The organism is Sphingobacterium sp. ML3W, from assembly GCF_000747525.1.
Classification (GTDB): Bacteria; Bacteroidota; Bacteroidia; order Sphingobacteriales; family Sphingobacteriaceae; genus Sphingobacterium.
On record NZ_CP009278.1, the window covers coordinates 4610741 to 4668411 of the forward strand.

Annotated in this window: 49 protein-coding genes (2 of these 49 running past the window's edge); 29 read left to right on the forward strand and 20 right to left on the reverse strand. The window is 36.8% G+C overall.

Going from position 1 to position 57671, the window contains the following annotated elements:
* Positions 1-904, forward strand: the 3' portion of a protein-coding gene (locus KO02_RS19740) for a trans-sulfuration enzyme family protein (RefSeq protein ID WP_038701087.1). Its footprint begins 269 nt before the window's first position; only the last 904 of its 1173 coding nucleotides appear in the window; its start codon lies beyond the left edge, outside the window; the stop codon is at positions 902-904.
* Between the two features lie 48 nt (positions 905-952).
* Here the strand turns inward: KO02_RS19740 and tpx are convergent, their stop codons facing one another.
* On the reverse strand, positions 953-1453 hold the full coding sequence (gene tpx / locus KO02_RS19745) for a thiol peroxidase (RefSeq protein WP_038701088.1): 501 nt from the start codon (positions 1451-1453) through the stop codon (positions 953-955).
* Between the two features lie 185 nt (positions 1454-1638).
* Between tpx and KO02_RS19750 the strand changes: the two genes are divergently transcribed.
* The 3 genes from KO02_RS19750 to KO02_RS19760 all read left to right on the forward strand — a co-directional run bounded on the left by KO02_RS19750 (position 1639) and on the right by KO02_RS19760 (position 4868).
* Positions 1639-2856 carry an OmpP1/FadL family transporter gene (locus KO02_RS19750; RefSeq protein ID WP_038701090.1) on the forward strand — a complete coding sequence of 406 codons (1218 nt, stop codon included), beginning with the start codon at positions 1639-1641 and terminating at the stop codon, positions 2854-2856.
* 25 nt (positions 2857-2881) lie between these two features.
* Positions 2882-4174, forward strand: coding sequence for a lipase (locus tag KO02_RS19755; RefSeq protein WP_038701092.1), 1293 nt, complete (start codon positions 2882-2884; stop codon positions 4172-4174).
* A gap of 277 nt (positions 4175-4451) precedes the next feature.
* Positions 4452-4868, forward strand: a complete 417-nt coding sequence (locus KO02_RS19760; RefSeq protein ID WP_038701094.1) for an OsmC family protein — start codon at positions 4452-4454, stop codon at positions 4866-4868.
* An 89-nt stretch (positions 4869-4957) separates the two neighbouring features.
* Here KO02_RS19760 and KO02_RS19765 read toward each other — a convergent pair whose 3' ends face one another.
* The gene (locus KO02_RS19765) at positions 4958-6013 is read right to left on the reverse strand and encodes a hypothetical protein (protein ID WP_038701096.1); all 1056 of its coding nucleotides are present in this window, start codon (positions 6011-6013) and stop codon (positions 4958-4960) included.
* Between the two features lie 164 nt (positions 6014-6177).
* Between KO02_RS19765 and uvrA the strand changes: the two genes are divergently transcribed.
* The 5 genes from uvrA (at position 6178) to KO02_RS19790 (ending at position 13768) form a co-directional block, all read left to right on the forward strand.
* Entirely contained in the window at positions 6178-9018 is a 2841-nt protein-coding gene (gene uvrA / locus KO02_RS19770; RefSeq protein ID WP_038703045.1) for an excinuclease ABC subunit UvrA, read from the forward strand.
* 134 nt (positions 9019-9152) lie between these two features.
* Complete coding sequence (gene mutL / locus KO02_RS19775) at positions 9153-11030, forward strand: DNA mismatch repair endonuclease MutL (protein WP_038701098.1); 1878 nt, start codon at positions 9153-9155, stop codon at positions 11028-11030.
* 9 nt (positions 11031-11039) lie between these two features.
* Positions 11040-11762, forward strand: coding sequence for a rhomboid family intramembrane serine protease (locus KO02_RS19780; RefSeq protein ID WP_038701100.1), 723 nt, complete (start codon positions 11040-11042; stop codon positions 11760-11762).
* 13 nt (positions 11763-11775) lie between these two features.
* The gene (locus KO02_RS19785; RefSeq protein ID WP_038701102.1) at positions 11776-12657 is read left to right on the forward strand and encodes a rhomboid family intramembrane serine protease; all 882 of its coding nucleotides are present in this window, start codon (positions 11776-11778) and stop codon (positions 12655-12657) included.
* Positions 12650-13768 (forward strand): endonuclease/exonuclease/phosphatase family protein, encoded by a 1119-nt coding sequence (locus tag KO02_RS19790; protein ID WP_038701103.1) that lies wholly within the window; start codon positions 12650-12652, stop codon positions 13766-13768. The genes KO02_RS19785 and KO02_RS19790 overlap by 8 nt, the downstream gene beginning before the upstream one ends.
* Here the strand turns inward: KO02_RS19790 and KO02_RS19795 are convergent.
* Positions 13765-15366, reverse strand: coding sequence for a S41 family peptidase (locus KO02_RS19795; protein WP_038701105.1), 1602 nt, complete (start codon positions 15364-15366; stop codon positions 13765-13767). The genes KO02_RS19790 and KO02_RS19795 overlap by 4 nt on opposite strands.
* Positions 15367-15518: 152 nt before the next feature.
* Between KO02_RS19795 and KO02_RS19800 the strand changes: the two genes are divergently transcribed.
* From KO02_RS19800 to KO02_RS19815, 4 genes are all read left to right on the forward strand, one after another.
* Complete coding sequence (locus KO02_RS19800; RefSeq protein ID WP_038701107.1) at positions 15519-16088, forward strand: hypothetical protein; 570 nt, start codon at positions 15519-15521, stop codon at positions 16086-16088.
* Positions 16089-16196: 108 nt separating this feature from the next.
* Complete coding sequence (gene fumC / locus KO02_RS19805) at positions 16197-17594, forward strand: class II fumarate hydratase (protein ID WP_038701109.1); 1398 nt, start codon at positions 16197-16199, stop codon at positions 17592-17594.
* A gap of 4 nt (positions 17595-17598) precedes the next feature.
* Positions 17599-18129: a hypothetical protein gene (locus tag KO02_RS19810; protein WP_038701110.1), complete on the forward strand. Its 531-nt coding sequence runs from the start codon at positions 17599-17601 to the stop codon at positions 18127-18129.
* 85 nt (positions 18130-18214) lie between these two features.
* A complete protein-coding gene (locus KO02_RS19815; protein WP_038703047.1) occupies positions 18215-19384 on the forward strand; it encodes an MFS transporter in 1170 nt (389 codons plus the stop codon).
* A gap of 102 nt (positions 19385-19486) precedes the next feature.
* Here the strand turns inward: KO02_RS19815 and KO02_RS19820 are convergent, their stop codons facing one another.
* Positions 19487-19861, reverse strand: a complete 375-nt coding sequence (locus KO02_RS19820) for a DUF3127 domain-containing protein (protein WP_038701112.1) — start codon at positions 19859-19861, stop codon at positions 19487-19489.
* A gap of 70 nt (positions 19862-19931) precedes the next feature.
* Between KO02_RS19820 and KO02_RS19825 the strand changes: the two genes are divergently transcribed.
* From KO02_RS19825 to KO02_RS19860, 7 genes are all read left to right on the forward strand, one after another.
* Positions 19932-21113, forward strand: a complete 1182-nt coding sequence (locus KO02_RS19825) for a class I SAM-dependent RNA methyltransferase (RefSeq protein WP_038701114.1) — start codon at positions 19932-19934, stop codon at positions 21111-21113.
* Positions 21106-21753 carry an HD domain-containing protein gene (locus KO02_RS19830; RefSeq protein WP_038701116.1) on the forward strand — a complete coding sequence of 216 codons (648 nt, stop codon included), beginning with the start codon at positions 21106-21108 and terminating at the stop codon, positions 21751-21753. The genes KO02_RS19825 and KO02_RS19830 overlap by 8 nt, the downstream gene beginning before the upstream one ends.
* Positions 21754-22031: 278 nt before the next feature.
* Positions 22032-22796, forward strand: a complete 765-nt coding sequence (locus KO02_RS19835; protein ID WP_038701118.1) for a glycerophosphodiester phosphodiesterase family protein — start codon at positions 22032-22034, stop codon at positions 22794-22796.
* A 148-nt stretch (positions 22797-22944) separates the two neighbouring features.
* Positions 22945-23781: an endonuclease/exonuclease/phosphatase family protein gene (locus tag KO02_RS19840; RefSeq protein WP_038701120.1), complete on the forward strand. Its 837-nt coding sequence runs from the start codon at positions 22945-22947 to the stop codon at positions 23779-23781.
* A gap of 174 nt (positions 23782-23955) precedes the next feature.
* Complete coding sequence (locus KO02_RS19845) at positions 23956-24762, forward strand: DUF4197 domain-containing protein (protein ID WP_081918439.1); 807 nt, start codon at positions 23956-23958, stop codon at positions 24760-24762.
* 553 nt (positions 24763-25315) lie between these two features.
* On the forward strand, positions 25316-26575 hold the full coding sequence (gene pepT, locus KO02_RS19855) for a peptidase T (protein ID WP_038701124.1): 1260 nt from the start codon (positions 25316-25318) through the stop codon (positions 26573-26575).
* A gap of 45 nt (positions 26576-26620) precedes the next feature.
* Positions 26621-27187, forward strand: a complete 567-nt coding sequence (locus KO02_RS19860; RefSeq protein ID WP_038701126.1) for a nitroreductase — start codon at positions 26621-26623, stop codon at positions 27185-27187.
* A gap of 68 nt (positions 27188-27255) precedes the next feature.
* Here KO02_RS19860 and KO02_RS19865 read toward each other — a convergent pair whose 3' ends face one another.
* Together KO02_RS19865 and KO02_RS19870 are read right to left on the reverse strand one after the other, a co-directional pair.
* Positions 27256-27951, reverse strand: coding sequence for a hypothetical protein (locus KO02_RS19865; protein WP_200878572.1), 696 nt, complete (start codon positions 27949-27951; stop codon positions 27256-27258).
* A gap of 1 nt (position 27952) precedes the next feature.
* Positions 27953-28489, reverse strand: a complete 537-nt coding sequence (locus KO02_RS19870) for an RNA polymerase sigma factor (RefSeq protein WP_038703053.1) — start codon at positions 28487-28489, stop codon at positions 27953-27955.
* 468 nt (positions 28490-28957) lie between these two features.
* On the opposite strand from KO02_RS19870, the gene putP reads away from it, so the two are divergent.
* Entirely contained in the window at positions 28958-30454 is a 1497-nt protein-coding gene (gene putP / locus KO02_RS19875; RefSeq protein ID WP_038703055.1) for a sodium/proline symporter PutP, read from the forward strand.
* A 152-nt stretch (positions 30455-30606) separates the two neighbouring features.
* On the opposite strand, the gene KO02_RS19880 is transcribed toward putP, so the two are convergent.
* The 6 genes from KO02_RS19880 to KO02_RS19900 form a co-directional block, all read right to left on the reverse strand.
* On the reverse strand, positions 30607-31863 hold the full coding sequence (locus KO02_RS19880) for a YeiH family protein (RefSeq protein ID WP_038701128.1): 1257 nt from the start codon (positions 31861-31863) through the stop codon (positions 30607-30609).
* A 138-nt stretch (positions 31864-32001) separates the two neighbouring features.
* Entirely contained in the window at positions 32002-33780 is a 1779-nt protein-coding gene (locus KO02_RS19885; protein ID WP_038701130.1) for an acyl-CoA dehydrogenase family protein, read from the reverse strand.
* 275 nt (positions 33781-34055) lie between these two features.
* The gene (locus tag KO02_RS19890) at positions 34056-35231 is read right to left on the reverse strand and encodes an acetyl-CoA C-acyltransferase (protein WP_038701132.1); all 1176 of its coding nucleotides are present in this window, start codon (positions 35229-35231) and stop codon (positions 34056-34058) included.
* 114 nt (positions 35232-35345) lie between these two features.
* Positions 35346-35456 (reverse strand): four helix bundle protein, encoded by a 111-nt coding sequence (locus tag KO02_RS24410; protein ID WP_081918503.1) that lies wholly within the window; start codon positions 35454-35456, stop codon positions 35346-35348.
* Positions 35457-35518: 62 nt separating this feature from the next.
* On the reverse strand, positions 35519-37945 hold the full coding sequence (locus KO02_RS19895) for a 3-hydroxyacyl-CoA dehydrogenase/enoyl-CoA hydratase family protein (RefSeq protein ID WP_038701134.1): 2427 nt from the start codon (positions 37943-37945) through the stop codon (positions 35519-35521).
* Positions 37946-37984: 39 nt separating this feature from the next.
* Positions 37985-38434: a MarR family winged helix-turn-helix transcriptional regulator gene (locus KO02_RS19900; protein ID WP_038701136.1), complete on the reverse strand. Its 450-nt coding sequence runs from the start codon at positions 38432-38434 to the stop codon at positions 37985-37987.
* A gap of 290 nt (positions 38435-38724) precedes the next feature.
* Between KO02_RS19900 and KO02_RS19905 the strand changes: the two genes are divergently transcribed.
* Positions 38725-39687, forward strand: a complete 963-nt coding sequence (locus KO02_RS19905) for an isopenicillin N synthase family dioxygenase (protein WP_038701138.1) — start codon at positions 38725-38727, stop codon at positions 39685-39687.
* 105 nt (positions 39688-39792) lie between these two features.
* Here the strand turns inward: KO02_RS19905 and KO02_RS19910 are convergent, their stop codons facing one another.
* From KO02_RS19910 to KO02_RS19920, 3 genes are all read right to left on the reverse strand, one after another.
* The gene (locus KO02_RS19910) at positions 39793-40551 is read right to left on the reverse strand and encodes a porin family protein (RefSeq protein ID WP_235212295.1); all 759 of its coding nucleotides are present in this window, start codon (positions 40549-40551) and stop codon (positions 39793-39795) included.
* 5 nt (positions 40552-40556) lie between these two features.
* A complete protein-coding gene (locus tag KO02_RS19915; RefSeq protein ID WP_051960087.1) occupies positions 40557-41756 on the reverse strand; it encodes a PCMD domain-containing protein in 1200 nt (399 codons plus the stop codon).
* 161 nt (positions 41757-41917) lie between these two features.
* Entirely contained in the window at positions 41918-42271 is a 354-nt protein-coding gene (locus tag KO02_RS19920; RefSeq protein ID WP_038701145.1) for an MmcQ/YjbR family DNA-binding protein, read from the reverse strand.
* 270 nt (positions 42272-42541) lie between these two features.
* Between KO02_RS19920 and KO02_RS19925 the strand changes: the two genes are divergently transcribed.
* Both KO02_RS19925 and KO02_RS22990 read left to right on the forward strand, forming a co-directional pair.
* On the forward strand, positions 42542-45151 hold the full coding sequence (locus tag KO02_RS19925; protein WP_038701147.1) for an outer membrane beta-barrel protein: 2610 nt from the start codon (positions 42542-42544) through the stop codon (positions 45149-45151).
* Complete coding sequence (locus KO02_RS22990; protein ID WP_051960090.1) at positions 45144-46022, forward strand: GLPGLI family protein; 879 nt, start codon at positions 45144-45146, stop codon at positions 46020-46022. The genes KO02_RS19925 and KO02_RS22990 overlap by 8 nt, the downstream gene beginning before the upstream one ends.
* 17 nt (positions 46023-46039) lie before the next feature.
* Here the strand turns inward: KO02_RS22990 and KO02_RS19935 are convergent, their stop codons facing one another.
* Positions 46040-46594 (reverse strand): thioredoxin family protein, encoded by a 555-nt coding sequence (locus KO02_RS19935; protein WP_038703059.1) that lies wholly within the window; start codon positions 46592-46594, stop codon positions 46040-46042.
* Between the two features lie 209 nt (positions 46595-46803).
* Between KO02_RS19935 and dnaK the strand changes: the two genes are divergently transcribed.
* Positions 46804-48711 carry a molecular chaperone DnaK gene (dnaK, locus tag KO02_RS19940; RefSeq protein ID WP_038701149.1) on the forward strand — a complete coding sequence of 636 codons (1908 nt, stop codon included), beginning with the start codon at positions 46804-46806 and terminating at the stop codon, positions 48709-48711.
* A gap of 179 nt (positions 48712-48890) precedes the next feature.
* On the opposite strand, the gene KO02_RS19945 is transcribed toward dnaK, so the two are convergent.
* The 3 genes from KO02_RS19945 to KO02_RS19955 form a co-directional block, all read right to left on the reverse strand.
* On the reverse strand, positions 48891-49571 hold the full coding sequence (locus KO02_RS19945; RefSeq protein ID WP_038701151.1) for a TIGR02117 family protein: 681 nt from the start codon (positions 49569-49571) through the stop codon (positions 48891-48893).
* Between the two features lie 104 nt (positions 49572-49675).
* Positions 49676-50587 (reverse strand): sugar phosphate nucleotidyltransferase, encoded by a 912-nt coding sequence (locus tag KO02_RS19950; RefSeq protein ID WP_038701153.1) that lies wholly within the window; start codon positions 50585-50587, stop codon positions 49676-49678.
* 55 nt (positions 50588-50642) lie between these two features.
* Positions 50643-52184, reverse strand: a complete 1542-nt coding sequence (locus KO02_RS19955; RefSeq protein ID WP_038701155.1) for a helicase HerA-like domain-containing protein — start codon at positions 52182-52184, stop codon at positions 50643-50645.
* A gap of 286 nt (positions 52185-52470) precedes the next feature.
* On the opposite strand from KO02_RS19955, the gene KO02_RS19960 reads away from it, so the two are divergent.
* The 4 genes from KO02_RS19960 (at position 52471) to KO02_RS19975 (ending at position 56957) form a co-directional block, all read left to right on the forward strand.
* Complete coding sequence (locus tag KO02_RS19960) at positions 52471-52740, forward strand: hypothetical protein (RefSeq protein ID WP_038703061.1); 270 nt, start codon at positions 52471-52473, stop codon at positions 52738-52740.
* Between the two features lie 95 nt (positions 52741-52835).
* Positions 52836-54374, forward strand: a complete 1539-nt coding sequence (locus tag KO02_RS19965; protein ID WP_038701157.1) for a SulP family inorganic anion transporter — start codon at positions 52836-52838, stop codon at positions 54372-54374.
* Positions 54375-54468: 94 nt separating this feature from the next.
* Positions 54469-55113 (forward strand): carbonic anhydrase, encoded by a 645-nt coding sequence (locus KO02_RS19970; RefSeq protein WP_038703063.1) that lies wholly within the window; start codon positions 54469-54471, stop codon positions 55111-55113.
* A 173-nt stretch (positions 55114-55286) separates the two neighbouring features.
* On the forward strand, positions 55287-56957 hold the full coding sequence (locus KO02_RS19975) for a glutamine--tRNA ligase/YqeY domain fusion protein (protein WP_038701159.1): 1671 nt from the start codon (positions 55287-55289) through the stop codon (positions 56955-56957).
* 39 nt (positions 56958-56996) lie between these two features.
* On the opposite strand, the gene KO02_RS19980 is transcribed toward KO02_RS19975, so the two are convergent.
* A protein-coding gene (locus KO02_RS19980) for a DUF2723 domain-containing protein (RefSeq protein ID WP_051960093.1) crosses the window boundary here: on the reverse strand, positions 56997-57671 show its end. It continues 2340 nt past the right edge of the window; only the last 675 of its 3015 coding nucleotides appear in the window; its start codon lies beyond the right edge, outside the window; the stop codon is at positions 56997-56999.

Here is a 57671-nt window from a genome sequence, read left to right on the forward strand (position 1 = left end):
TGCAGGTATTGTTGAAAGTGGTGACCATATTGTTTCTTCACGTGCCATTTTTGGTTCGACACATCAACTATTTACACAATTATTTCCACGTTGGGGGGTAACTACGACGTATGTTGATGCGGTCAATCCGGAAGACTGGGAAAAAGCCATTCAACCGAATACGAGAATAATATTTTTGGAATCACCTTCTAACCCAGGTTTGGAACTGGTTGATTTAGAATGGTTAGGTTCTTTAAAACAGAAATATCCTAACATCATTTTAGCTATCGATAATTGCTTCGCAACACCTTACCTACAAAAACCTTTAAAATATGGTTTTGATTTATCCATCCATTCTGCTACAAAATATATGGATGGACAGGGGCGCGTATTGGGCGGTTTGGTTGTCGGTAAAAAGGAATTGATTGATAAGTTGATGTTCTTTATCCGCCACACAGGCCCTTCCCTATCTCCATTTAATGCTTGGATCATCTCCAAGAGTTTAGATACCTTGGGTTTACGCATGGATAGACATTGTAGCAATGCATTGGCACTTGCAGAAGTGCTTGAAAAGCACGATGATATCAAAGATGTTAAATACCCTTTTCTGCCTTCGCATCCACAGTATGAACTCGCAAAAAAACAAATGAAAGCTGGTGGTGGTATTGTCACTTTCGTCGTCAAAGGTGGACAAGAACGAGCATTTCGATTCTTGGACGAACTGGATATGATCTTGTATACTTCCAACTTGGGAGATGCCCGTTCAATTGCAACTCATCCAGCCTCGACTACACATTCGAAGCTATCAGAAGACGAGCGCTTAAACCTAGGTATTCAGCCCGGAAGTGTTCGCCTATCGGTTGGCTTGGAAGATCAGGAAGATATTATTCAAGATATCTTACAGGCATTGGAAAAAACAAAATAACAATAAAGCCATCTCTAGAGATGGCTTTATTGTTATTTTGTTACCTAATTATTTTAAAGAAGCTAAAGCCGCTTCATAATTCGGCTCTTCTGTTACTTCTGCTACTTGCTCTTCATAAAGCACTTGACCATTTTCATCCAAAGTAATTACTACACGGCTTAATAAGCCTGCCAAAGGACCGTCTGAAAAGCGTAATTGATAAGCGTCAGAAAAATTAGCATCCTTATATTCTGATAATGCCACCACATTATTCAACCCTTCTGCTGCACAGAAACGTCCTTGAGCAAAAGGTAAATCTTTAGAGATACATAAAACCACCGTATTTTCCAATTCCACTGCTGCTTTATTGAAAGCACGTACCGATGCAGCACAAGTACCTGTATCAACACTTGGAAAGATATTTAATACTACTTTTTTACCCTTATAATCAGCTAATGATTTATCTGATAAATCTCCTGCTGTTAATTTAAAATCTGGAGCTTGACTACCCACTTTAGGTAAGTTACCTACCGTATTTACTGCTCCACCTTTGAATGTTACTGTTGCCATAATTAAATTTTTCAGCAATTTAACGATTTCAATTTAATCTTACCACAAAAATCATATTTATTAATCACCGTAATTACAAAATAATTATTTATCATTTTTTGCCAAAAAAGTATCAAAAAACCACAAAAATTTACTATGTTAGCATTATAAATTCAAACACAAATAATAAACCAAATTTGATGTATATGAAGAAGTTACTAATTACGCTGCTTTGTGCATCACCTTCATTACTATTGGCACAGGGGTCTCAAGTTAATGTTCAGAGTCCAAAATCTGTCGGTATGGGTGGTGCAGGTTCTGCCTACTTTATTGATGAGTCTTCGATCTTTTATAGTCCTGGAGCACTCGCTAAAATGGATCACAATTCCGTTTCTATTGCAGGAAATGGTGTTATGTTCAAATCCGCTTTTCAAGCTTCGGGAAGTAATGTTGTCGATTATACACGGAATCAAGTAACGCCTCCATTTTCTGTATTTGCTACTGTAGGACCTAAAAACTCTTGGTGGAAAGCTGGAATAGGTGTTTACACACCTTACGGTGGTGCGGTAGATTGGGGGACAGAATGGACGGGTAAGTACAGTTTAGTGAGCTTATCTTTACGTGCGATCTATATACAACCAACATTAAGTATCAAGTTAACGGACAACTTCAGTATTGGTGGGGGATTTGTTTATAATATTGGGTCAGTAGACCTTCAAAGTGCCATTCCAGTATACTTCCAAGATGGGTCATCGGGATTAGCAGAATTAAAAGGAACCGGTACAGGGACTGGATATAATGTTGGGGTTCATTACAACCTAAACGACGAATTTGCCATTTCCATGAGTTACCGCTCTAAGGTGGTGACCAAATTAAAAGATGGCGATGCTAAATTCAACGTGCCTGAAGCTGCTCAAGGAACTTTCCCTCCAGGAAGTAAATTCAGCGCAGAATTACCACTACCTTCTACATTTGCTGTTGGTGTCACTTTCCCAATTAGCGATAAAGTAAAAATGGCAGTCGATGGAACGGTCATTAATTACGATATCTATAAAGAATTGAATTTTGATTACAGCGACCCCAATACTCCAGATACACATTCTCCGAAAAACTATACAAAAGCTGGCTCTATAAAAGCCGGTATTGAATACCTGCCTTCTGAGAAACTTCAACTTCGTGTAGGTGGAGGATTTATCGCTACTCCGGTAAGTAAAGATTATGTTTATCCTGAAACGCCAGACAACAATCGCGTACTCTTATCGGGTGGTTTCACCTATAAAATGTCTCCAAAATTCGATTTAACAGGATCTTTTGCATATCAAAGGGTTTTACCTCGTGAGGCAAACAACGTAGATAGCCATTTATCTGGAACATATATGACAAATATTTACGCACCAGGAATTGGTTTGACTTACAAATTTTAAGGATGCATACTAAATTGTGATCACCATGAAAAGAAGAAATTTATATATAGGAGTTGCACTGGTTATACTGAGTATTACGGCATGTAAGCCAACTCTAGATGAATATACACCTACAGCAGGTACAAAAGCTGACTTTAGCAAATACATCGCCATTGGGAATTCGCTTTCTGCAGGTTATGCCGATGGAGGCCTATACTTGGAAGGCCAAAAGGTCGCTTTTCCTTTACTAATTGCGGAACAACTGCAAAAAGTTGGCGGAGGAGAGTTTAAATCTCCGTTTTTTAGTGAGGAGCAATCGAATGGCTCGGGCTATCTTCGATTAAAAGCGTTGGTGAATGGCCAGCCAGTAACAGAACAGGTTACAGACAAATTAGCTTACCGCTCAGCTAGTCCAAAATTATTAACGAAATTTACTGATCCGATCAATAATTTAGGGGTACCGGGAATGCGTATGGATATGGCTTTTGCCCCATATATTGGTACTGCAGCTGGGAATATGTACTTCGAACGTCTATTGCCAGAAGGCACTCTACCAACGATGAACTACTTCACCTACTCTACTTCACAAAATCATACGTTCTTTACGTTTTCTTTAGGGAATAATGACGTGTTGGGATATGCGACGAATGGAGCAGTCAATGATGGCCCAACCACAACATTAACCTCAACGGCATTATTCAATTCGTTATTAAATAATTACGTATCAACCTTAACAGTAAAAAAACAAAAGGGAGTATTAGCAACAATTCCTGATGTGACTTCGGTTCCTTATTTCACAACAGTGACACGTGAGCTCCTTTTAGCTGGTGTCAATGCTGCAAGTACGACAAAGGTGACTGATATTTATATCGCAACTAAATCTGGTCCTCGAGCAGCTACTGATCAGGACTACTTTGTGTTACCATTTTCCGCTGCTGGCCTGTTAGGCGTACCAAATGAAAACAAAATACCTTACGGTTTACATCCGCTCAACCCTGTTGAAGATAAATATGTTTTGGATGTTACGGAGGCCAAAGAGGTGGTTGCACGTGTAAATGAATTCAATAAGATAATTAAATCAGTAGCAGCTTCCAATCAGCTGGCTGTAGCAGATGTCAATGCATTTTTAACTGCTGTTAAAAATGGAATTCGTATCGACGGCTTAGCTGTTAGTGCAAAATACATCACTGGAAATGGTTTCTCATTAGATGGTATACATTTAACTCCTATTGGAAATGCGCTAATGGCCAATGTGTTTATCGAAGCCATCAACAAAACTTATGGAGCTCAAGTTCCAAGATTAAATATTTCTGATTTTAGGGGTGTGAAACTTCCTTAATCATTATAATACAATAATTTGAAAAAGGGATAGCGCTTTTAGCTATCCTTTTTATTTAGGGCTATTCTTTATACTCCTGTTATAAAATTAGCTTTAAAACTAATAAGAGCGGCAACTAAAGTATAGCATCCTCTATAATCCATTAACAAGGAATTATGATGATATAAAGCATAGAAAGCTTGAGAATCGATTCAGTATACCCTTCGTTATATCAGCGCAATTATATTGGTATTCAAAGCAAATTTAGCTAAGTTTGTGTATACAAGGAGATACAATCATGAAAGTAACACTAAATCGCCAAAACAAAGCAGTTCACTTTGAAGCATCAAGTGAATTATCCAACATTAAAGTTAATATTGATGGTTCAGAAGCTATAGGGGGCGAAGGCAAAGGCGTCCGTCCAATGGAGTTAGTCTTAATGGCTTTAGGCTCATGTAGTGTATTTGACCTTTCTTCTATCTTGACCAAACAACGCCAAGATATTGAAGATATCCAAGTCGAAGTAGAAGGAAAACGCCGTGAGGAAATCCCAAATATCTTTACTGATATCCATATTAGCTTTTATTTAAAAGGTAACATCGATGAGATAAAAGCGCAAAAAGCAGCAGAATTAGCGGTAAAGAAATATTGCTCTGTACACGATATGCTTGCAGCTGGAGGTATTAACATCACGTACTCTCTTAAAATAAATTAAGCCACCGAAATCAAATTTCAGACATAAAAAAAGAGCAGTTGATCAACTGCTCTTTTTTTATGTCTGAAACACTATTTTAGAAAAATGGACTATTCTGTTTTCCCATCTTCTCTTTTTTGCCACAACTTCTCTGCCCATCGTCCGACAAACCAGAAAGATACTGCCAAAATGAGAAAGAAAATCGCGCGATTGATATTATCCCAAAGATACTCAACATAGCGTGTGTACACATTCAACACAAAAAACACAAACCCAATTTCACGTGTGGTATTATCTTTCATCTTTAACCCATAAATCACCAATCCAGCGGATACTGCAGTTGATAACAATCCCCAATAGAAAATATGGTATTGTCTCACCAATGTCCACTCGTAGAAATCCGCGTAATTGCCGAAAATGGAAAGGGACCATAATGAAATCATCAGGTATAATAAACCGATGAGATAACTCAGGGATTGAAATTCCTGCAATTTCTTAAAGCGCGGTTGTACGTAAACGGCCATCAATGTCAGAATCAAACCGAAAATAGTAAACCGTAGTGGATAGTTCATTCCCCAAAACTTAAATCCCCAATCGCTATGATAGGCCGTTTCGGTAGCAAACCAGACACCTAAAGCGATAAGCATAAAAACCCAGATGAGCTTTGATTTTAAGCGGTTAGCGAGGTATCCATAAATAAGTACAGATAGTAAAAATAATAAAGAATAGTGCATGCTATTCTTGTCCAATACCTTTCCTAAAAAACCGATACATGCTGCTGTCGAGAAAACCCCAATCAACATCATCGTTTCAATAGAAAGATTTTTGTTGGGATATTTTGTTTTGTAACGAAGACCAAGGGTATAAAACAAAATGGCTAAAGCTGCAAAAAACACACAAAATAAAATGTTCGGTGCTTCGTAAAGCGTATCCACAAATTTGAGAAAAGCAGTATCCGTCATTAAAGAAAAAACAGCAAACACCAAGGAAGCAAGTGCTACCCAAAAGGCATAACGTGCCAAGCGCTTCCAATCAAAGCTTTTCACATCAATGCTTTCCACCATCGCTACTGCAGTTGGCTCATCTATTATTTGCTCCTTTTGCCAAAATTGTATCGCTTCTTCTAAGGATTCTTTTTCTTGTTTGGTAACGTCTAACTTCTTCATATAACTATTGTAGAGGCAAAGTACAAATTATACCTTTTATATCCGGTATAGATTTGCAATGCCGTGACAATAATAAAGATGTGGTCTTCTTAAAATTCATTAAAAATGAGTAATTTTGCATGTTTGCAGAAATTCATCTGCGTTTGGAAGAAAACAGCGGTTACATGACAAAGAAAATCACACCTGACTTAGGTGAACAAAGTGAAGTTCAAGTATTTGGAGCACGTGTACATAATCTTAAAAATATAGACATTTCATTTCCTAGAAACGAATTGGTTGTTATCACAGGATTAAGTGGTAGCGGTAAATCGTCATTAGCTTTTGACACCATCTATGCTGAAGGGCAAAGACGTTATATGGAAACATTTAGTGCATATAGCCGTCAATTTTTGGGTGGCATGGAGCGCCCTGATGTCGATAAAATTTCTGGATTGAGCCCTGTTATTTCAATTGAACAAAAAACTACAAGTAAAAATCCACGTTCTACCGTTGGTACCATTACCGAAGTCTATGACTTTATGCGCTTGCTATTCGCTCGTGCCAGTGAAGCTTTTTCTTACGTCACGGGAAACCGTATGCAGCGCATGTCGGATGAACAAATCGTGGACCGCATCTTAAATGATTTTGATGGACAAGCGCTGAATATACTAGCGCCAGTGATCAAAGGTCGTAAAGGACACTACCGTGAGTTATTCGAACAGATCCGTAAACAAGGTTATGTTAAAGTTCGTGTAGATGGTGAAATCATAGACCTAACACCTAAGATGCAAGTGGACCGCTATAAAATCCACGATATTGAGATTGTAGTAGATAGACTTAAAGTTTCTGAAGAAGATAAAAATCGCCTACAGACTTCTGTCATGCAAGCCATGAAAACAGCGAAGGGGATTATTAAAGTTGCTAATCAAGAAAATGATGAGCAATTCTTCAGTCGTTATTTAATGGATGCCGAATCGGGAATTTCATATGACGAGCCACAACCTAATACTTTCTCTTTTAACTCACCTTACGGTGCCTGTCCAAAATGTGATGGTCTAGGCTATATATTTGAAATTGACAAAAACACAGTTATCCCTGACCGTAAATTAAGCATTCAAAAAGGTGGTTTAGCGCCATTAGGCCCCGCAAAGGAAACATGGAATTTTCAAGTGTTAAAAGCTGTTGCTAAAAAGCTTGATTTTTCTTTAAGTACACCTTTAGAAAAACTGACGGAAGAACAAATCGACATGTTGCTTTTTGGCTCTGAGGAACCCATTTCCGTGGCTGTTTCTTACGGCAGTTATGACGTTCGCGATTACCGTATTGAATTTTCAGGTATATTCAAGATGTTGGAAGAGCAATCGGGTAAATCGAGCGACGATATGACTTCTTTAGACGATTTCCGTTCGAAGATCGTATGTCCGAGCTGTAAAGGGGCTCGTCTGAAAAAGGAATCGTTGCATTTTAAATTTGCTGGCAAGAATATCTATGAACTTTCGCATATGGACATAAAATCCCTGTACGAATGGTTTTCAAACGTAAATGCCTCTCTGGACGAACGTCAACGTATCATAGCAACTGAAATATTAAAAGAAATACAATCACGTTTGGGATTCCTTTTGGATGTAGGCTTAAACTACCTGACAATCGACCGCTCTTCAAAATCACTTTCGGGTGGTGAAGCGCAACGTATTCGTCTGGCGACACAGATAGGTTCACAACTGGTGAATGTATTGTATATCCTAGATGAGCCGAGCATTGGTCTCCATCAAAGGGACAATGAACGCCTGATCAATTCTTTAAAGAATTTACGTGACATCGGTAACTCTGTATTGGTTGTTGAACATGATAAAGACATGATTTTAAACGCCGACTATGTCATTGATATGGGTCCAGCTGCTGGTGTTAACGGTGGACAGGTCGTCGCTGAAGGAAAACCAAATGACATTTTAAAATCTGATTCGTTAACCGCAGCATACTTAAATGGAAAAAAAGAAGTTGCAATCCCATCAGAAAGAAGAGCTGGAAACGGAAAAACATTATCTTTAAATGGTGCTACAGGGAATAACCTGAAAAATGTCTCCGTAGATTTTCCGTTAGGCAAATTAATATTAGTTTCTGGAGTTTCAGGCTCTGGAAAATCAAGTCTCATTACCGGAACGCTATATCCAATTTTAAATAAATATTTTTTCCGAGCTAAGGGCATTCCACTTCCTTACAAAAGTATCGATGGTTTGGAGCATGTTGATAAAGTAATCGAAATAGACCAAAGCCCTATCGGTCGGACTCCGCGTTCGAATCCGTCGACTTACACAGGGGTCTTTTCTGACATCAGAACCCTCTTTGTCCAACTACCTGAGGCAAAAATAAGAGGCTATAAACCTGGACGATTCTCGTTTAATGTGAAGGGTGGACGTTGCGAAACCTGTCAAGGCGGAGGCATGAAAGTAGTGGAGATGAACTTTCTTCCGGACGTACAAGTTCCTTGTGAAACATGTCATGGAAAACGTTATAACAGAGAAACTTTGGAGGTCCGTTTTAGAAGTAAATCCATATCCGATGTCTTGGACATGAGTGTGGATGAGGCTGTTGTCTTCTTCGAGAATATCCCTTCCATCTATCGTAAAATAAAAACTTTACAGGATGTTGGCTTGGGTTATATCACATTGGGACAATCATCAACAACACTTTCTGGAGGCGAAGCGCAACGCATTAAATTGGCTACTGAACTTTCGAAAAAGGATACTGGAAATACGTTTTATATCTTAGATGAACCAACAACTGGTTTACACTTCGAAGATGTCAATGTACTCATGGGAGTCATCAATCGTTTGGTGGACCGCGGCAATACCATATTAATTATAGAGCATAATCTGGATGTTATCAAATGTGCAGATTGGGTCATTGATATCGGTCCTGAAGGTGGTAAAGAAGGTGGTAAAGTGTTATTTTCGGGCACCCCTGAAGAATTAATCAAAAATAAAAAGAGCGAAACTGCTCGATTTCTTAAACTTGAAATGCAATAATGAAGCTTTAAATTTGATAGGCTAAGGCTATTAATCAACCTTAATTCCTGAAAGTTTCTGTGTTATGTAATTTAAACGACAACTTTCAAAGGGAATTAAAGTCATTCTTCATTAATTTCGTAACTTCGCATCATATGTCGGATATTATTCAATTATTACCAGATAATGTTGCCAATCAAATTGCAGCAGGTGAAGTCGTACAAAGACCTGCCGCTGCTATTAAAGAATTGATTGAAAATGCTATAGATGCTGGTGCTGACAAGATACAATTGATCATCAAAGATGCTGGAAAATCATTAATTCAAGTAATTGATAATGGTTGTGGAATGAGCGTGACGGATGCACGTCTTTGTTTTGAACGACATGCTACTTCCAAAATTCGTAAAGCAGAGGACTTGTTTGCCATTCGTACAATGGGATTCCGCGGTGAAGCCATGGCTTCCATTGCAGCCATTGCACATGTGACGTTAAAAACACGTCGTTTTGAAGATGAATTGGGTACTGTCGTAGAGATAGAGGGTTCTAAAATCATCAGTCAAGCACCAGAAGCAGTAGCTGCAGGCACCAATATTGCCATAAAAAATCTTTTTTACAATATACCAGCACGCCGTAACTTTTTAAAAAGTAATTCGGTAGAAATGCGCCATATCATAGAGGAATTTCAACGGATTTCTTTGGCTAATCCTGAAATCTTTTTGACCTTACATAGCGATGGAAATGAAATGTTTCATTTACCTGCAGAGACTTTAAAACAACGTATTGTTCACCTTTTCGGAAATACCTACAACCAACGATTGGTACCTGTGGAAGAAGACACTACCATCATCAAGGTCAATGGTTTTGTAGGGAAACCACAATTTGCGAAGAAAACAAGGGGCGAACAATTCTTCTTTGTGAATAAGCGTTTTATCAGAGATCATTATTTGAACCACGCTGTTATGAATGCCTTCGAGGAAATTCTTCCTGCAGAGACATTCCCTCTGTACGTATTATTCATTGACATCGACCCTTCAAAGATTGATATCAATGTACATCCGACGAAAACAGAAATTAAGTATGAAGATGAGAAAGCAATTTATGCCATCATCAGATCTGCTGTAAAAAGGTCTTTGGGACGTTATAATATCGCACCTTCTTTAGATTTTGAACAAGAGACAGGTTTTTCGAATATGATTACACCTAAACCGTTAGATGAAATCATAGTGCCGACCGTAAGTTTCAATCCTGACTTCAATCCATTTGAACCGGATCAAGTAACAAAATCTACATTCTCACGTGCGGATAATTACATGGCAGGTTTTGAAAAAAAATCGGCAATCCCTCAAAATTGGGGTACCTTATATCAAATTACCCAACAGGACGAATCCATGCAATTGCCCATTGAGCATGAGCAACAAGATTCCCCTGCGCAACAAATACAAAGTGTAAATAACAAGGCGACAACAAAGCAGTTTTTTCAAATTCATAACAGATTTATCGTCTCGCAAATACACTCTGGCATCATGTTGATTGATCAACAAGCTGCCCATGAACGTATTTTATTTGAACAATTTAAATCTCAGCTCGATCAACATAAAGGGTTGAGTCAACAAAGTTTGTTTCCACAAAGCATAGATTTAAATCCCTCGGACAATGAATTGATGCAAGATCTTTTAGAAGATTTTCAAAATTTAGGTTTTCAAATCCGCTCATTTGGTAAAAACAGTTATATCATCGATGGTATTCCTGCAGATCTAGGGACTGGAATTGATGAACGTAAGATTATTGAGCAGATTTTAGAGGATTATAAAAATAATCAAAGTGATTTTAAAATTGAAAAACGTGAAAATTTAGCAAAAAGCCTTGCGCGTAATGCGGCAATAAAACCAGGTACATTTTTGGATAACAATGCCATATCAGAGCTTATTGATCAGCTCTTTGCATGCGAATCGCCCAATATTTCTATTTTTGGAAAACCAATTGTTATCACCATTACCCTACAAGAACTATTAGAAAAGTTTAGTAAAAACTAATTTAAATCTATGAATAGCGCTAATCCACTGTCAAATTTACCAACAGTTACCAAAAACTTACTCATCCTCAATGTGGTCTGTTTTATTGGTTCCATGATATTTGAAAATTCCACACGGTTTTTCGGAGTATTCTACCCCGATTCTCCCTTTTTCAAAGTTTGGCAAATCATCACCTACATGTTTATGCACGGTAGCCTGACACACATATTTTTCAATATGTTTTCTTTGTTCATGTTTGGTCCTATCATTGAACAGGTTTTAGGTGCTAAGCGCTTTCTTAATTTTTATCTACTTACTGGAATTGGAGCTTTAATCCTTCAATTTGGAGTACAAGCTTTTGAAGTGTATCAAATCGCGGGATCAATAAACCCGGGTAGCAGTTTGAAGTTTGATATGATTTCGGGTATGGTTTACACAGACAATCCCCTTGTATCTCAAGCAGGCTTAGGAACCTTAGTATCCATTTACAACACCCCTTTAGTGGGTGCCTCTGGTGCTATCTTTGGCGTGCTATTAGCATTTGCTTATTTATTTCCGAATCTAAAACTTGCACTTATATTTATACCTGTTCCGATAAAGGCTAAATTCTTTATTCCAATCATGATTTTGATTGAAATATATTTAGGTTTTTCAAATTCAGGAGGTTCCATAGCGCATTTAGCCCATGTTGGTGGTGCTTTATTTGGTTTCCTATTATTGAAAGCTTGGGGTATTAAAAAAGGAATATATTAATTATCTTTATCAGATGAGGGAAAATTCGTTCAAAAGCTTTATCAGGACAACCTTCGGTTCAGGGTCACCGATTCCATTTATTATCTGTGGACAGGTTGCCCTATTTATCTTGATTTACCTATTTGACCTTCTTTTTGAATTAAAAATAATTCCTATCTCTCTTTTTCAATTGAGTATTGAAAAGTTGAGCTTACCAACAAATTTTCAGACATTCATCCAACAACCTTGGTCGCTATTCACGTACAACTTTCTGTACACAGGCCTTTTCAACGTTGCTTTTGATTGTTTGTGGTTATATTGGCTAGGAACTATTTTCTTTAATTTTCTAAGTAAAAGGCAATTTCTATTCATTTACATCGTATCTGGAGTTCTTTCAGGCATCATATTTTTGGTTTTTTCGCATTTAGCTCTTTTTTCACATGCCTCCAATCCTCCTTTGAACACAGGAGCATTTACGTTAGCTGCAGTTTTAGCGGCGACTGCCACTTTAGTTCCTAAATTTGAACTGAGGCTATTGTTATTTGGAAATGTAAAGTTAAAAACCATCGCTATTATCTATTTCGCGATTCAATTTTTCTTCTTTTTATTAACAAATAAACCTGCAGCAATCAGCTACTTTTGTACCGTTTTGTTCGGCATGGGTTATGTGTATGCATTGCAATCCGGTATGGATTGGTCTAAAATATTCAAAAGGAATAAACAAAGACCTACCAAAATGAAAGTTGTCGTAGGTCAGGGCACTCAGCAATCGCGCTCACATCGCTATGATTTACCTAATCAGGACCAAATTGATCAAATCTTAGATAAAATATCCTTATCCGGCTACGATAGTTTGAGTACTCAAGAGAAAGAGACGCTCTTCAAAGCAAGCAATAACAATAAGATAGATGGCTAGGCGTGTGTTGGTAAAAAAAAGATTGGGTTATTTGAGTAAGACGGTTTTTATTTTTAACATTCTTGCCATAATTGCCTTATTGATTAGTTATTCTGCCTCTTTCATTAATCCTAAAACATTTTGGCCAATCGCTTTTTTTGGATTGGGCTATCTGCCTATTCTAATCATCAACATCGGATTTATAGCATATTGGTTAATACGAAAACCAAAAATGATCATTTTTTCATTGTTGACTATTCTAATTGGTTGGCCGTTATTGACAAAACATTGGAATCTACGCTCATCATCTCCTATTACAGCAAAATCACCTGATCAAATACGAGTTTTAAGTTTCAATGCACATCTTTTTAAAGATATACATGACGAGAAAAAAAACTTTAAAAATGATGCTTTAGAAATGTTGGATAGTATCAAACCGGATATTATCTGCTTCCAAGAATACTATAGTAAGATAAAGGGTAAGTATGTTATTTCCAATGAATTTAAACGCAAACTGGGATATGATTATCATTATTTTGCTGAAAGTTCCAAAAACGACTATGAAGCTTATGGAATGACCATATTCTCGAAGTACCCAATTATAAATTCCGGAAATATCCTAGACAACGACTATGGTATTAATCGTATCTCTTATGCCGATGTTAAGAAAAACGATAGTACAATTCGTATCTATAATGTTCATTTAAGATCATTTGCCCTTCAAAACGATGAAAAAGAATTCTTGCAAAATCCCGCATTGAAAAATGAAACGGATAAACAAGCAACCCGTCGACTAGGCAAAAAACTTAAAAATGCGTTCGAATTTAGAAGTGATCAGGCTAATTCTTTAAAAAAGCACATGGAAACCTGTAGCATGCCCTACATCGTGATGGGGGATTTCAACGACACTCCAATGAGCTATTCTGTTAATCTAGTCAGCAAAGGTCTTAAAAATGCCTTTAAAGAGAAAGGTTCGGGCTGGGGAGTAACACACTACGAATTGCTACCTTTCTTCCAGATTGATTATATCTTTACAAGTCCAAACTTTGATATCGACAATTACCATGTGGTTAAAAAGAAATTATCAGACCACTACCCCATTTGGAGTGATTTAAGATTAAGATACCTTTAATTCCTTTGTATTCCTAATGCGTCCAGAGCTCCCACAATAAAAAAATCTTTTCTATTTTTTATTTTATAATAAGCTTCTCTACCAAAGTAATAACGACCTACCAAAGCTTCAATATCCGATTGAATGATTTGATGAAGTCGATCTGCTTCGAGCTTATTGACAGCAATTTCCTTTGTCTGTAAAAACGAAATAAAATCATTAAACTCTGCATCAGGCAGGTTATATCCGCTTAAAAAATTCTCAATGGAATAGGCTGGTAATTTTTTAGTAAAACGGTCATAAACAAATTCTTGAATACTATTTGAATGGTATATTTCTCTATACTTGGAACTAATTTCATTAGAGTCAATGGGTATCAAGATATCGGGTTGGATACCACCACCTCCAAATAACATTTTCCCTTTACTCGTGGTATACATGTCATGTGGGCTAAATTCCGTTTCCATCGTCCAAAGATCGAATGTGGTCATATAGTTCGATTGATCATAATTTGCGCGTGTATACTTCCGCTGAATACATCTGCCTAGAGGTGTATAATACCGAGCTACTGTTAAGTTTACGGCAGAACCGTCGGCAAAATCAAACTGTTCTTGCACCAAACCTTTACCATAAGATCGACGACCAACAACTGTACCTCTATCTAGATCTTGTAGAGCACCGGTAACGATTTCACTGGCTGAAGCTGTTTCTTCGTTAATCAATACTATAATACGGCCATCAGCAAAGCCTCCGGGTTCTTTGGAAAAGTAATCTCTCCGCAATTCATTAGCACCCTCTGTATACATCAGTAATCGCTTATCTTTGAAAAACATACTGGCCATTTCAATAGCTGTGTGTACATATCCGCCTCCATTACCTCTTAAATCCAAGATCAAATCTTCGGCGCCACTTTTCTTTAAGTCTCGCAATTTAATTTTGAAATCATCGGCAGTGTGATGGCCAAAGCGTCGAATTTTCACATAGGCAACTTTAGGGGCTATCATATAGGAAGCATCTAATGTGCTGACCGATACTTGATCGCGCACCACTTTTAATGCTGTGGTTAAAACCTCGTTATTACGCTTGATAATGATGTCGACTATAGAGCCTTTTTTACCGCGAATCAACTTATCAACGACATTTTCGGTTACCCGAACACCAGCGATATTACGATTCGCAATTTTAACTAAACGGTCGCCAATTTTCATTCCTGACTTTTCAGCAGGTCCTCCGGCAATCATACCAACGACAAGAAGCGTATCGTTCAGGTTAAAGTATTCGACCCCTATACCATCAAAAGTTCCTTCAAGAGCTTCTGATTGTGCTAAGCGTTCATTCGGTTTTAAATAAGTTGAAAAAGGGTCCAAGCGAGTAATGATATGCTGGATAGCTTCATCCTGAATAGTATCTAGATTGACTTTATCCACATAATTATCTGCGATCAGGTTTACCATGTACTGCACTTTTTCAGAATTTCCCGTCAGTCCACCAGTTAAAATCGAGATGGATTGCTTGTTTCCTTGTTCGTCGGCATACCTTTGCCCAAGCAATAAACCCAGGAGTAGAACTCCTGCGTATGTTGCAGCTACAAAAATATTCCGTTTTATACTTTTTTGCATATGAAAAGATGCTTCAAAAATAGTAAGTTTTATCCATTAAAACCACAATAAGATAGGTGATTTTTATTCGTAAAACAAAAGTCCGTAAAAGTGGTTAATATGTGAAAGTTTTCTCAACTTTGCCTTTTGTTACAATCAAATAATCTGCCAAAATGCACGAAATTGAACCTTTTTACAATTGGAGACATGATTATATAGCTTCGGAAGATGAGCAATCTCCATTCTATGGAACCGTATACAATGAATTTGAATACGATAAACAAATTTACAATTTCCTTTTACACCCACAATGGGATGATTTTGGTTCACATACGCTATACCTGAAAGTGCTATTTGTAGACTATGATAAACAATATGGGATCATCGAGCTCATAGGAGAATGGAATGATGCTATCGACAATGACATCATGATACTGAAACGGGAATTAATAGATTTAATGATTTCTGAGGGTATTCATCATTTTATATTAATTGGTGAAAACATCCTTAATTTTCACGCTTCTGACGATACTTACTATGAGGAATGGTTTCAGGATATCGAGGATGGTTGGATCGCTGCTGTGAATTTCCTTCCCCATGTGACAGCAGAATTTATGCAAAACAATATTGACTATTACATCAATTTTGGTGGAGACCTCAATAATCTTTCATGGCGAACGTTAAAACCTATTCAGCTTTTCCACCATATCAACGAACAATTAACGAAACGACTGAATGGTTAACACTATTTGAAACAATTATGACATTCAAATTCGGCCAAGATGAGGTCTTTGAATGGCTGTTCTCTATATTTTTACTTAACTTTGTTGTATTAAAAAAAATCAAACGCTATGTCATTTAGAATAGAAAAAGATACCATGGGTGAAGTTCAAGTTCCCGCAGATAAATACTGGGGTGCCCAAACCGAACGTTCACGCAATAACTTCAAAATTGGTCCTGCTGCATCTATGCCGCATGAAATCATCGCAGGTTTTGCTTACTTGAAAAAAGCTGCAGCTTATGCTAATGCAGAATTGGGTGTGTTGCCGGTTGAAAAACGTGATGCTATTGCTGCTGTTTGTGATGAGATCTTAGCCGGTAAATTAGCCGATCAATTTCCATTGGTAATTTGGCAAACAGGCTCAGGTACGCAATCTAACATGAACCTGAATGAGGTAATTGCGAACCGTGCTCAAGTATTAGCAGGTTTCAAAATTGGAGAGGGCGAACCTGTATTGAAAGCGAATGATGATGTGAACAAATCACAATCTTCTAATGATACTTACCCTACAGGTATGCACATTGCAGCTTATAAAGCTGTTGTTGAAGTGACGATTCCTGGTGTTGAGAAACTTCGTGATACTTTAGCTAAGAAATCTGCGGAGTTTATGAAGGTGGTTAAAATTGGTCGTACACACTTGATGGATGCTACTCCTTTGACATTAGGTCAAGAGCTATCTGGTTATGTTGCACAGTTGAACTATGGTGTAAAAGCCGTAAAAAACACGTTGGCACATTTATCTGAATTGGCACTTGGTGGTACAGCGGTTGGTACTGGTTTAAATACTCCTACTGGATATGACGTACTGGTAGCAAAATATATTGCAGAATTTACGGGTCTTCCTTTTATTACTGCTGAAAATAAATTTGAAGCTTTAGCTGCGCATGATGCCATTGTTGAATCGCACGGTGCATTAAAACAATTAGCAGTTTCTTTAAACAAAATTGCAAACGATATCCGGATGTTGGCTTCTGGTCCTCGTTCTGGTATTGGCGAAATCATCATCCCTGAGAATGAACCTGGTTCTTCTATCATGCCTGGAAAAGTAAATCCTACGCAATGTGAAGCTTTAACCATGGTTGCATGTCAAGTAATGGGTAACGATGTTGCTATTACAATAGGCGGTACTCAAGGTCACTATGAGCTGAACGTATTCAAGCCATTGATGGCGGCTAACTTCTTGCAATCTGCTCAATTGATTGGTGATGCTTGTGTGTCATTTGAGGAGCACTGTGCAAGTGGCATCGAGCCCAACTATGCACGTATCAAAGAATTGGTAGACAACTCTTTGATGTTAGTAACGGCTTTGAACACTAAAATTGGTTACTACAAGTCTGCAGAAATTGCACAAACAGCTCATAAAAACAATTCAACATTAAAAGAAACGGCTATTGCATTGGGATATGTGACTGCTGCTGAATTTGATGAGTGGGTAAAACCTGAAGAAATGGTAGGTAGCTTAAAATAGGGCTATGATTCCGTATCTAAATAAACATAAAAACACAAAAGCATACCTATTGTTAACAATAGGTATGCTTTTGCTATTTGGAAGCTGCAAGTTTAATTCTGAAATGCAAACAGAAGGTGCAAGCTATCTGCAAGGTGAATGGAAACAAGATAGTATCCAAAATCAAGACCAAATGTTGCAGTATACGCTCACTGAATTTCGCTTTACTTGTGATTCCATCTATGCACGCATGTATGTTCACGCAAAAACAAAACAAATAGCTGATAGTTGTTACAATAACGGCTCTTGGATTGAACATGCTAAAGGACTTTATGTAGTGCGTGGTGACAGTGTCATCGTGGATGGTATATATATCAAAGAAAATGGAAAACAAAAGTTATCTGGCTGTTACCGTCAAGGGCAGTACCTTCCGAGATTTAAAGTTGCCTATCATTCAAAAGACTCTCTCGTATTAGAGAATAAATTTGATCAGCGTCCTATCATCTTACGTAAGACAAAAGACGTAATTTGTGTCCCAAAGAAGCGCTGGCAATAAATTACACACAACTTCATGCCATTTTATCTGAAAATGGCTTTTTTTATTATTAATGACTCGCTCGTCACTATTCGGAGCAAAAAATATGAATAAAGGAATTATTGCATTGGCCTTCGGGGGGCTCGCCATAGGAATGACAGAATTCACTATGATGGGAATCTTACCCGATATCGCCAAAGATTTAAATATCGACATTCCAAAGGCAGCGCATCTCATCGCGTTGTATGCTATTGGAGTTGTCGTGGGCGCACCAACTTTAGTACTCTTATCAGGAAAATATCCACCAAAAAATGTATTACTTTTTTTAATGGTCTTATTTTTCATCTTTAATGGGTTATTTGCGATATCGCCCACACACTTTACGATCCAACTATCCCGGTTTATGTCGGGTCTACCTCATGGTGCGTTCTTTGGTGTAGGCTCTGTTGTTGCCGCCAGGTTGGCTCCAAAAGGAAAAGAAGCACAAGCTATCTCCATAATGTTTACCGGTATGACTATCGCAAACTTGGCTGGTGTACCTTTAGGAACATACATTGGTCATCATTACTCTTGGCGCATAACTTACGGTGTTATTAGTGCTTTAGGCATATTGACATTTTTGATGATCTATATCTGGCTACCAAAAATTGAATCGTCGAAACACAATGATATCATTGGACAGCTCAATTTCTTCAAAAAGAAAGAAGCATGGTTGCTGATGGCCATCATTTCTATCGGAACCGGAGGTCTATTTGCTTGGATAAGCTATATAGCGCCATTGGTTACCAACGTATCGGGACTCGACCCTAATCGGGTACCTATTATCATGGTCCTGATCGGTATCGGTATGTTTTTCGGGAATCTATTAGGGGGAAAAATGGCTGATACCATCTCTCCTACCAAGGCCGCTATTGCTGCCTTTAGTTCCATGGCCATATGCTTGGTTGTTCTATATTTTGTTTCACCATTTCAATGGTCGGCATACATCATGGCCTTTATCACGGGATTAATTTCATTTACAATTGGTCCGCCAATACAAATGATGTTGATTCGTACGGCCAAAGGTGCCGAAACATTGGCTGCTGCGGGCGGACAGGCTGCATTCAATTTAGGCAATACATTTGGAGCCTATTTAGGGGGAATACCGATTATATACGGTCTAGCCTATAATACACCATCTCTTGTGGGTGTCGGAATGGCTACTATTGGTGCATTACTTGCTTTACTGTTCCTAGTACAATATGTACAAAAGAATCGTATTCCAGTTGCTGATTAAGCTGTAGCGGGACCAAATTGCTCTTCTGAAAGCAGATTTCTCTTTAATAAAAAAGCTTCAATTATGAATTGAAGCTTTTTTATATTTTAGATTCTCGTAAGACTAGAATGGTAAATCATCATCATCGTTTGATCCTGACAAATCAACTGGAGCTGGCATTTCAGCATAGCCTGGAGCAGGAGCTGAAGCAGCAGTATTAGCCAATTTTGTCACTCTCCAAGCGACCAAAGAATTGAAGTATGTTGTTACACCTTCCTTATTTGTCCAAGGGCGACCACGTAAATTGAAAGAAACTTCAATTTCTTCACCTACAGTCAAACCATCAAAAATTGACGTTCTATCTTGAGTAGCTTCAAAGCGAATATATTCAACAAACTGCGGATTCTCAGCGTAAGCCACGATTACATCACGCTTTTTAAAAGACTCTGTTACTTGTTGCGTAGCACCTATTTCGTGTACTTTTCCTCTAATTTCCATAATCAAAAATATTAAACCGTAAAAATAAGCATTTTTTGAGTAAGAGATTAACTAACTTTGTACAAATATTATGGAAGTTTTCAACACCCCCAATAAAATCATCATCACTTGCAATAAGAGACTTTCTCCTTATTTGCAACAAGAAGTCGAAGAACTTGGCTTCGAGATCAAGCGTTCATTCTCTACTGGTGTAGAATTATTTAACACCTTGAATGAAACAATTAAATTAAATTTAAACTTGCGCACAGCTTCGCAGATTTTATATTCGATCAAAGAATTTAAAGCATCAAACCCTCAAGAGCTATACGATGAATTGAAAGACATCGCATGGGAAGAGTTGATTGCGTTTGATGGATACTTTTCTGTGACTTCTAATGTCGATAATGAAACGATAACGACACCTCTATTTGCAAATTTGAAAGTTAAAGATGCAATTGTAGATCGTATTAAAGAAAAGAAAGACATTCGCCCTAATTCAGGTTCTGACTCGCATAAGGCTGTGGTACACCTGTATTGGAAAGACGACCGTGCAGAGATTTTCATCGACTCGTCTGGTGAAACATTAGCAAAACACGGTTACCGTAAGCATCCAGGAAAAGCTCCAATGCTTGAAGCTCTTGCTGCTGGTACTATCTTTGCTTCTAAATGGGATGGGAAGACTTCGTTTGTCAACCCGATGTGTGGATCAGGAACATTGGCCATCGAAGCTGCTTTGATTGCTACTAATCGTCGTCCTGGTTTATACCGCATGAATTATTCATTTATGCATTTTATTGGATATGATGAAGAAGTGTTTTTTCAAGAGAGAAGAAATTTAAAGGAGCAAGTCAATAAGAAAGCAAATCCGAAAATTATTGCTTCGGATATTTCGCAGCAAGCAATCGATATCTCGATCATGAATGCGAAGACAGCAGGAGTCGATCAGCTTATTGATTTTCAAGTTTGTGATTTTGAAGAGACAACTGTACCTCAAGAAGAGAAAGGAATTGCTATATTTAACCCGGAATATGGTGAACGCCTTGGTAATCATAGTCAATTGGAATTAACATATAAACGTGTAGGAGACTTTCTAAAACAAAACTGTAAGGGTTATAGAGGTTATATTTTTACTGGAAATCCGGATCTTGCTAAGAAAATAGGATTGCGTGCTTCCAGAAAAGTTGAATTTTATAATGGTAAATTAGATTGTCGTCTATTAGAATACGAATTATACGAGGGAACTCGCGAAAAACCAAAAGTAATTTATGAATAAGATTATTGAAAGTACGGTTGCATTTGTACAGGACAGATTAAAATTTGCTGAATCTGGTCATGACTGGTCACATATCCAACGTGTATGGAACAACACAAAATTAATTCTTCAAACTGAAGAAGCAGATTACCAAACTTGCGAACTCGCTGCTTTATTACATGATATTGCTGACAGCAAATTTCATGATGGAGATGAAACCATAGGACCTCGTGTTGCTGGTGAATTTTTAACATCCCTGGGTGTAGATAAAGAGGTGATTGAACATGTTGAAAAAATTATTTTAAACATGTCTTTCAAAGCAAGTTTAGGAGAAATTGCTTTTCATTCAAAGGAACTTGAAATCGTACAAGATGCGGATCGTTTAGATGCAATCGGTGCGATTGGTGTTGCCAGAGCATTCAATTATGGAGGCCACAAAAACAGAGAGATGTACAATCCCAGTATTCCCGTTCAAGAATATCAGGATAAGGAAAGTTACAAGCATTCTGAAGCACCAACTATCAATCATTTTCATGAAAAACTTTTATTACTAAAGGATAAAATGAATACAAAAGCCGCCCAAGCTATCGCTGAAAAAAGACATGCATTTATGCTTACTTTTTTAGATGAGTTTTACGCTGAGTGGGAAGGTAAAAAATAAAAAAATAATATTTCCTTAATCAGGAGGTTACACTAAAATGGTACTTTTGATAATTAGTTGATAATTATCGAGGTACCATTTTTTTTGTTTAAATTTAGTTGACGAATAATCCTATTAAGCGATTTTAATTATGATTTACGTCATTTCAACTAAAAAACAGAATAAGTTAAAAAAGAGTTAATGAACAACGCGCTACCTATTATTAGAATCAATAGCCTCAATTATTCATAATTAAGGAAACAAATCGAGCTCTCGAGCTCACGAAGTAATTATATCTGATGAAAAAAACAGTTTTAGTAATCCTAGCCACAATGGCCATTATGGGAATCTCGGAATTAAAAGCCCAAACCAAAATTATTGCTCACCGTGGAGCATTTAAAAACACAAAACTTCCAGAGAACTCCATCGCTTCTCTGAAAGCAGCTAAAGATCTAAATCTTTGGGGGTCTGAATATGATGTACACCTCACGAAGGATAATGTACTCGTCGTCAACCATGACAATGATTTCTATGGAATTGATATCGCTACTGCAACTTACCAAGAGTTATTGGCGAAAAAACATCCGAATGGTGAAAACATTCCTACGTTAGAAGAATTTATCAAAACCGGTTTGAAACTTGATGGACTTATGCTCATCTTAGAATTAAAGACAAATAAACTGGGCTTGGAGCGTACGTTGGAAGCTACTGAAAAAGCTGTCGCTTTAGTAAAAGAATTAAAAGCAGAGCAAGTAACCGAATATATCGCCTTCAGTTATGATGCCTGCAAAAAGATTCATGAACTGGATCCAAAAGCTAAAGTGTCCTACTTAAATGGAGATATTGCTCCCGTTCAAATCAAAAAAGATGGCTTGACAGGAATTGACTATCATCTTAGTGTTTTTACGAAGCATCCAAATTGGTTGCAAGAGGCAAAGTCGTTAAAATTAGAAACGAATGCTTGGACTGTCAATAAAGAAGCAGATATGAAATCTTTAATTGACCAGAAGATTGATTATATCACAACTAACGAACCTGAATTATTAAAAACCTTACTTAACTAGTTCAAGATAACATTAAAGGCAATATCCTTGTCTTTAATTAATAAACAATCTTACGAGATCGTTTATTAATTATAATATGCTTGTATACGAAAAAAGTAGACTGTAAAATATTAACCGAGCTTGCAAGCTCACAAAATAATTATATTCGATGAAAAAATTTATTCTTGCTATCTTTCTAATTTGCTCAGGACTATCCTATAGTATGGCGCAGCAAATACGTATAGCTACTTATAATATAAGACAAAAAAATAACCATGACACAGGCAACATGTGGAATGAAAGGAAAGATGCTGTTGCTAACCTCATTAAGTTCCACAACTTCGAAATTTTCGGTGTTCAAGAAGCATTTATTGACCAGGTGAAAGATCTTCAAGAGCGACTTCCTGACTTTAAAACAGTTGGTGTTGGTCGAGATGATGGTGCTGAAGAAGGGGAACATTCTTCCATTTTCTATAACAAAAACCGTTTTGAAGCGACAAAAAGTGGTACTTTTTGGTTGTCAGCGACAGACACTAAACAACCCAACAAAGGATGGGATGCAGCCTTACCTCGTATTTGTACATGGGCCATCTTAAAGGATAAAAAAAGTGGAAAATCTTTTATTTTTATGAATACCCATTTTGATCATGTGGGAGTAGTGGCAAGAAAAGAGAGTGCAAAATTAATCTTAGAAAAAGCAAAGGAATTAGCAGGAAAATTACCCTTAATCTTAACTGGAGATTTCAATGTTGATGAGCATGATGAAGCCTATTTTACTTTAGCAAATAGCAAAACGGTTGTTGATAGTTATGAAGTAAGCCCGCGCATCTATGAGCCTAGCTCTTCTTTTAATGGTTGGGGTAAAAGCATCAAATCAAAAGGAAGAATCGATCATATCTTTGTAGTTCCACAAATAAAAGTTACTAACTATGCAATCTTAACGGATACTTATGAGGGGAAATTCCCGTCGGACCACTTTCCTGTTACGGCAGACATATCTCTGTAAGAAACTCATCTTGTGTCAGTTCCAAGACTGGCACAAGATGATACTTAGTTTTCAACGATTCCTTCCAAAATGCTTTGGTCATGTTACCTTTCTATCGCTAAAATAAAATTATCACCTTCGTTAAACATTCAGCTCCTTTCGCATTCTAATTTGTAGTTTTACAAAAAATTAGACATGAAAAATATTTTAACATATGCCTTAGTTGCATCAGGTTTATTATTTGCAACAAATACGCAAGCACAATCAAAAGGACTTTCTAAGTTAAAAAGTATCCTATCTTCTACTACTAATCAAAATAAAACAACTGCAGATAGCGTAAAAGTCAGCACAAACAATATCGACCCTGTTGTAACGAATATTTCAAAAAAAGAGGCTACTTTAGGTATAAAAGAAGCCTTAAGTAAGGGGCTTACAAATAGTGTTAACATCTTGTCTGTAAAAGATGGTTTTTTAGGCGATGCAGCTGTCAAAATCCTGATGCCTTCTGAAGCGCAAAAGGTAGAAAAGGCGCTTCGTGCTGTAGGGATGGGTTCTTTATGTGACCAGTTCATTAGCAGTATGAATAGAGCAGCGGAAACCGCAGTCAGTGAAGCAGGTACCGTTTTTGTTAATTCATTATCAAAAATGACCATTACAGATGCTTACAACATTCTTCTAAGTGGAAACCAAAATGCTGCAACAACATTCTTCAAAACCAATACGTCGAAAGAGCTTACCTCAAAATTTTCACCAGTCATTGATAAAGCAATGGGTGAAAATAATGTCTCAGGATATTGGAATCAATTAACTACGGCATATAACAATCTACCATTTTCTAATAAAGTAGAAACCAATTTAACGAACTACGTCACGCAAAAAGCAATTGATGGCTTATTTGTCAAAGTAGCTGATCAAGAATTACAAATCAGAGAAAATATAGGTGGATCTCGAAATACAGATTTACTGTCCAAAGTATTTGGTTGGGCTGATACTCAAAAATAAAGGTATGAGCAGGACAATAGTCCTGCTCATACCTTTATTCTTCTTCTGTTGATATACCTGAAAAATAGTGTCGACCAATTTTTGTATTGGTATATACTAACTAATCCAACCATGAGTAAAATAGCTTTCACAAATAGATTTGCACCAAAGTATGGTGTTATCTGCACATGTTTAGCGAGTAAAACCAAGGCGAAAAAAATGTAATATAGACCACATAGAATGATATAAATTTGAAAATAATATTTTAGATTTCGGTATTTTTTCGTTGCTATAAGCCCCCAAAAAGGTAATACTAGGTAAATCAATTGGCTCATATACACCAACTGTCTATAGGAGTCATCTATACTAAATAGTAAAAATAATTGCGCTAAAAGGAGGAGGAAAAACATTGCTCTTAACAAATGCAACATACTGAAAATCAAATTTTAGGTTTCATAAATTTATGAAAAAATCCACTGATTAACAAATAGTCACTTATAATAGGTAAAATTCGCTAATGCTTACATTTTTTGTAATTTTGTATAGCATGATCACATTAATGATATAAAAGTATATGAGTAACTTCGAGATCAACAACATAAATGATTTTTCAGTATCTGAAAGATTCCAACGTTATGTACAAATAGATACACAATCCGATTCAAATTCACCCACCTGTCCTTCAACAGCTAAACAAAAAAATCTAGGCAAACTTCTAGTCGAAGAATTGTTAGCATTTGGTATATCTGATGCTGCTATAGATGATAATGGTTATGTATATGCAACCATACCTTCCAATACGGAGAAAAGCGTACCAACGATTTGCTTTTGTTCACATATGGATACTTCTCCTGATTCTTCAGGGAAAGATGTTAAACCTTTGGTTCATCGTAATTATCAGGGCCAAGATTTGGTATTACCAGATGATAATAATATCATTATCAAGTATACAGAACATCCTGATTTAGCCAATCAAATCGGAAATAATATCATCACAGCTAGTGGTACTACTTTGTTGGGAGCTGACGATAAAGCAGGGATCGCAGAAATTATGGATGCAGCACGTCTCCTGATGCAACACCCGGAAATCAAGCATGGTGATATCAAAATATTATTCACACCTGATGAAGAGATTGGAAGAGGTGTGGACAAAGCTGATTTAAAACGCGTAGGTGCAGATTTTGCGTATACAATGGATGGAGAAAAGGCAGGTACTATTGAGGATGAGACTTTTTCGGCTGATGGCGCAATATTGACCATCCACGGTGTTTCGGTTCACCCAGGATTTGCTAAAGGTAAAATGCAAAGCGCAATAAAAATTGCAAGTGCTATTATTGAGGCATTACCTCAGGATCGTCTATCTCCAGAAAGTACCAATAAAAAGGATGGATTTGTGCATCCCACCAATATCTCAGGTACGGTTGAGAAAGCAGAAATTCATTTCATCATCCGGGACCACAATACCGCGAATTTGGCAAAACATGAGTCGGAATTGGAATCTATTGCTAAATCAATCCTAGCGAAATATCCAAACTGCAGTTATACTTTCGAAGTAAAGGAACAATACCGCAACATGAAAGAGATCTTGGATCAGTTCCCTCAAATCATGGAAATCGGAATAGAAGCAATTACAAGAGCGGGCATGAAAGCTGAACGTAGAAGTATACGTGGTGGTACGGATGGTTCCCGCTTATCATTTATGGGTTTGCCATGTCCCAATATTTTTGCTGGTGGGCACGCCTTCCATGGAAAGCAGGAATGGGTGTCTGAACAAGATATGCAAAAAGCTGTTTTAACAATTTTACATGTAGCGACTCTTTGGGAAGAAAAATAATAGGTAACTTCATATCCATTGAACGAGTTTAAGAAAATAAAATATATGCAAGCAAACGAAGTTTTAAAGGCGATACAAAACCGAAGATCAGTTTTTCAAGCTAATTTTACTGATAAAGAAGTTTCTAAAGAAGATATTTTAAGCATTTTAGAGGCCGCAAATGCTGCTCCTACTCATAAAAGAACGCAACCTTGGCGTTTCACTATTTTCAAAGGTGAAGGATTGGTACGATTGGGCACTGAGCTTTCACGTATTTATAAAACAGTCACTCCTACTGAGAAATACCTTGAAAAGACAGAAATCACCATGGGTGAAAAAGCAACCCAGTCAAAAGTTGCTATCGCATTAATTGTGAATTACACGGGCGATCTTCCAGAGTGGGAAGAATTGGCTGCTACAGCCTGTGCCGTTGAGAATATGTGGTTAGCAGCACATTCTTTAGGATTAGGTGGCTACTGGGCTACTCCTGGATTAATCCATCATTTAGGAAGCTTCTTACATTTAGAGGAAAATCAAAAATGTATCGGTTTATTTTATCTAGGACATCACGAAATGGAAGCTAGGGAACCTGTGAGAGGCCCTATCGCTGACAAAATTCGTTGGGAAGAATAAAAGGTTTTACAGTTATTAAAAAGGTCGGCTAAATAACTAGTCGACCTTTTCTGATTTTTTTCTATTATCTACTTTATTTCTTCAATTCCAAAGCAATGAGTTGGCTTACTACCTCGTGTCTGACTTTCTTCTGGAAAACTGATGATTAATTTCCCCTTTTCTCCTTGCCATTTAGGTCCTCCTGCTAATAACCTCATTGCTTCTGTCTTCAGGATTTCATTTTGAACCTCCTCAACATTCATATTTGAAAGCTTTCCGTTTTTATCAACTGTAAAAGCAATAATAAGTTTACCACCGCTATCTTTCAGACGTGTATTCTCTTGCAGATACTGCTCAAAGGCATTCCACCCTCCTATTGGTGAGGCATCTCCTCCTGCTAAAATCGGTTCGATAACTATCCTATTCTCAGGATAGCTCAACTCAACCTCCGTAGTACGACTCGTATTTGGCGTAAAATTCTTGAAATAAATAAATGCAATCAGCACAACAAAAATCACCCCTGCTGCAGATCCAATTGCTAGTCTTTGCCAAGTATAAAACTGCGCATTACGTGTAGATATCGTTTGTTCAACGCGGCGGTTTAATCGTTGTTGCAATAAACTTAATTGCCGCACATCAATACCTTTCTGCATGCGATAACCTTCAATGGCATCTTGCAAAAAAGGGTCTTCCAGTGCCTCTTTTTCCAACTGAAACATTTCCTCTTTATTCATCAAACCACTGATGTAGTTATGAATTCTGGATAATTGATAATTATTTTCCATTTTACTTATTCTCCATACAAATTTTCAGATTACGCTTTCCGTTTTGAATATAGCTTTTCACTTTATTCATATCAAGCCCCGTCATAACGACGATATCTTTATAACATTTTTGTTCCAAATAAAACAATCGAATACAGCGCTCTTGTTCTGGTTTTAGTGTCAACATACAGCTTTCTAATTTTTCAAATTGACTTTCACTCCATTCTTTAGGGTCAGTATCGTCCAAATAGTCAACACCAATAGCGACCTGCTCATCAATGTCCACATGCTGCACTCCTTTTTCTTTACGTAATTGCATCAAACAAAAATTTCTCGAAAAAGTGTATAACCAACTTTTAAAGTTATCGACCTCATGAATACGTAATTTTCGAATCAATTCTTCAAAAATGTACATAACAGCATCTTGACTTTTATCCTGATCTTGTAGATACTTGAAACAGACTCCATACAATAATGACATATAAGGAGCATACAATTTCCCCAAAAGATCCAAATCTCCTGTAACGCGATACTGTATTAATAATTCCTTTTCAGTCATACGATGAATGTTATTATGATTAATAGATGCTTTAAGGTACGAAATTCCATAATAGTTCAGGGATATATTATGTATACTGGGTTCAATCTGCCATACTATAAATGAATACAGTATTCTGTCTCCAGTCATATTTTAATTTAAGACCGTTTGTCCGCCGACTGCAATTAGGCCTGCTCATGATTCAAAAGGACTTAAAAAATGAGCAATTTCATTTTTCAATTAAGTCATTCCATTTTTTCTAAATTATATTACCTGGACGCAATCTCTTATAAAATTCGTAAAAGTTATGGCTAAACTTCATGAAAAACATTGTTTTTAACTTCTTTTAATGAATATTGGTAAGCAAAAAACAACAGATTGATTCATAGTGATCATAAAGCTTTAAATTGATAATGCTATATTCGTACGGTTAAAATAGCATAATTTTTTTATGTTTTTTTTGACAGTAAATAAAGGAATAATATGCTTATGAATGGATATGAATTAATAGCTATTGGCTTGTATATGGCTTTAATGATTGGAATCGGAATCTACTCTTGGAGAAAATCCAACTGCAATTCAGACGATTTTTTAATTGGAGGCCGAAAAATGGGAGCTGCTGTCACCGCTTTATCTGCAGGTGCTGCAGATATGAGTGGCTGGTTGTTAATGGGACTTCCTGGCGCAATGTATCTTTCCGGATTATCTAGCGCTTGGATTGCAATAGGATTGACCATTGGTGCATACTTAAACTATGTCCTTGTAGCTCCTCGGCTTAGGGTTTATACAGAGGTCGCTCAAAATGCGATTACCCTTCCCGTATTTTTTGAAAATCGATTTAAAGATAAGACGCAATTATTGAAAATTGTGTCTTCCATATTCATCCTGGTTTTCTTTACCTTATATACTTCTGCCGGTATGGTATCTGGGGGACGACTGTTTGAGTCGGCATTTGGAATGGATTATTATACCGGACTATTTGCAACAACTTTTGTTGTTGTACTCTATACTTTTCTGGGTGGTTTTTTAGCCGTAAGCCTCACCGATTTTGTGCAAGGAACTATTATGGTTACAGCTCTTGTCATCATCCCTGTGGTATTGGTGATTCAAATCGGAGGCCTAGGTACTACTTTAGATATCATAGCAAGTAAGGGTAGTAACTATTTAGATCTTTTTAAAGGTACTACGACGATTTCCATCGTATCATTACTTGCCTGGGGATTAGGCTATTTTGGACAACCGCATATTTTGGTTCGTTTTATGGCTATCGGTGATGTTAAGGATATTCCTAAGGCTAAAAAGATAGGGATTAGTTGGATGATTCTTACCGTTGGTGGAGCACTGCTATTAGGCCTGTTTGGCATCGCTTATCTATATAAATTTGATCCAGCGACCATGTTACAGTTCGACCAATCGAAGGAATTGTCAGAAACAATTTTCATACATCTTTCGAGAACCCTATTTCATCCATTGATTGGAGGGTTTCTATTATCGGCAATTTTGGCAGCTGTTATGAGTACGATATCTTCCCAATTATTAGTCACTTCGAGTTCGATGACAGAGGATATTTATAAAGCTTTCTTTAATAAAAATGCTTCTGCTAAACGCATGTTGTTGGTTAGTCGTATATCTGTGCTTATTGTTGCGATAGTAGCTTTGTTATTATCTTTAAATCCAAAGGATAGCATCTTGAATTTAGTAGGAAATGCCTGGGCGGGTTTTGGAGCAGCCTTTGGTCCGCTTATCATTTTATCTCTCCTATGGAAAAGGACAACAGCTACTGCAGGATTACTGGGCATGTTAGTGGGTGGAGCAACCGTACTTTTATGGGTATATGTCCCTCATGATTATAAATACGTTTATGAAATCATACCTGGTTTCATTTTAAGTTTTATTACTACGGTTGTTGTTTCTCTCCTTAGTAAACCTGTCGATTCTGAAATTCAGAATGAATTTGACCAGGTGAAGGAGATACTAAAATCCTAAAATAAAATTATAAGAAAAGGATAACCCCAATAGGATTATCCTTTTCTTATATACGATTATGTGTACTGTAACACATGAAGATAACACCAAACAGATTACTGCAATCGTAGCAATACATCACGTTATGCTCCTTCAATTATGCTATTCAACATTTATTGAAATAGCAATAGTGCAATGATCAAAGTAACGATTACATTAAAGGTCTGTGCAATCAGGAAGGCATATAGCGGTTTTTTATTATCCTGCTGAAAAAGATCCTTAAAATTAGTTTCTAAACCGATCGAAGTAAACGCCAATGTAAACCACAGTCCTTGAATAAATTTTAAACTGCCTTTAATCTCTGCATTTGTTTCTGGTGAAATGAAAAATGAAAAAAGTAATGACGCAAAAATAAAACCTAGAACAAATTTCGGAAATCGCTCCCAGATAATTTTCAATGTGGGTTTTTCTTTCTTGGTCTCATCATCCACGGATTTCGCATAGCTCCAATAGATACTAATTGCAAATGCCGCAATTCCTAATAAAACATTTTGTGAGAACTTAACAATTGTACTGATTTTTAAGGCTTCTTCTCCAACCAAACTACCAGAGGCAGCTACAGCACCCGAAGTATCGATAGAACCTCCTAACCATGCTCCTGTAACTTCTTGCGACAGCCCCATCTTATCTGCTAAATAGGGCATGAAAATCATCATGGGGATAGCCGTAATCAATACAAGTGAAATGACATAAGAAAGTTTTTTACTGTCGCCCTTAATAGCTCCGGATGTCGCAATAGCAGCCGACACACCACAAATGGACACGGCACTTGACAACATGAGTGACATTTCTTTATCAATCTTCAGTTTTTTACAGACCCAAAAAGCAAAGTACCACACCGATATGACCACCACTAACGCTTGAATAAGTCCCAAAGATCCCGCTTTCAGTATATCTCCAAAAATCACGGTAGTCCCTAAAAGAATCAACCCAATCTTCACATATAATTCTGTACTTAATGCGGCCTTAAACCAGTCTGGAAGTTTAAAGAAATTACTGATGACCAACCCGATGGCCAAACTAAAGATAACGGCTTCTAGGTTATAATCTTTCACGAAAGCATTTCCAGCCAAAATCAAGGCTAACATGGTCAATATATACACCGTAGGGAATACAATCAGTAAATTTTTGACTGATTTCCCAAGTAGAAAAGCACCTAAAATAGCCGCCATTAGGACAAGTCCAAATTGCGTGGCAATAGCCACTAGATTGTCTGTTGCAAACACGAGTTCCTCAAGTTCGGAGAAGTTTTGCCAGTGGAAAATGGGTTGAGGTACAATGACGCCAAAAATAGCCAAGAATACAATTCCTAAGCCTAAGATAACAACTACCCAATCCTCAGCTATTGAGAATGATTTCGAAGATGACATGTATAAAGGTTTTAATTTTGAAACCCCAAATTTAGAAATATTATCCTTGTGGGCAACTCCTAAACGAAAAAGTTACCAAATAAAAAAGCCGTGGTCTTTACACCATGGCTTTTTTTATTTATAATAACCTTTTAAAACCTAAAAACAATATTTATTTGCATCAATCAATTTCTTCGCAATTCGCTGACGTGCTTCTTTTACATTAAATGGTTCTGACTTTGTAAAACGTCGCAGTCCAACTAACATCATTTTAAGTTCATCTCCTTCAGCAAATGAATTCAACGCTTCTTTTCCAGCGACATTAACTTTATCGACTGTGGAGTACAGGTAGATTTTAGCCATATCTGTTGCGTCTGCACTTTCTTCAGGCCCTTTTGTATGATACAACTTCTCTGCACGCAATAGCGCAGATTCAGCGATGTAGATATAACCAATCACATCGGCGATATTCATCAAAATCTCCTGTTCTTTAGATAGCGACATCATCAGTTTTTGAACCGCAGCTCCTGCTATTAGCAATCCTGCTTTTTTCAGGTTAGCAATAATTTTCTTCTCTGCTGCAAATGGAGTCGCATCCTCTTCACCAAAATCAGGAATAGCCAACAGTTCTGCTGCAACTGCTGATGCCGGCCCCATTAAATCAATCTCACCTTTCATAGCTCGTTTCAATAACATATCTACGACCAATAAACGATTTACCTCATTTGTACCTTCAAAAATACGGTTGATACGAGAATCACGATAGGCACGTTCCATTGGTGCTTCTGCCGAATAGCCCATACCGCCATAAATCTGCACGCCTTCATCGACTACATAATCCAACATTTCAGAGCACCAGACTTTAATAATAGCACACTCAATGGCAAATTGTTCTACCGATTTCAATTTTGCTTTCGCTTCCTCCATGCCACCCGCAACTAGGGACTCATGTGCATCATCAATATTCTGACCAGCACGATATGCCGCTGATTCTGTTGCAAACAAGCGTGTCGCCATCTCGGCCAATTTGTAACGAATAGCTCCAAATTTGGAAATAGGCAAATTAAACTGCACACGTTCATTTGCATATTTAACAGCCTGTGTAATGACCATTCGCGATGAACCAATGGTTGCAGCCCCTAATTTTATACGGCCGATATTTAAGATATTAACGGCTATTTTAAAACCATTCTCCCTTTCGGAAAGCATGTTTTCAATAGGAACTTCACAATCATTGAAAAAAACCTGACGTGTGGAAGAGCCTTTGATTCCTAATTTATGTTCTTCAGGGTTCATACTAATTCCCCCGAAATCTTTTTCGACAATAAAAGCAGTCAAATTCTTATCATCATCAATTTTAGCAAAAACAATAAAAATATCGGCAAAACCTCCATTTGTAATCCACATCTTTTGGCCATTGATAACGTAATGAGTACCTGCTACATTTAATTTTGCTGCTGTACGGCCAGAATTGGCATCGGAACCCGAATTAGGTTCTGTCAAACAATAGGAAGCCTTCCATTCACCTGACGCTAATTTTGGAATATATTTTGCCTTTTGAGCAGCATTACCGTAATATAAAATAGGTAAAGTACCTATCCCTGTATGTGCAGATAAAGCAACAGCAAAGGAAAATCCACCTCCTACTGCATCGGCCACTAACATGGAGGTATTGAAATTTTTACCAAAACCACCATATTCTTCTGGTATAGATACACTTAACATACCCAACTCACCAGCTTTATCCATTAAACTCGGCATCAGTCCCTCTTCTTGGGCATCGATACGATCTAATTTATTTAAAACTTCTGTTTCTAAAAAATCAATACACGTTTGACGAATCATCCTTGCTTCTTCGTCAAATTCTTCAGGAATAAAAATATCTGTATAAGAGGTTTCTTTGATTACAAATTCTCCGCCTTTAATTGTGTTACTCATAATTTTTTCTGATTAAAGTGCAAAGGATAAAGACGATGCCCTATTTCTTTGCTTCTATTGTTTTAAAAAAATATTGTTACTCTTTTTTTGAATTGCCCATACAGCTTCAATCATTTACTTAGGCTGATGAATATATTCAAATCAATCTGCAGAAATCCATTTGATTTCAATTTAGAAACCATGTCTTCCTATAATTTTCACATCATGTATCACGTCCTTATTCTATGAACTTAAAAAGCTTTTATCGCGCTAGGAAGTGCTAAAAAATGGTACAACTATAACAACTCAAAAATACCTGCTGCTCCCTGTCCAGTTCCAACACACATGGTGACCATACCATATTTTTTATTTCTACGCTTTAATTCATTCAATATTTGAACTGTCAATTTAGCACCGGTACACCCCAATGGGTGTCCTAAAGCAATAGCACCTCCATTAACATTGACTTTTTCTTCATCCAAACCCAACTCACGGATAACGGCTAAAGATTGTGAAGCAAAAGCTTCATTCAACTCAAACAAATCGATATCCTCTTTCTTCAATCCTGCCATTTTCAAAGCTTTGGGTATCGCTACAATGGGACCAATCCCCATAATACGAGGTGGTACACCTGCCACTGCATAGCTCACAAGACGCGCTATTGGTTTCAGATTTAATTCATTCATTTTTTTCTCTGAAAGCACTAAAACAAAAGCTGCTCCATCTGAGGTTTGAGAAGAATTTCCGGCTGTCACCACACCATCGGCGGCAAAAACAGGTCGTAACTTTGCTAATACCTCAAGAGAGGAGTCCGCACGTGGTCCTTCATCAGTGTCCACGACATACTCTCGTGTCTCTATTTTTTTTCCATCCTTTAGATAATTCTCTTTCACTGTTATAGGCACAACACCATCTTTCAAGTGTCCATTCTTAATGGCTTCAATAGCTTTCTGGTGTGATTTTAAAGAAAATGCATCTTGATCTTCGCGAGATATATGATATTCTTTTGCAACGGCTTCGGCGGTAAGCCCCATCCCCCAATACCAATCTGGGTTTTTCTTGGCTACTTCAGGATTTGGAACAATTTTCCATCCTCCAAAAGGCATACCCGACATCACTTCAACACCTCCAGCAATAATACAATCGGCCATGCCTGCTTTTATTTTCGCTACAGCTGTGGCTATTGTTTCCAGTCCAGAGGCACAGTAACGATTCACAGTGACTCCTGGGACCTTATCCGTCTCTAAGCCCATAAGCGATATTAAACGCCCTACATTCAATCCTTGTTCTGCTTCTGGCATTGCATTTCCAACGATTACATCGTCAATTTCTTCTTTATTTAAATTTGGAACTGATGCTACCAAGTGCTTGATAACATCCGCGGCCAAATCATCTGCACGCATAAAACGAAATCCACCACGAGGTGCTTTCCCTACTGCCGTACGATATCCTGCTACAATATATGCTTCCATAATAATATGAGTAGTTATATAACCTGAGTTTTTTGATATAATTAACTGTGTCTCGACTTCCTAATTAGATCCATGTACTATGGAAAGAAACTGAATTAATTCTTTGCTTGAATTTCATGCTGCTTCCTCTGCTATGTTCGAAGGAATTGAAACCGCGGCACGATTAATCTGACTGATTAAATTTCTCCTTATCTGGAAAAATCGATGTAACCTTTTATATATCAGAAATAAAAGTTATTGCTTTTTGCCAAATTTTCAATTCCTTGTTATTGATGCATTTCTAAATACTAATTTCTTAACGGTTTTCCTTTTGTTAACATAAATTGAATCCGCTCCAATGTTTTCCGTTCCGCACATAACTCAAGAAAAGCTTTTCGCTCTAAATCCAATAAATATTGCTCTGAGACTTCTGTTGGTGCAGACAATTCGCCACCACATAAAACTGTTCCTAGTTTTTCTGAAATCTTTTTATCATGATCCGAGATATAATTTCCCGCCCGCATTGAGCTTGCTCCAACATATACTATACCAAGACCTTGTTTTCCTAATACCTTAATATCTGTTCGTTGTACAGGTTGCAGGTATCCAGCATTTGCCAATTCCAAAGCTTTTTCTTTAGCATCGGCAATGAGTCTTGCCTTATTCATAGTAATGGCATATTTACCTTGCTGTAAATAACCTAATTCAAAAGCCTCTACTGCCGAAGTCGATACTTTTGCAGTACCTATAGTCAAGAAACGGTCCTTTAACGTATTTTGAACAATTTGATCATCTTTGTATTCATCTGAAGCACGTAAAGCAAATTCTTTCGTGCCTCCTCCTCCAGGGATAACGCCAACACCAAATTCGACTAAACCCATATATGTTTCAGCATGTGCCTGCACAAAATCTGCATGCATAGAAAATTCACAGCCGCCACCCAGTGTCATTTGAAAAGGAGCGACTATCACGGGTATCGATGAATAGCGGATACGCATAGAAGTATTTTGGAAAGCACGAACTGCCATGTTTAATTCATCATAATCTTGCTCCGCTGCCATCATGAATATCATGCCTATATTTGCACCTGCGGAGAAATTTTTCCCTTCATTGGAAATCACCAATCCACGATACTCTTTCTCTGCCAAATCAATCGCTTTATTTACTCCTTGAATGACATCTCCACCTATCGTATTCATCTTTGTATGGAATTCACAATTGATGATACCATCTCCTAAGTCAATGATTGAAACTCCTGAATTTTTCCAGATTGTCTTGCTATCACGAATATGATCCAAAACAATTAAGTCCTCAGTACCGGGAATCGGTTTGTATGATTTGGAAGTGATGTCATAATAATAACGTACACCATTTTCAATTTTATAAAAAGATTCACAACCTGCATCCAACATAGCATGTACCCATTGGGCCACTTCACCACGTTGACCTGGAAGACGTTTTTCTTCTGTTTTAATTTTTTCTATTGTCTGACGAACACCTAAGGCATCCCACACTTCGAAAGGTCCTATCTCCCATCCAAAGCCTGCACGCATTGCATCATCGATACGGAAAAAATCATCCGTAATCTCCGGAACACGATTAGATACATATTCAAATAATGGATAATGCATCGCACGGAATAATTCCCCTGCTTTATCTTTTCCTTCTTCATACACTTTCATTCGCTGACGAATATCCTCCACCTGCTTAGTCGCTTCCAAGGTCGTTGATTTAACTTTCCCTTGTGATTCAAACACTAGTGTTTGAAGGTTTAAAGCCTGAATTTCAGAATTCCCTTCTGCATCTTTTATCTTTTGATAGAATCCTTTTTTCGTTTTCTCACCCAACCACTTATTCTCTACCATTTTGGTTATGAAAGATGGCAATTGAAATACTCCTTTGGCTTCATCATCGGGTGCATTTTGTGCGAGTCCATTAGCCACATTGACCAATGTATCTAAGCCCACGACATCAGCTGTACGGAAAGTTGCAGATTTAGGATGTCCCATTGCAGGTCCTGTATATTTATCTACTTCTTCCACAGTCAAACCTAATGGCTCAACTAAATGTGTCAAAGCAAGCATGGAATAAACACCTATCCTATTTCCAATAAAAGCAGGTGTATCTTTACACAATACAACCGTTTTACCTAAAAATTTATCTCCAAATTTCAACAAGAAATCGACCACCTCATCTTTCGTGTTTGGCGTAGGGATAATTTCTAACAATTGTAAATAACGGGGCGGATTGAAGAAGTGTGTTCCACAGAAATGATCTTTAAAATCTTCTGACCTACCTTCTGTCATTAAATGAATGGGAATACCTGATGTATTTGAAGTGATTAAAGTTCCGGGTGTACGGTATTTTTCTACTTGTTCAAACACAGATTTCTTAATATCCAATCTTTCGACCACAACCTCAATTATCCAATCGCAGGACGCGATATCTGCCATATTATCATCAAAGTTTCCTGTCGAAATCCTTTTAACAAAGGATTTGCTATAAATAGGAGATGGATTAGATTTGACAGCCGTTTCTAAAGACTGATTGACAATGCGATTGCGCACGACCTTACTTTCCAAAGTAAGTCCTTTTGCTGTTTCAGTGGGTAACAGTTCTTTTGGAACAATATCCAAGAGTAATACTTCCGCACCAATGTTAGCAAAATGGCATGCGATCCTAGAGCCCATTACCCCAGATCCTAATACTGCTACTTTTCTAATGTTTCTGCTCATTTATTTAATTGTTTATTATCAATAATTAGGTTAACCTAATCATTGATCGATGGTACTGTTTTCTTCTTGATAGGCGGTGGCTAATTCATTCAATTTAGCCAAAGATTTCATCAGTTGTGCCCGTTCCTTTTCCGATAAATTTAATTCCAAATAGTGATTAAAGTTACGAACGACATTCTTTGCTATTTCCCTTTTTTCTTTCCCTAATTCGGTTAAATAAACCCTTACTGATCGTTTGTCCGATGCACTTGCTTCCCTATAGATAAATCCCAATTTTTCTAAATTATTTAACACACGAGACAAACTAGTTGTTTTTACTCCGGTAAGATTTGCGATTTGCGATACTGGAGTACCTTCTTTATGGATATTAATTAAAATATAGCCAGCAGCTTGTGTAAAACCATATTGGGCTGCAATTTGGTTATACTTATTAGCTATGGTCTGCCAACCTGTTTTTAAAAAATAATCGATAGTTTTATTCTGGTTCATAATTTATATTATTATATTGCTATGCAAGCATAACAAATCTAATTTATTTTTCTTAGAATTCAAATAGTATTTTTTTATTTTTTAATAAATACTTGTCAGAAATGAGTAGCACTGTTCCAAACTGCCAAAACTCACTCATAGACTTACAGAAAAGCAATATTTTCAGAATGTGGAAAACTTTTAAACACTACAAAACAACAAGTTAAGCAAAACAACACTATAGTTACTCACATTAATGCTTTTATTTTCAAAATTAAATCGGTTACCTTTGTACAAACAAACATAAACGTATGGCTTTAGTTAATATTCCGAGACTTGACTTGCTAAATTTCACTGAGGGAAATTCAGATCAACGCAATCAATTTATCCAAGACATTGGAAAAGCTTTTAACGAAACTGGTTTCGTTACTATTGCAAATCATGGTCTTTCAAAAGAATTAATAGACGAATTGTATCAAATCGTTCCGGCATTTTTCTCGTTGCCGACAGCGACCAAATTAAAGTATGAGTTTCCCGAACTTGCAGGACAAAGGGGCTACACGACAAAAGGCCGTGAAAAAGCTAAAGACTCCACCACTCCAGATTTAAAGGAATTTTGGCAAAGAGGACAGACGATTGTTGGTGAAGAATATAGTAAAACTGATTTCCCTGATAATCCGGAAGTTGCCGAATTACCTCGATTCAGTGAGATCACCGGCGAAGTATATAAAAAGCTAGAAGATACTGGTCGCGAATTATTAAAAGCTATCGCAACTTATTTAGATTTAGAAGAAGACTACTTCGAAAAATTTGTCATCAATGGTAATTCAATTTTAAGAGCAATCCATTACTTTCCGATTAAAAATCCAGAAGAATTAGCTGCTGATGCTGTTCGTGCAGGAGCACATGAAGACATCAACTTAATTACTTTATTGATTGGGGCTAGTGCGGATGGTCTGGAAGTAATGACAAAAGATGGCAAATGGTTCCCTATTAAAGCAAAAGGTGAAGATATTGTGATTAATGTGGGCGACATGTTACAACGCTTAACCAATAACAAATTAAAATCAACGACACACCGTGTGGTAAATCCTCCTCGCGAATTAATGGGAACTTCTCGTTTCTCCATTCCTTTCTTTTTGCACCCTAAGTCATCGATGAGTTTAGCTTGTCTCGATTCTTGTATCAGCGAAGATTATCCAAAGGCGTACCCTGATTATACAGCAGGAGAATACTTGGACGAACGCTTGAGAGAGATCGGTTTGAAGATGTAATAATAAAGACCGTGTTTTATAACAAAATAAGGCGCTACAGACTAATCTGTAGCGCCTTATTTTTGTTATGGTAAAACTATAATCAATTGTCAATACTCAGAATATTCACAATTTATATCCAATACCGACATTCATAAAAATGTTGTGCATACCAAAACTAATACTTTCAAAACCAGTTTTCATAATGTTATTAAAGCCATAATCAAACTGTGCTAAAGCGAACAATTTCTTATTGATATTATAAGAAGTCCCTAAACTCGCTCCTACATCAATGTTCCGGACACTTTTTGAAAAATCATATGCTGCCTCATCGACAATTAGCTTCTCTCCTGTTGGAACCTCACTTCGCATATAGCCATTTGTAGCCTCTCCAAAGAATTTTCTTTTGACAGCAAAAGCAATGTAAGGACCTGCTTGAACATTCCACTTCTCAGATAATTTATAAGTAGCTAAAACTGGAACTGAAAGATAAAGGTTGTGCACTTTTGTTGTAATATCACCTGTATAATAACCTCGCATATTTTCATTAGGATCATCATTCGCATTAAAAGTTGTTTTATATCCTTTAACGGTAGCATCAGCATTCATGCCCTTACCTTCAAATGTTAAACCTAAGATTACTCCCCATTTTTGATCAATTTGGTAATTTGCTCTAACTCCCAAAAGAAATGGCACTGCAGGGGTATATTTATTAATTTTTCGAATTTCCTTTGGTAATGATAAAGGAGCAGCTCCTCCGATTTTACCACCCGCTATGATATCAATACTAAAATTATTTCCGACAGTATCCTGCTTGACTTTTTCATCCGCTTGTGCTATCATAGTAAATGTAGAAACCACTAAAGCGATTATATAATATTTCATATTCATTATTTTGTAATTACTTTTAGATCATCAATGATTAACTTACTTCCAACTGCACCTATAAAACGATCGCCATATTTACTTGAAGACATCACAATAGCAATATTATAATCCAAGCTAGCGATAGCTACGTCATCTACTGTTGTAGAATAAATGAAAGGAATACTGAATTTTGCGAAATCATTTCCCGCTGTTGGTGCACCATTTTGAAGTTTAGCAATTGCGACAACACTTGGATCTTTAAGGATATTGTGACCAGTCAAATAATCTAATGGTTTTTTTATCGCTTTTTGCGATTCTACCAGTTCCTTTCTATTGTACAATACAGCATAAATATCACATGAATCCGTCATGTTCAAGACATTCATTTTTTCATCTGTTACAACTGCTCCAGCGGTATATTTAAAATACCCCTCTAACGACAAAGGAATTTTATTAAAAGGCATACCAAAACGCGTTGCAGACAATGGATCCGTTAAAACAGGACCCGTATCAAATGAGCCTATAAATAAATTGCCTGCAGCTATAGGTTTGCCAAACATTGCTCCAAACGAACCCGTCGTTTTTGTTTCTAATAGAACTGCTTGCTCTCCTGAGTGGCTGACTTTAGTAGTTTTAGTTGGATATGCCTCGGGAGTAGGTGGAATTTGCGAAATCATTAACGTTAGTGAAAAACTAGCATTTCCAGATGCCCAATTATAAAAAGGCACACCATCAATTACATCATAAAAAGTAACATACTTATTATCCTTGTCTATTTCACTCTGTTCAAATCCAAAATTCAAAGGAACCAACCCTCCTTCAGTACGACGCATCTTCACGAGGTAGTTTTTTGAAAATTGACCATCTTGTGAAGTCGTTTTATAATATACACCTTTATCAAAATATTGCTTCAACATAGCCTTATTTGCATCACTTTCTTCCGGATCTTTCTGTAATGAATCCGTAATTAGTGAAACTGTTGCTCCTGGTGTTACATCAAAATCAATCTTTAAATCCGCAAGATCAATACCTGGTCTCACATATAAAACTATAGCATTATTAGAAATTAATGGTTCTAACAGCAGGATTTCGTCATTTAATAATTTATTATCACTTAGATGAATCCCAGTAATGTCGGCTTCCATATTTAAAGCCTCATCTTTCACACAGCTGGCAAACAAAAGAGTAGACAGCATGGTGAATAAAACAGTTATTTTTTTCATCAAATATTTAATTTGGAGAGAATATATAAATAGGAATGTCTTGCTAAGGCATTCCAACTAGAATTCGCAAAGGTAAGATTGTTGGACTGACAACTTAAATTTCGTGGAGAAAAAAAGCTATTGTCTCTAAAACTTGACAATTAAAGGAAAATCAACAGTTATTAGAGATTATCTTTCACCTTTCTAGGTAATGAAGCGAATACAAGATCATAACTATGATCAATCAACTCCAGTAACTTCTGGTCCGCTAATTCGCGATTCGCATGGACAGTATTCCAGTGTTTTTTATTCATGTGATAACCAGGAAAAACGGTCTGTGTAAACTCTTGCCGCAATATCACCGCATATTCAGGATCGCATTTCACATTAAAGGATAATACGTCAATTTGGTCTAGCCCCACTAGTAGGAAGACTTTTCCCACGACTTTAAATACTAAGGTGTCGGGCCCGAAAGGTAATTCTTCTGTAACGGCCCTTTTTGCAATACAAAATTCGCGTAAATCCTCTATATTCATATGTGCATTTTTTTCATAAAGCTAAGAAAAAATTTATTACTCACTACTTAAGAAGTAACTATGAACATAAATTGATTCATCATTTGTTAATTATTGTAAATAATCCATGCTTTTTATAACATTGTGATTACAGAATTATTAAGATTCGCTTAATATTCTATATTTGCGAGATAACTTCACCTAAATTACGTTATGCGCAGGATACTTTTTCTCCTTTTATGTTTTTGTACATCATTAAGTTTTGGCCAATCTTCTATTAAGGGTAAAGTCATGGACAAAGGTGAAAATAAACCACTCGTAAATGCTTCTATAATATTACTTACTGCTCAAGATTCTATTTTAAAGACATTTACACGCACAAATGACGTTGGAAATTTTTCAATACAGCAACTTGAAAAGGGTTCATATCGGATACTTATAACTTACCCAAAATTTGAACTATTTAGTGACGTCATAGTTATTGATGAAGGCAAAGTGGATTTAAATGATATTAAATTGAGTTCTAGAGCAAATATTCTTGAGGAGGTCGTTATAACGCACAAGCTTCCGATAAAAATAAAAGGTGATACTATCGAATACAATGCTTCTAGTTTTGAAACTGAAAAAAACTCCAAATTGGAGGACCTCCTTAGAAGATTGCCTGGGATGACCATCTCTTCAGATGGAACCATCACTGCACAAGGTAAAACAGTATCAAAAGTTTTAATAGATGGAGAGGAGTTTTTTGGTTACGACCCGAAAATAGCCATCCGAAATGTACGCGCAGATGCAGTTGATAAAGTGCAGGTCTATGAAAAAAAATCTGATGAGGCAGAATTAACAGGAGTAGATGATGGTGTACGTATCAAAACTGTTAATGTTGTTCTAAAAGAAGAGGCCAGAAAAGGTATTTTTGGAAATGCGAATGCAGCTATTGGGACTAAGGGATTATTTGACATTGGGCTCTTTGCTGCCAAATTCAATCGGACGGAACGCATTGGACTAACTGGAAATTGGAATAATATGGGTGCTGGAAATGATTCTCGTATTCGTTCAAATTCAAGTATTCAAGGTAAGCCTGAATATAAAAACATCGGTGTCAATTATGACAATGTGTTTCTCAATAAAAGATTGTCTCTAAATTCGAGTTACAATTTCAATAATAATAGTAATTCAAATGAAAGAGAGTCTTATAGTAAAGAAGTTTTTCCAGATAAAACACGTGAAACAACCGAAAGTAACACCTCGGAATCAGATAGTAAAAATAATAATTTTCGAACTCGAGTGCGCTTCAAGATTGATTCTATCCAGAACCTTGACGTGCAATTCAACGCCGGAACATCCAACTCTCAGAACAATAATACTTCAGAGAGGCGCATTACCAATAACGATACTACCTTAACCAATACATTTAAAGAAAATAACACTTCAAATGGAAATAATGATAATGCAGAATTCCGTATTAATTATAGGAGAAGACTGAATAATAATGGACGATCGTTCAATGTGCAGTTTAACACCCAGTTATCGCAAAATAAATCTATCGCTCAAGTAAACTCTACAACCAATTTTTATAAAATAGGATTACTTGATAGCGTCATTCTGGATAAAGTAGAACTTCTGGATCAACAACGCATTAACTCAAGCACCAACAATCGAATCGGAACTTCTTTAAATTTCCATGAAAAACTATTTCAAGACTTGTACTTAACCTTAGGTTATACCATGAATACCGCTATTTCTAAAAGTCTTAACAACTCCTTCAATGCGGATATTGATCGGGAGTATACGATACTAGATTCATTATATTCTAAAAATGAAGAAAACAGAAATCTAAATCAAGGAGCAAACATTCAATTGAATTACAACATACAGGATAAGTTAAACATCAACTTCTCTAATACAATAAGCTATAAAAACCAAAAATTAATAGATAGCTACCGTGATATTAATTTAAACCGCAACTTTTGGGACAATAACCTCAACATGAATGTCAATTACAAATTGACATTAAATAAGAACCTGATGGTCAGCTACAATACATCAAACAGGATTCCGACTTTTGGGCAATTACAATCATTACAACCGTTAACAAACCCTTTGTTTATACAATTAGGAAATCCTGATCTAAAGAAATCTACCGAAAATGCCTATAACTTTAACTTCAATAGCTTTAGTATTTTAAAAAGTTCGAGTTTCAATATAAATGCCGGAATTACAACGACGCATAACCCGATTGCAAACAAGAGGGTTCTTGATACGACCGGGGTAACCACTAGTAACTACGAGAACATAAAAGATAAGATTAACTGGTCTGCCAGAGTCTATTCAGGATACAGCAAACCCCTCTTCAATAATTTACTTCAGTTCAATCCGAATGCTAATCTAAACTATGGGAATAGTTATGATTTTATCAATGGGGAGCTCAACAATTCGAAAAATTACAATGCAAGTATAGGCTTTGGATTGAATAAACAAAATTCTAAAGTTGTTGATTTCAACTTCTTCAGTAGCATCGGTGTGGATCGCCAGGAGACGCTCTTGAAACCGGAATTAAATAACAATAGTCTCAGGACTAACATGAATACGGATATTAAATATTTTTTACCTTTCAAATTTGATTTGGTACAAGTTATCAACTATGGCTTTACGGGTAAAAACAAAGTTTTCACAAAAGCGATCCATCAGTTTTATATGAATCTGGAGCTCAATAAAAAATTGATGAGTAATAATCTGCAATTGAGCTTAAAAGCTTTTGATATTTTTAAAACTTTCAATACTGTAAATAGATCCTTTAATAGCAGTAATTTTTCTGAATCGCAACAGCAACTGATGACACAATATTTTATGCTTGGATTGAAATGGGATTTTAACAAAAACTTAGGAAAGAAAAATGACTAGATTACTAATTTGTTTTGTTCTTATCGTATTGGGCACCGATTCATTTGCCCAAAACGTTTACTTTGCTACAAAGGGAACTATCCATTTTGAAAAAGTGGTCTATACGAAAGCGCGGATGCGCGAACTCATGGCAAAACATAATGGCAATAGAGGGATGATGTACATGGGGAATATCGACGAAATGCCTGAAAGTTCAACCTCAAATTTTGTCTTAAAGTTTGATCAAAACCAAACACTGATGCAACCTGAAGCCGAAGATACCCCGAGTAAATCGGGGGCAGCTAAGGTTGTAACAACTAACGGACGTAGCTCCGGAGGTTTGCGTGGAAATATGGGATCGGCACAAAGAAATAGAGGTAACAATGCCAATAGCCGATTCATGAGGGGTAATGGTAAGATGGGAGATAAAACTTATTTTCAAAATATCAAGTCTAAGACCTCTGAGATACAGCTTCAAATAGACGAAAAAATAATTATCAAGGATAGCCTTCAAGATGTCACCTGGCGCTATACAGATGAATTTAGAACAATTGCAGGGTATGAGTGTAGGCGTGTAAATGGTGCTACTAAAGATTCTTTATATCTCATTGCATTTTATACGGAGGAAATCCCAGTGTCTGGAGGGCCCGTTCTAACTGGAGGATTACCTGGGATGATCTTAGGGCTTGTCATACCTGAAATGCATATCAATTATTGGGCTACAGAAGTGGAATTTACAAATGATGCGCTATCCAATTCGTGGAAAGATAAAAAGGCAAAAGAAATGACTGCCAATGATTTTTTCAAATTACTTTCCAACACCATGTTTAGAGGAAGAGGGAACAATGAGTCGCTGCAGAGAAGACAAATATTAGAACAGGTTATTTATTAAATAACCTGTTCTAATATCTACTTGGTTAAGGCAATAACCAACTCCTGTTGTATAGCAATTCCCTTATCCTGGTTATACCATTTCTGAATTTCTTCTTTTATATCGTTGAATTCGGCTCCCTTTTCTTTCATATTGATAAACAAATCTGTACACCCTTGTGGGCGGGGACCCCAGACTGCTATATCTTCTTCTTGCTCATTACGGATGATTAACTTCGGAATGGATTTCCCTCCATTTGTCATATACCCATCAATTGTAAAGGGCTCGGAATCACGCAATTGAATATCCAATTCAATAAAAGGATTGTTTTTCACCATTTGGTAGATCATGGGTACAGCATGAGCCGCATCACCACACCAAGGTTCTGTTATCAATATCCAATGTTGCTTTGTTGCTATCGTGGATATAACAGTGATTGTTTCAGGATTAGGTTCAAACTTTTTCAGCCAACGATTCATTCTTGACCAATTCAATTTGGTATACATCAAAATTTCCTCATCTTGATAACCTTCATATTGAGTAGGGTTTTCTAAAACGGCTTGAAAATAGGATAAATATGTTTTGAAATTCATATTATGGTTTTTTTTTGCAGGATGCAATATGACAAAATTTTGCCATTCATGCAATTCAGACACAACAAAGAAACATAAAAATGACAGTTTGTCACCAATTATGACGCGATATTGCTAATTTAATTCATTTTCATGCAAACAAAATGATTGGCACAAGGGTTGATTAGATAGCTATACAATTAGATTAGTAAAAAATAAATATATATAATATGTCTAAAATAATAGGAATCGACTTAGGTACGACCAATTCATGTGTTGCTGTAATGGAAGGTAACGAGCCGGTAGTTATTGCTAACAATGAGGGTAAACGTACAACCCCTTCTATCGTTGCTTTTGTTGAAGGTGGAGAACGTAAGGTGGGTGATCCAGCGAAGCGTCAAGCTATCACAAACCCAACTAAAACTATTTATTCTATTAAACGCTTCATGGGTTTATCATATGATGAGTCTGTGAATGAAGCGCAACATGTACCTTATAATATAGTAAAGGGCGACAACAATACACCACGTGTAGAAATTGACGACCGTAAATATACTCCTCAAGAAATTTCAGCAATGATTCTTCAAAAAATGAAGAAAACAGCAGAGGATTTTTTAGGTCAAGAAGTAACGGAAGCTGTTATTACAGTTCCTGCATACTTTAATGATGCACAACGTCAAGCAACTAAAGAAGCTGGTGAAATCGCTGGTTTAACAGTTAAGCGTATCATCAATGAGCCAACAGCTGCAGCGTTAGCTTACGGTTTGGATAAAGCACACAAAGACATGAAAATTGCTGTTTTTGACTGTGGTGGTGGTACTCATGACGTTTCTGTATTAGAATTGGGTGATGGTGTATTTGAAGTAAAATCTACTGACGGTGATACTCACTTAGGTGGTGATGACTTTGATAACGTAATCATCAACTGGTTGAATGATGAGTTTAAAAATGAAAACAATGGCTTTGACTTGAAAAAAGATCCAATGGCATTGCAACGTTTGAAAGAAGCTGCTGAGAAAGCTAAAATTGAGTTATCAAGCACAACTTCTACTGAGATCAACTTACCATACATCACTGCTGATGCTACTGGCCCTAAACACTTAGTACGTCCATTATCTCGTGCTAAATTTGAGAGCTTAGCTGCTGATTTAATCAAACGTACAATTGACCCTTGTCGTTCGGCATTGAAAAATGCTGGATTCAGTACTGCTGATATTGACGAAGTTATTTTAGTAGGTGGTTCAACTCGTATCCCTGCAATCGTTGATGCTGTAAAAGCATTCTTCGGAAAAGAGCCTTCAAAAGGTGTTAACCCTGATGAAGTTGTAGCATTAGGTGCTGCTATCCAAGGTGGTGTATTAACTGGTGAAGTGAAAGACGTATTATTATTAGACGTTACTCCTTTATCATTAGGTATCGAAACAATGGGTGGTGTGATGACTAAATTAATTGAAGCAAATACAACTATTCCTACTAAAAAGTCGGAAACGTTCTCAACTGCTTCAGATAATCAACCATCAGTAGAAATCCACTGTTTACAAGGAGAGCGTCCAATGGCTGCTCAAAACCGCACAATTGGTCGTTTCCATTTAAATGATATCCCTTCTGCTCCTCGTGGTGTTCCTCAAATTGAAGTAACATTTGACATCGATGCAAATGGTATCATTAAAGTTTCTGCTAAAGATAAAGCAACTGGTAAAGAGCAAAATATTCGTATTGAAGCTTCATCTGGTTTATCTGACGAAGAAATCAAAAAAATGAAAGAAGAAGCGGAAGCAAATGCTGAAGCAGATCAAAAAATGAAAGAAGAAGCTGACAAAATCAATGCTGCTGATGCTTTAGTATTCACAACTGAAAAACAATTGAAAGAATACGGAGACAAAATCTCTGCAGATAAGAAAGCTCCAATCGAAGCTGGCTTAGTAAAATTGAAAGCTGCTTACGAAGCTAGAAACTTTGCAGATATCGATACTGCTTCTGCAGAATTGAACAATGCTTGGAATGCTGCTTCTGAAGAAATGTACGCTGCTTCTCAAGGTGGTTCACAACCACAAGGTGACGCTGGTCAACAACCAAACAATGGTGGAAACCAAGGTGGTGATGACGTAACTGACGTAGAATACGAAGAAGTTAAATAACTTATACTTCCTAAGAATATAAAAAGCTCGAAGATTAATCTTCGAGCTTTTTTTTATTAATCTCAGGATGGAGGTCATTGAAATATTCAGCACATTGGCTTATCAAGATTGATATAAATCCTTTATAGTAGCATTTATCTACCCTAACGCATACAAGTATATCGCCCCTCCAATCTTTATTACTTCTTATAATGACTCAATATCCCCTTATCTAAGGTCGCCCAAATACCTGCCGGCATATTCGCTTTTTTTAAGGCTGTGTTTGTCCATGTATTACAGGAGTAAAACATACTATATGACCCTTTAGCTTCATAAAAAGCATCTGAATCACTATACTGAGCATTTGTATTGATTACAATTGGCTTATTTTGAGCATCATATTCTACGGACGATTTCACAAAATCAATGAGGCTTTGATATTGCACAGTATCAATCATATACTTATAACACAGTTCACTCTCCACGACAGATTTATGATAGGTAATATGAAGCGCCGTCTCTCCAATCCCTGTAGCAGCTACAAATGCAGTAGAAGCCTTTAAATCTTTCCATTCTGGTGTGTTTAGATAAAAACCCTTATCTCCCCACCCAATTCCTATATAACTATATGTTGTATCTGTTCCCTTATTATTACTTAATGGAAATAAAATAGACCAATCCATCTGATTATTTTTCACTGGAAGTACAAGATCTGTATGCACACCATTGGACATGATATACACGGTAATGTCTTTTGACAAGGCAGACTCGTCTCGATGTGCGCTTATTCTTGATAAGACACGCTCTGACAACCAATAAATAAAAATGGTTGCAATTATTGCGATAATAATATATAACACCACTTGAAATGCTTTTTTCATATTTATAATGGACTTGGATTTAGAACAAAATAACGTTCTAATATTCAAACATAAAAAAAACCCGTAACATTTGTTACGGGTTTAAAAAATAATACCATTATGTATTAATATAACTTCTCAGGATACGCACCTTCAGCGATAAGCTTTAAGATAGAAGCCTTAACTATTTCTTTATCTTCTTTATAGGTAACACCAAACCATTTTGATGATGTTGGAATAACCTTAAATTCTGCTTGTTTTGTTTGTACGATATGATCGGCTACAGATGGTATAAAAAATTCAGATTTAGGATCTTCAGCATTATTTTCGACGAAATCCTTGAACATTTCTTCAGCTACATCAAATACTTTTGGTGTAAAACCCCAGAAGTTCATAGAAACACGACTAAGCGGATCTAATTCAGTAATAACATCTCCCTCTTCGAAGACAATTTTCTTCTCGCCTTCAATTTCTTTATAATAGATTTTTGTACGCTCCGTAACGCTATTCATATGTCCAGATGCGCTTACTTCACAAACACCTCTTGATACATATCCATAATCTGATAATGTATTTCCAACTTGGAATCCCATCAATGCCATTTGCTGATCTGACACCTCAGTAGTTAAAAATTGAGCCATCTTTTGGTAAGAATCTGTACCATAGAAATCATCAGCGTTAATAACACAAAAAGGTCCATCAATTTGGTTCTTTGCACTCATAACTGCATGAGCAGTACCCCAAGGTTTTGCACGTTCTATTTCACGGTCAATACCAAATTTCTTCAAATCAAAATCTTGGAATGCATAATCTACCTCAATTTTCCCTTTCAACTTTTCATCAAAAACTTCTTTCATTTTATCTAAAAATTCTTCACGAATAATAAATACTACCTTGCCAAATCCAGCATTAATAGCATCATAGATAGAATAATCGATAATAGTTTCGCCGTGAGGCCCAAAAGCATCAATCTGTTTCAATGATCCGTAACGGCTAGCCATCCCTGCTGCCAAAATTAATAAAGTTGGTTTACTCATATTCAATTTCTAGGTCGTTTCTAGTTTAAATTTATGCAAATATATAAATATTAGATTACTTTTTCTTAAAGAAAGCTGTTAACAAACCACTTGCTAGTTTACTTAACAATTTTACACCCTCTCTTGCCAAGGTTGTTGTAGCGGTCTTTTGAGCAGCTTCAAGTGGTGTTTGCCTGGTAGAAACACGCTTAGAAGCTTTAGCATCCTCTTTTGTTCGATTTAGTTGTTCCTGTTCCGTAGCTGCATACTTCATTTTCTCATCTACAATCTCAGCCGCTGAACGATTCTCTTCTCGTTCTTGGTATTTAGCGTGCAGATCAGATTGCAACACAAGCTGATCAAATGTGCTGGTATCCGCTGGTCCCATCACTGCACGAGCTGGAACAAGATGTGTAGCCACAACTTCAGTAGGAATTCCTTTATCATTCAGTACAGTAATCAATGCTTGCCCTGTCCCTAATGATGTTAGCACTTGATCAATGGCATAAAAGTCGGACTTTGGATAAGTTTTTACGGTCTTTCTTAAATTCTCAGCATCATTAGGCGTAAAAGCACGTAATGCATGTTGAACACGATTTCCCAATTGTGCTAATACCGATTCTGGAATATCTGTCGGTGATTGGGTACAAAAGAAGACGCCTATACCTTTTGACCGTATCAATCTTACAATTTGTTCTACTTGCGTCATAAATGCTTTTGAAGCATCTTTAAACAGCAAATGGGCCTCATCAAAGAAAAAGACCAATTTTGGTTTATCTAAATCGCCTACTTCAGGAAGATTTTTAAACAATTGTGCTAAAATACTTAACAAAAAGGTTGAAAACAGAACGGGTTGATCCTGAACATCTGAAATGTTCAATAAACTTATTACTCCTTTGCCGTCCACCTTTCGAAATAAATCTTGTATATCAAATTCTTTCTCACCGAATATATGTGCTACCCCTTGTTGCTCTATGGCTACAATTTTGCGTAAGATTGTTCCTGAACTTGCTGTACTAATTTTACCATAATCATCTTTAATTTCATCACTCCCTGGACCATCAGCAAGGTAGCTTAATAATTTTTTGACATCATTCAGGTCGACTAAAGGCATATCATGATCTTGTGCATATTTAAAGATTGCAGCTAATACACCGGTCTGTGTATCATTTAGTTCCAAAATACGGGCTAATAAAATTGGACCAACATCAGACACTTTTATCCGCATAGTGGTTCCTCTTTTCCCTGTTAAGGAAAACAATTCAATAGGAAAACTTGCCGGTTGAAAGGGAACACCAACAGCATTTCCACGATCAATTAACGCTTGATTGGTCTGTCCCTCTACTGCCAGTCCAGATAGATCACCTTTTACATCCAACATAAAGACAGGCACACCTGCATCTGATAGTTGCTCTGCAATTAATTGTAATGTACGCGTTTTTCCTGTACCTGTTGCTCCTGCAATCAAACCATGACGATTCATCATCTTTAAGGCCAAATTAACTTTAGCTTCTGATAGAATATTTCCATCCAAGATGCCTGCACCCAAATAAATATAAGCGCCTTTGGGACTATAGGATGTTTTCACCTTTTCAATAAATTGTGCTTTATCTTCCATTACATTAAATGCTAATTTTAAAAACTGAAAACAACCTTTACTTACTTTACTATCATCACCTTTTACAGGTTATATTTCTTAGATTAAAGATAGAACGAAATATTGAGTCTTTGTAATTTTTTTGTCAGCAAGAGATTATTTTTAGATTAGTTTATAATTTTTTAACATGAAAAATGTATTTTTACATACTCTAAAAAAGGGAACAGAAACAGTTTGAAAAAAGATGTTTAATAAAAAACTTAGAAATATAGCGGCGATATTATGTGCTTTAATCTTTTTCATAAAGATGAGCATATCGATTACACCCCTATTTTCTTCTTTGATAGATCAACATACCATTCTTCAAATTGTGCTCCAATTAGAAATTGAAAACAACAATGGCGCGCATAGTGATCATAGTGAAACCGGTTCAAAATTCTTTAATTCAAAAGTTGAAGACACTTATTTCTGGGCGATCATTACTGACAATCATGGAAAACAAAAGCATTACTTAAAAAACGAAAAAAGTATTCGCGCTTTCCACCCTTCTGTTCCTACGCCGCCTCCTAACTGCTAGTTTCCCTTCTGTGCCTTCGCACGGCTTCAACTTTACTCAGGTCTGATTAAAGTAAAATATTGAAAATATTCAGATAAAATTTTAGACAAAAACTAATGTTTGGAACTCGTATGTCTGCTTTTCTAAAACTATCGAAAAGAGACTTAAAATATGATGTACCTGCTAGTGTTGTGGTGTTCTTGGTAGCATTGCCACTATGTTTAGGTATTGCAATGGCCTCTGGTGCGCCATTGTTTGCAGGATTGTTAACAGGAGTGATTGGCGGAATAGTCGTCTCTTCTATCAGTAAATCGCCTTTAAGTGTCAGCGGACCTGCAGCTGGACTGACAGTGATTGTTTTAGGTGCTATTCAGAGCCTAGGAGCTTATGAAACGTTTTTACTTGCCGTACTTCTGGCTGGTGTTATCCAATTGGTTCTGGGTATAGTAAAGGCTGGAATAATAGGAAACTATTTCCCTTCATCTGTAATTGTAGGTATGCTTGCTGCAATTGGTATCACCATTATATTAAAGCAAATTCCTTTAGCACTTGGCATGATAGAGGCTCATGCATTTGAATTTGATAATGGACATGGAGTAGGTGCATTTACAGACACCTTAGTGTCTTCAATTGGGTTAGGGGCATTTATCATCTGCATGTTATCATTAGCCGTATTAATATATTGGCCAAAAATACCTAAGCTAAAAAGCATACCCGCTCCTTTAATAGTTGTTGCTTTAGGAATAGGCTTAGCTTATGTATTTAATGGAACGCGCTTTCAATTAGCAGAGTCCCAATTTGTTTTAATACCTATCGTCAATTCATTTGCTGAGTTTACTGGGCTCTTTACACATCCAGATTTTTCGCAGATTATCAATAAAGAGGTATGGATTATCGCTTTCACTATCGCAATAATTGCGAGTTTAGAAACATTGCTTAGTATAGAAGCGGTTGATAAGATTGATCCTTTCAAAAGAAATACTCCTACCAACCGGGAACTTATTGCACAAGGCGTGGGTAATATAACAAGTGGTCTGTTAGGTGGCTTACCTATGACTTCTGTTATTGTACGCTCTTCTGCCAATGTTAATGCAGGTGGCAGAACTAGACAATCTGCTTTACTTCATGGTGTTTGGCTATTGTTGGCCATATTGGTTATCCCTACTGTCTTAAATTTTATTCCCCTATCATGCTTAGCTGCAATTTTACTGCAAACAGGATACAAATTAGCAAAACCAGTGTTATTTACTAGTATGTATAAAAAAGGTCTTGACCAGTTCATTCCATTCATTGCAACGATTACAGCAATTGTATTTACAGACTTATTAATGGGTGTTGGAATCGGTATTGTTGTTGCTACTTTTTATATCCTAAAGGCCAATATGCAAAATGCTTTCAAATTTGATATCGTTAAGCATAACGATTATGATAAAGCAGTCATTACATTAGCAGAAGAGGTTTCTTTCTTAAATAAAGCTCCGATACAACAAAAGCTTTATAGTCTTCCAAAATCTGTTGGCCTTATTGTTATTAATGGTACAGGAAGTAAATTCATTGACAAGGATGTCATTGAAGTCATTAAAGATTTCGAACAAAATGCCTTGACAAAAGGAAAACGCATTGAATTAATGGATGTTGAATACAAGAAAAAATAATAAAATTAAAACAATTAATTAACGAGATTTGTATCTCTATTAAGGATACAATATACTGCTCAATCAAGAATGAGCTGTGCCAAAAGATATAAAAATGGAAAAAGATTTAGAATTAGGATTTGAAAGAATTTTGCAAGGAAATCGGGAATGGATGGACTTTGTTAAACAAGATGAATCGGGTCGCTTTCAACAATTATCAAAAGGGCAGAATCCAGAAATCTTATGGATTGGTTGTGCAGACAGCCGTGTTCCTGCAAACGAAATAACAGGTACTAAACCTGGAGAAGTTTTTGTACATCGTAATATAGCGAATGTCTGTGTGCACTCCGATATGAATATGTTAAGTGTTCTGGATTATGCAGTATCTGTATTAAAAGTAAAACATGTCATTGTTGCAGGTCACTATGGTTGTGGTGGGGTGGCAGCTTCCTTGAGTCGTAACCAATATGGTGTAATTGATAACTGGTTGTGCCATATTAAAGATGTTTACCGTTTGCATGCTGCAGAAATTGATGCCATTGAAGACAAAGAACAAAAAGAAGACCGCTTGGTTGAACTTAATGTTATTGAACAAGTATTCAACCTTTGTACAACTTCAATCGTGCAAAATGCATGGAAGTCGGGACAGCCTTTGGCTATCCATGGTATGGTCATTAACATTGCTACTGGACAACTGGAAGATTTGGATACAACCTTCACTAATAATGAAGCATTAGGTCAGGTATTTGCCTATAAATAGCAAACAAAAGGGTCGGCTAACCGACCCTTTTCGCCAACCCAAAGCCCTCTCCTACATTACTATTACTGCTTCTAACTCTGCATAATGTATAAACTAAATCTTACTTTAAGGGATGTTGCTTTAAAATGTAATAACTACTACGGATAATTCGAAGTAATACTTAACTTTGTATTATGATAAACGAGGAGAAATCATTAAATTTTATTGAAGAAATTATCGAAGAGGATCTTCGTAACGGGACACATGATGGACGTGTATTAACGCGTTTCCCTCCCGAGCCAAATGGCTATCTTCACATTGGTCATGCCAAATCAATTTGCTTAAACTTTGGTTTAGGACAAAAATATAATGGCCAGACAAACTTACGTTTCGACGATACAAACCCTGTTACAGAAGATACAGAGTACGTTGACAGCATCAAAAAAGACATTCAATGGCTTGGTTTTTCATGGGCTCAGGAATTATATACTTCCGACTACTTTGACACGCTATATCAATATGCAGTTGATTTAATCAAAAAAGATTTAGCTTATGTTGATGATAGCACAGCAGAAGAAATTGCTGCAGCTAAAGGTACACCAACTGAACCTGGAGTGCCAACACCTAACCGCAGTCGTAGTATTGAGGAGAACTTGGTTCTCTTCCAAGAAATGAAAGATGGTAAATACCAAGATGGTGAGAAAGTATTGCGTGCCAAAATAGACCTTGCAAATCCAAATATGCATTTAAGAGATCCGTTATTGTACCGCATCAAACATGCGCACCACCATCGCACAGGTGACAAATGGTGTATATACCCCATGTATGATTTTGCACATGGACAATCGGATTCTATTGAGAAAATTACACATTCCATTTGTACTTTAGAGTTTATTCCACATCGTGCTTTATATGATTGGTGTATTGAGAAGTTAGAAATTTTTCCATCTAAACAATATGAATTTGCTCGTTTAAACATGACCTACACAGTTATGAGTAAGCGTAAGCTTCTACAACTCGTAAATGATAAATTTGTAGAAAGCTGGGATGACCCACGTATGCCTACTATTTCAGGTTTACGTCGAAGAGGTTACACGCCAGCGAGTATCCGTACATTCTGTGATAAAATTGGTGTCGCTAAACGCGAAAACATGATTGACGTCAGTCTTTTAGAATTCTGTATTCGTGAGGACTTGAATAAAACGGCATGGAGAAGAATGGCAGTATTAGATCCTATTAAATTGGTGATCACCAATCTTCCATCAGACTATACCGAAGATCTACATGGTGAAAACAATCCAGAGGTAGAAGGTGGTGAAGGTTCGCGCGTGATTCCTTTTTCAAACGAGTTATGGATCGAGCGTGATGACTTTATGGAAGATGCTCCTAAGAAATTTTTCCGTTTAGGCCCAGGTCTTTCAGTTCGTTTAAAAAATGCGTATATCGTTACATGCCATGACTTTGTTAAAGATGAAAATGGTCAAGTTACAGAAATACATTGTACGTATATATCAAATTCAAAATCTGGCGAAGATACTTCAGGAATGAAGGTGAAAGGAACGATTCATTGGGTTTCAGTACCTCACGCTAAAGAAACAGAAATTAGATTATATGATCGTTTATTTAACGATGAAAACCCTACTGCTGCAGAAAATTTCAAAGAATCAATTAACCCTGATAGCTTAAAAATCAGTAAAGCTTTTATAGAACCTGATCTATTAAATGCAATACCAGGTAAAGGTTATCAATTTATTCGATTAGGATATTTCACTTTGGATACGACATCTACCCCAGATCATCTAGTTTTCAACCGTACGGTTGGATTAAAAGATTCTTGGGCAAAAGAAGTAAAAAAAGGACAGTAATAAAAAGGGGAAGCATATGCTTCCCCTTTTTATTATCTATCACTCTCCGAGATACATCTTCTTGTACTTTCGCCCCAGATCAGCCACATAGGTATAACGTTCTTTTTCTCTTGTACCTGCAAGTATTCTTTCGTATAAATCGACAGAGTCAATAGCTGTTTTTATATTGCGAACTTCCAAACCCGCATCTGGCTTATCTATGGCCAGCTGTTGATAATAGTCCATATGCTCGCTTAAAAACTTCATATTACGATCAACTAGCTGATTAGCAAATTTTGTCTCTCCTGTCTTATAAAGTGTATCAATAACATCGGCATAGCTCGTCACATCAGACATACTATATAATCGTTGCGGTAATTGGTTAAATGCTTTTATAGCTACTTGTCGAGCTTTTTCCGTTTTCCCTTGTGCAAGTAGTGTTCTTGCTGCTTTTCCGAAAATTTCCTCTGCATACATGCCGGCAAAACGAAAGGTGTCTGTATCGATATAAGTAGCTTGATGAATATTTCCCCAAGCATATTTTTCAACAATATTCTTATACAGATTATCCACATTTATTAAGGATTCACCTTCAGCAAGTTTTGCTTCTATGGGCATCAAACGATTGGCAAACCCTTCATTTACCATATATTTATCCAATCCCATCAAATTTTCACTTGGGACCATAGTGGAAAAATAAATTGGCCTTTGCCAATTATTATTGACAAGAACAGA

What these genes read in the sequence shown, in the direction of transcription:
- tpx (WP_038701088.1), bottom strand. Translation starts at nt 1,453, where the DNA reads ATGGCAACAGTAACATTCAAAGGTGGAGCAGTAAATACGGTAGGTAAC.
- KO02_RS19750 (WP_038701090.1), top strand. Translation starts at nt 1,639, where the DNA reads ATGAAGAAGTTACTAATTACGCTGCTTTGTGCATCACCTTCATTACTA.
- KO02_RS19755 (WP_038701092.1), top strand. Translation starts at nt 2,882, where the DNA reads ATGAAAAGAAGAAATTTATATATAGGAGTTGCACTGGTTATACTGAGT.
- KO02_RS19760 (WP_038701094.1), top strand. Translation starts at nt 4,452, where the DNA reads ATGAAAGTAACACTAAATCGCCAAAACAAAGCAGTTCACTTTGAAGCA.
- KO02_RS19765 (WP_038701096.1), bottom strand. Translation starts at nt 6,013, where the DNA reads ATGAAGAAGTTAGACGTTACCAAACAAGAAAAAGAATCCTTAGAAGAA.
- uvrA (WP_038703045.1), top strand. Translation starts at nt 6,178, where the DNA reads ATGACAAAGAAAATCACACCTGACTTAGGTGAACAAAGTGAAGTTCAA.
- mutL (WP_038701098.1), top strand. Translation starts at nt 9,153, where the DNA reads ATGTCGGATATTATTCAATTATTACCAGATAATGTTGCCAATCAAATT.
- KO02_RS19780 (WP_038701100.1), top strand. Translation starts at nt 11,040, where the DNA reads ATGAATAGCGCTAATCCACTGTCAAATTTACCAACAGTTACCAAAAAC.
- KO02_RS19785 (WP_038701102.1), top strand. Translation starts at nt 11,776, where the DNA reads ATGAGGGAAAATTCGTTCAAAAGCTTTATCAGGACAACCTTCGGTTCA.
- KO02_RS19790 (WP_038701103.1), top strand. Translation starts at nt 12,650, where the DNA reads ATGGCTAGGCGTGTGTTGGTAAAAAAAAGATTGGGTTATTTGAGTAAG.
- KO02_RS19795 (WP_038701105.1), bottom strand. Translation starts at nt 15,366, where the DNA reads ATGCAAAAAAGTATAAAACGGAATATTTTTGTAGCTGCAACATACGCA.
- KO02_RS19800 (WP_038701107.1), top strand. Translation starts at nt 15,519, where the DNA reads ATGCACGAAATTGAACCTTTTTACAATTGGAGACATGATTATATAGCT.
- fumC (WP_038701109.1), top strand. Translation starts at nt 16,197, where the DNA reads ATGTCATTTAGAATAGAAAAAGATACCATGGGTGAAGTTCAAGTTCCC.
- KO02_RS19810 (WP_038701110.1), top strand. Translation starts at nt 17,599, where the DNA reads ATGATTCCGTATCTAAATAAACATAAAAACACAAAAGCATACCTATTG.
- KO02_RS19815 (WP_038703047.1), top strand. Translation starts at nt 18,215, where the DNA reads ATGAATAAAGGAATTATTGCATTGGCCTTCGGGGGGCTCGCCATAGGA.
- KO02_RS19820 (WP_038701112.1), bottom strand. Translation starts at nt 19,861, where the DNA reads ATGGAAATTAGAGGAAAAGTACACGAAATAGGTGCTACGCAACAAGTA.
- KO02_RS19825 (WP_038701114.1), top strand. Translation starts at nt 19,932, where the DNA reads ATGGAAGTTTTCAACACCCCCAATAAAATCATCATCACTTGCAATAAG.
- KO02_RS19830 (WP_038701116.1), top strand. Translation starts at nt 21,106, where the DNA reads ATGAATAAGATTATTGAAAGTACGGTTGCATTTGTACAGGACAGATTA.
- KO02_RS19835 (WP_038701118.1), top strand. Translation starts at nt 22,032, where the DNA reads ATGAAAAAAACAGTTTTAGTAATCCTAGCCACAATGGCCATTATGGGA.
- KO02_RS19840 (WP_038701120.1), top strand. Translation starts at nt 22,945, where the DNA reads ATGAAAAAATTTATTCTTGCTATCTTTCTAATTTGCTCAGGACTATCC.
- KO02_RS19845 (WP_081918439.1), top strand. Translation starts at nt 23,956, where the DNA reads ATGAAAAATATTTTAACATATGCCTTAGTTGCATCAGGTTTATTATTT.
- pepT (WP_038701124.1), top strand. Translation starts at nt 25,316, where the DNA reads ATGAGTAACTTCGAGATCAACAACATAAATGATTTTTCAGTATCTGAA.
- KO02_RS19860 (WP_038701126.1), top strand. Translation starts at nt 26,621, where the DNA reads ATGCAAGCAAACGAAGTTTTAAAGGCGATACAAAACCGAAGATCAGTT.
- KO02_RS19865 (WP_200878572.1), bottom strand. Translation starts at nt 27,951, where the DNA reads ATGGAAAATAATTATCAATTATCCAGAATTCATAACTACATCAGTGGT.
- KO02_RS19870 (WP_038703053.1), bottom strand. Translation starts at nt 28,489, where the DNA reads ATGACTGAAAAGGAATTATTAATACAGTATCGCGTTACAGGAGATTTG.
- putP (WP_038703055.1), top strand. Translation starts at nt 28,958, where the DNA reads ATGAATGGATATGAATTAATAGCTATTGGCTTGTATATGGCTTTAATG.
- KO02_RS19880 (WP_038701128.1), bottom strand. Translation starts at nt 31,863, where the DNA reads ATGTCATCTTCGAAATCATTCTCAATAGCTGAGGATTGGGTAGTTGTT.
- KO02_RS19885 (WP_038701130.1), bottom strand. Translation starts at nt 33,780, where the DNA reads ATGAGTAACACAATTAAAGGCGGAGAATTTGTAATCAAAGAAACCTCT.
- KO02_RS19890 (WP_038701132.1), bottom strand. Translation starts at nt 35,231, where the DNA reads ATGGAAGCATATATTGTAGCAGGATATCGTACGGCAGTAGGGAAAGCA.
- KO02_RS19895 (WP_038701134.1), bottom strand. Translation starts at nt 37,945, where the DNA reads ATGAGCAGAAACATTAGAAAAGTAGCAGTATTAGGATCTGGGGTAATG.
- KO02_RS19900 (WP_038701136.1), bottom strand. Translation starts at nt 38,434, where the DNA reads ATGAACCAGAATAAAACTATCGATTATTTTTTAAAAACAGGTTGGCAG.
- KO02_RS19905 (WP_038701138.1), top strand. Translation starts at nt 38,725, where the DNA reads ATGGCTTTAGTTAATATTCCGAGACTTGACTTGCTAAATTTCACTGAG.
- KO02_RS19910 (WP_235212295.1), bottom strand. Translation starts at nt 40,551, where the DNA reads ATGAAATATTATATAATCGCTTTAGTGGTTTCTACATTTACTATGATA.
- KO02_RS19915 (WP_051960087.1), bottom strand. Translation starts at nt 41,756, where the DNA reads ATGAAAAAAATAACTGTTTTATTCACCATGCTGTCTACTCTTTTGTTT.
- KO02_RS19920 (WP_038701145.1), bottom strand. Translation starts at nt 42,271, where the DNA reads ATGAATATAGAGGATTTACGCGAATTTTGTATTGCAAAAAGGGCCGTT.
- KO02_RS19925 (WP_038701147.1), top strand. Translation starts at nt 42,542, where the DNA reads ATGGACAAAGGTGAAAATAAACCACTCGTAAATGCTTCTATAATATTA.
- KO02_RS22990 (WP_051960090.1), top strand. Translation starts at nt 45,144, where the DNA reads ATGACTAGATTACTAATTTGTTTTGTTCTTATCGTATTGGGCACCGAT.
- KO02_RS19935 (WP_038703059.1), bottom strand. Translation starts at nt 46,594, where the DNA reads ATGAATTTCAAAACATATTTATCCTATTTTCAAGCCGTTTTAGAAAAC.
- dnaK (WP_038701149.1), top strand. Translation starts at nt 46,804, where the DNA reads ATGTCTAAAATAATAGGAATCGACTTAGGTACGACCAATTCATGTGTT.
- KO02_RS19945 (WP_038701151.1), bottom strand. Translation starts at nt 49,571, where the DNA reads ATGAAAAAAGCATTTCAAGTGGTGTTATATATTATTATCGCAATAATT.
- KO02_RS19950 (WP_038701153.1), bottom strand. Translation starts at nt 50,587, where the DNA reads ATGAGTAAACCAACTTTATTAATTTTGGCAGCAGGGATGGCTAGCCGT.
- KO02_RS19955 (WP_038701155.1), bottom strand. Translation starts at nt 52,184, where the DNA reads ATGGAAGATAAAGCACAATTTATTGAAAAGGTGAAAACATCCTATAGT.
- KO02_RS19960 (WP_038703061.1), top strand. Translation starts at nt 52,471, where the DNA reads ATGAGCATATCGATTACACCCCTATTTTCTTCTTTGATAGATCAACAT.
- KO02_RS19965 (WP_038701157.1), top strand. Translation starts at nt 52,836, where the DNA reads ATGTTTGGAACTCGTATGTCTGCTTTTCTAAAACTATCGAAAAGAGAC.
- KO02_RS19970 (WP_038703063.1), top strand. Translation starts at nt 54,469, where the DNA reads ATGGAAAAAGATTTAGAATTAGGATTTGAAAGAATTTTGCAAGGAAAT.
- KO02_RS19975 (WP_038701159.1), top strand. Translation starts at nt 55,287, where the DNA reads ATGATAAACGAGGAGAAATCATTAAATTTTATTGAAGAAATTATCGAA.